The 56,526-nt window shown below is 69.1% G+C and carries 50 protein-coding genes and 2 tRNA genes; 19 read left to right on the forward strand and 33 right to left on the reverse strand.

What is annotated here, in order from left to right:
- From ASD21_RS23355 to ASD21_RS12175, 3 genes are all read right to left on the reverse strand, one after another.
- Positions 1-99: GTP-binding protein (locus ASD21_RS23355; RefSeq protein ID WP_199225306.1), on the reverse strand; the 99-nt coding region annotated here is incomplete at its 3' end.
- Positions 100-152: 53 nt separating this feature from the next.
- A tRNA-Gly gene (locus ASD21_RS12170) sits at positions 153-226 on the reverse strand.
- A 76-nt stretch (positions 227-302) separates the two neighbouring features.
- Positions 303-388 (reverse strand) — tRNA-Tyr (locus ASD21_RS12175).
- Between the two features lie 171 nt (positions 389-559).
- Between ASD21_RS12175 and rlmB the strand changes: the two genes are divergently transcribed.
- The 4 genes from rlmB (at position 560) to ASD21_RS12195 (ending at position 4,438) form a co-directional block, all read left to right on the forward strand.
- A complete protein-coding gene (rlmB, locus tag ASD21_RS12180) occupies positions 560-1,396 on the forward strand; it encodes a 23S rRNA (guanosine(2251)-2'-O)-methyltransferase RlmB (RefSeq protein WP_056441213.1) in 837 nt (278 codons plus the stop codon).
- A gap of 106 nt (positions 1,397-1,502) precedes the next feature.
- Positions 1,503-3,275, forward strand: coding sequence for a stalk-specific protein StpX (gene stpX, locus ASD21_RS12185; RefSeq protein WP_235524880.1), 1,773 nt, complete (start codon positions 1,503-1,505; stop codon positions 3,273-3,275).
- 42 nt (positions 3,276-3,317) lie between these two features.
- A complete protein-coding gene (locus ASD21_RS12190) occupies positions 3,318-4,058 on the forward strand; it encodes a TerC family protein (RefSeq protein ID WP_056441222.1) in 741 nt (246 codons plus the stop codon).
- The gene (locus ASD21_RS12195) at positions 4,058-4,438 is read left to right on the forward strand and encodes a DUF423 domain-containing protein (protein WP_056441226.1); all 381 of its coding nucleotides are present in this window, start codon (positions 4,058-4,060) and stop codon (positions 4,436-4,438) included. The genes ASD21_RS12190 and ASD21_RS12195 overlap by 1 nt, the downstream gene beginning before the upstream one ends.
- On the opposite strand, the gene ASD21_RS12200 is transcribed toward ASD21_RS12195, so the two are convergent.
- Positions 4,435-5,661: a multidrug effflux MFS transporter gene (locus ASD21_RS12200; protein WP_056441229.1), complete on the reverse strand. Its 1,227-nt coding sequence runs from the start codon at positions 5,659-5,661 to the stop codon at positions 4,435-4,437. The two genes, ASD21_RS12195 and ASD21_RS12200, sit on opposite strands and share 4 nt — an antisense overlap.
- A gap of 118 nt (positions 5,662-5,779) precedes the next feature.
- Between ASD21_RS12200 and ASD21_RS12205 the strand changes: the two genes are divergently transcribed.
- Positions 5,780-6,763 (forward strand): alpha/beta fold hydrolase, encoded by a 984-nt coding sequence (locus ASD21_RS12205; protein ID WP_056441232.1) that lies wholly within the window; start codon positions 5,780-5,782, stop codon positions 6,761-6,763.
- A 54-nt stretch (positions 6,764-6,817) separates the two neighbouring features.
- Here the strand turns inward: ASD21_RS12205 and ASD21_RS12210 are convergent, their stop codons facing one another.
- The gene (locus tag ASD21_RS12210) at positions 6,818-7,072 is read right to left on the reverse strand and encodes a hypothetical protein (protein ID WP_056441235.1); all 255 of its coding nucleotides are present in this window, start codon (positions 7,070-7,072) and stop codon (positions 6,818-6,820) included.
- 50 nt (positions 7,073-7,122) lie between these two features.
- A complete protein-coding gene (locus ASD21_RS12215; protein WP_056441238.1) occupies positions 7,123-8,220 on the reverse strand; it encodes an HPP family protein in 1,098 nt (365 codons plus the stop codon).
- A gap of 83 nt (positions 8,221-8,303) precedes the next feature.
- Here ASD21_RS12215 and pip point away from each other — a divergent pair, with 83 nt between their 5' ends.
- On the forward strand, positions 8,304-9,293 hold the full coding sequence (gene pip, locus ASD21_RS12220) for a prolyl aminopeptidase (protein WP_056441241.1): 990 nt from the start codon (positions 8,304-8,306) through the stop codon (positions 9,291-9,293).
- Here pip and ASD21_RS12225 read toward each other — a convergent pair.
- A complete protein-coding gene (locus ASD21_RS12225; RefSeq protein WP_056441244.1) occupies positions 9,290-10,456 on the reverse strand; it encodes a low temperature requirement protein A in 1,167 nt (388 codons plus the stop codon). The two genes, pip and ASD21_RS12225, sit on opposite strands and share 4 nt — an antisense overlap.
- A 142-nt stretch (positions 10,457-10,598) precedes the next feature.
- On the opposite strand from ASD21_RS12225, the gene ASD21_RS12230 reads away from it, so the two are divergent.
- The 5 genes from ASD21_RS12230 (at position 10,599) to ASD21_RS12250 (ending at position 15,873) form a co-directional block, all read left to right on the forward strand.
- Positions 10,599-11,084 carry a hypothetical protein gene (locus ASD21_RS12230; protein ID WP_056441249.1) on the forward strand — a complete coding sequence of 162 codons (486 nt, stop codon included), beginning with the start codon at positions 10,599-10,601 and terminating at the stop codon, positions 11,082-11,084.
- A gap of 85 nt (positions 11,085-11,169) precedes the next feature.
- Entirely contained in the window at positions 11,170-12,576 is a 1,407-nt protein-coding gene (locus ASD21_RS12235; RefSeq protein ID WP_056442389.1) for an O-antigen ligase family protein, read from the forward strand.
- A 17-nt stretch (positions 12,577-12,593) separates the two neighbouring features.
- Positions 12,594-13,460, forward strand: coding sequence for a 50S ribosomal protein L11 methyltransferase (locus ASD21_RS12240; RefSeq protein ID WP_056441252.1), 867 nt, complete (start codon positions 12,594-12,596; stop codon positions 13,458-13,460).
- A 103-nt stretch (positions 13,461-13,563) separates the two neighbouring features.
- Positions 13,564-14,004: a hypothetical protein gene (locus ASD21_RS12245; protein ID WP_056441255.1), complete on the forward strand. Its 441-nt coding sequence runs from the start codon at positions 13,564-13,566 to the stop codon at positions 14,002-14,004.
- 57 nt (positions 14,005-14,061) lie between these two features.
- Positions 14,062-15,873, forward strand: a complete 1,812-nt coding sequence (locus tag ASD21_RS12250; protein WP_056441257.1) for an aminopeptidase P family protein — start codon at positions 14,062-14,064, stop codon at positions 15,871-15,873.
- 162 nt (positions 15,874-16,035) lie between these two features.
- Here ASD21_RS12250 and hrpB read toward each other — a convergent pair whose 3' ends face one another.
- Complete coding sequence (gene hrpB / locus ASD21_RS12255) at positions 16,036-18,477, reverse strand: ATP-dependent helicase HrpB (RefSeq protein WP_056441259.1); 2,442 nt, start codon at positions 18,475-18,477, stop codon at positions 16,036-16,038.
- A 247-nt stretch (positions 18,478-18,724) separates the two neighbouring features.
- Between hrpB and ASD21_RS12260 the strand changes: the two genes are divergently transcribed.
- Both ASD21_RS12260 and ASD21_RS12265 read left to right on the forward strand, forming a co-directional pair.
- The gene (locus ASD21_RS12260) at positions 18,725-20,308 is read left to right on the forward strand and encodes an amino acid permease (RefSeq protein WP_056441261.1); all 1,584 of its coding nucleotides are present in this window, start codon (positions 18,725-18,727) and stop codon (positions 20,306-20,308) included.
- Between the two features lie 89 nt (positions 20,309-20,397).
- Positions 20,398-21,111, forward strand: coding sequence for an MBL fold metallo-hydrolase (locus ASD21_RS12265; protein WP_056441263.1), 714 nt, complete (start codon positions 20,398-20,400; stop codon positions 21,109-21,111).
- On the opposite strand, the gene ASD21_RS12270 is transcribed toward ASD21_RS12265, so the two are convergent.
- Complete coding sequence (locus tag ASD21_RS12270; protein WP_056441264.1) at positions 21,108-21,557, reverse strand: EF-hand domain-containing protein; 450 nt, start codon at positions 21,555-21,557, stop codon at positions 21,108-21,110. The two genes, ASD21_RS12265 and ASD21_RS12270, sit on opposite strands and share 4 nt — an antisense overlap.
- A gap of 104 nt (positions 21,558-21,661) precedes the next feature.
- Here ASD21_RS12270 and ASD21_RS12275 point away from each other — a divergent pair, with 104 nt between their 5' ends.
- The 3 genes from ASD21_RS12275 to ASD21_RS12285 all read left to right on the forward strand — a co-directional run bounded on the left by ASD21_RS12275 (position 21,662) and on the right by ASD21_RS12285 (position 24,797).
- Positions 21,662-22,444: a response regulator gene (locus ASD21_RS12275; protein ID WP_056441266.1), complete on the forward strand. Its 783-nt coding sequence runs from the start codon at positions 21,662-21,664 to the stop codon at positions 22,442-22,444.
- Positions 22,441-23,919, forward strand: coding sequence for an ATP-binding protein (locus tag ASD21_RS12280; RefSeq protein WP_056441271.1), 1,479 nt, complete (start codon positions 22,441-22,443; stop codon positions 23,917-23,919). The genes ASD21_RS12275 and ASD21_RS12280 overlap by 4 nt, the downstream gene beginning before the upstream one ends.
- 86 nt (positions 23,920-24,005) lie before the next feature.
- On the forward strand, positions 24,006-24,797 hold the full coding sequence (locus ASD21_RS12285; RefSeq protein WP_056442391.1) for a hypothetical protein: 792 nt from the start codon (positions 24,006-24,008) through the stop codon (positions 24,795-24,797).
- On the opposite strand, the gene ASD21_RS12290 is transcribed toward ASD21_RS12285, so the two are convergent.
- The gene (locus ASD21_RS12290; RefSeq protein ID WP_235523793.1) at positions 24,775-25,374 is read right to left on the reverse strand and encodes a DUF1345 domain-containing protein; all 600 of its coding nucleotides are present in this window, start codon (positions 25,372-25,374) and stop codon (positions 24,775-24,777) included. The two genes, ASD21_RS12285 and ASD21_RS12290, sit on opposite strands and share 23 nt — an antisense overlap.
- Positions 25,375-25,561: 187 nt before the next feature.
- Here ASD21_RS12290 and ASD21_RS24445 point away from each other — a divergent pair, with 187 nt between their 5' ends.
- Entirely contained in the window at positions 25,562-25,729 is a 168-nt protein-coding gene (locus ASD21_RS24445) for a hypothetical protein (protein ID WP_200941430.1), read from the forward strand.
- A gap of 9 nt (positions 25,730-25,738) precedes the next feature.
- Positions 25,739-25,948 carry a KGG domain-containing protein gene (locus ASD21_RS12295; RefSeq protein ID WP_018062559.1) on the forward strand — a complete coding sequence of 70 codons (210 nt, stop codon included), beginning with the start codon at positions 25,739-25,741 and terminating at the stop codon, positions 25,946-25,948.
- Between the two features lie 76 nt (positions 25,949-26,024).
- On the opposite strand, the gene egtB is transcribed toward ASD21_RS12295, so the two are convergent.
- From egtB to ASD21_RS12340, 9 genes are all read right to left on the reverse strand, one after another.
- Complete coding sequence (gene egtB, locus ASD21_RS12300; RefSeq protein WP_056441276.1) at positions 26,025-28,196, reverse strand: ergothioneine biosynthesis protein EgtB; 2,172 nt, start codon at positions 28,194-28,196, stop codon at positions 26,025-26,027.
- Positions 28,197-28,347: 151 nt separating this feature from the next.
- Entirely contained in the window at positions 28,348-29,052 is a 705-nt protein-coding gene (locus tag ASD21_RS12305) for a glutathione S-transferase N-terminal domain-containing protein (protein ID WP_056441279.1), read from the reverse strand.
- A gap of 105 nt (positions 29,053-29,157) precedes the next feature.
- A complete protein-coding gene (locus ASD21_RS12310; protein WP_056441282.1) occupies positions 29,158-31,197 on the reverse strand; it encodes a response regulator in 2,040 nt (679 codons plus the stop codon).
- The gene (locus ASD21_RS12315) at positions 31,194-37,031 is read right to left on the reverse strand and encodes a hybrid sensor histidine kinase/response regulator (protein WP_056441286.1); all 5,838 of its coding nucleotides are present in this window, start codon (positions 37,029-37,031) and stop codon (positions 31,194-31,196) included. The genes ASD21_RS12310 and ASD21_RS12315 overlap by 4 nt, the downstream gene beginning before the upstream one ends.
- A gap of 233 nt (positions 37,032-37,264) precedes the next feature.
- Entirely contained in the window at positions 37,265-38,044 is a 780-nt protein-coding gene (locus ASD21_RS12320; protein ID WP_056441288.1) for an ABC transporter ATP-binding protein, read from the reverse strand.
- Positions 38,041-38,847, reverse strand: a complete 807-nt coding sequence (locus tag ASD21_RS12325; RefSeq protein ID WP_056441290.1) for an MlaE family ABC transporter permease — start codon at positions 38,845-38,847, stop codon at positions 38,041-38,043. Before ASD21_RS12325 ends, ASD21_RS12320 begins: the two co-directional genes overlap by 4 nt.
- 1 nt (position 38,848) lies before the next feature.
- Positions 38,849-39,358, reverse strand: a complete 510-nt coding sequence (gene mlaD / locus ASD21_RS12330; protein WP_056441291.1) for an outer membrane lipid asymmetry maintenance protein MlaD — start codon at positions 39,356-39,358, stop codon at positions 38,849-38,851.
- An 18-nt stretch (positions 39,359-39,376) separates the two neighbouring features.
- Positions 39,377-40,024, reverse strand: coding sequence for an MlaC/ttg2D family ABC transporter substrate-binding protein (locus ASD21_RS12335; RefSeq protein WP_156398368.1), 648 nt, complete (start codon positions 40,022-40,024; stop codon positions 39,377-39,379).
- A 17-nt stretch (positions 40,025-40,041) separates the two neighbouring features.
- Positions 40,042-40,986 (reverse strand): MlaA family lipoprotein, encoded by a 945-nt coding sequence (locus ASD21_RS12340; protein WP_082554739.1) that lies wholly within the window; start codon positions 40,984-40,986, stop codon positions 40,042-40,044.
- Between the two features lie 251 nt (positions 40,987-41,237).
- Between ASD21_RS12340 and ASD21_RS12345 the strand changes: the two genes are divergently transcribed.
- Positions 41,238-41,930, forward strand: coding sequence for a hypothetical protein (locus ASD21_RS12345; RefSeq protein WP_056441294.1), 693 nt, complete (start codon positions 41,238-41,240; stop codon positions 41,928-41,930).
- A 10-nt stretch (positions 41,931-41,940) separates the two neighbouring features.
- Here ASD21_RS12345 and ASD21_RS12350 read toward each other — a convergent pair whose 3' ends face one another.
- From ASD21_RS12350 to ASD21_RS12415, 14 genes are read right to left on the reverse strand one after another with little or no spacing between them, the layout of a single operon-like run.
- Positions 41,941-42,552, reverse strand: a complete 612-nt coding sequence (locus ASD21_RS12350) for a hypothetical protein (protein ID WP_056441298.1) — start codon at positions 42,550-42,552, stop codon at positions 41,941-41,943.
- A gap of 9 nt (positions 42,553-42,561) precedes the next feature.
- A complete protein-coding gene (locus ASD21_RS12355) occupies positions 42,562-43,539 on the reverse strand; it encodes a hypothetical protein (RefSeq protein ID WP_056441301.1) in 978 nt (325 codons plus the stop codon).
- Positions 43,540-43,593: 54 nt separating this feature from the next.
- Entirely contained in the window at positions 43,594-44,664 is a 1,071-nt protein-coding gene (locus ASD21_RS12360) for a PASTA domain-containing protein (RefSeq protein ID WP_056441304.1), read from the reverse strand.
- Between the two features lie 60 nt (positions 44,665-44,724).
- Entirely contained in the window at positions 44,725-46,140 is a 1,416-nt protein-coding gene (locus ASD21_RS23360; protein ID WP_082554740.1) for a PASTA domain-containing protein, read from the reverse strand.
- Positions 46,141-46,164: 24 nt separating this feature from the next.
- Positions 46,165-46,707: a hypothetical protein gene (locus ASD21_RS12370; protein WP_056441307.1), complete on the reverse strand. Its 543-nt coding sequence runs from the start codon at positions 46,705-46,707 to the stop codon at positions 46,165-46,167.
- Positions 46,708-46,709: 2 nt separating this feature from the next.
- On the reverse strand, positions 46,710-49,241 hold the full coding sequence (locus tag ASD21_RS12375) for a baseplate J/gp47 family protein (RefSeq protein WP_056441310.1): 2,532 nt from the start codon (positions 49,239-49,241) through the stop codon (positions 46,710-46,712).
- Positions 49,241-49,678 (reverse strand): GPW/gp25 family protein, encoded by a 438-nt coding sequence (locus ASD21_RS12380; protein ID WP_082554741.1) that lies wholly within the window; start codon positions 49,676-49,678, stop codon positions 49,241-49,243. The genes ASD21_RS12375 and ASD21_RS12380 overlap by 1 nt, the downstream gene beginning before the upstream one ends.
- Positions 49,679-49,680: 2 nt before the next feature.
- Positions 49,681-50,025 carry a hypothetical protein gene (locus ASD21_RS12385; RefSeq protein WP_056441314.1) on the reverse strand — a complete coding sequence of 115 codons (345 nt, stop codon included), beginning with the start codon at positions 50,023-50,025 and terminating at the stop codon, positions 49,681-49,683.
- A 2-nt stretch (positions 50,026-50,027) separates the two neighbouring features.
- Positions 50,028-51,542 carry a phage baseplate assembly protein V gene (locus ASD21_RS12390; protein ID WP_056441317.1) on the reverse strand — a complete coding sequence of 505 codons (1,515 nt, stop codon included), beginning with the start codon at positions 51,540-51,542 and terminating at the stop codon, positions 50,028-50,030.
- On the reverse strand, positions 51,539-52,294 hold the full coding sequence (locus tag ASD21_RS12395) for a CIS tube protein (protein ID WP_235523794.1): 756 nt from the start codon (positions 52,292-52,294) through the stop codon (positions 51,539-51,541). The genes ASD21_RS12390 and ASD21_RS12395 overlap by 4 nt, the downstream gene beginning before the upstream one ends.
- 8 nt (positions 52,295-52,302) lie before the next feature.
- The gene (locus ASD21_RS12400; RefSeq protein ID WP_056441322.1) at positions 52,303-53,856 is read right to left on the reverse strand and encodes a hypothetical protein; all 1,554 of its coding nucleotides are present in this window, start codon (positions 53,854-53,856) and stop codon (positions 52,303-52,305) included.
- A gap of 3 nt (positions 53,857-53,859) precedes the next feature.
- Positions 53,860-54,327 (reverse strand): phage tail protein, encoded by a 468-nt coding sequence (locus tag ASD21_RS12405; RefSeq protein ID WP_056441324.1) that lies wholly within the window; start codon positions 54,325-54,327, stop codon positions 53,860-53,862.
- A gap of 25 nt (positions 54,328-54,352) precedes the next feature.
- The gene (locus ASD21_RS12410) at positions 54,353-55,573 is read right to left on the reverse strand and encodes a phage tail sheath family protein (RefSeq protein WP_056441327.1); all 1,221 of its coding nucleotides are present in this window, start codon (positions 55,571-55,573) and stop codon (positions 54,353-54,355) included.
- Position 55,574: 1 nt separating this feature from the next.
- Positions 55,575-56,258 (reverse strand): carboxypeptidase-like regulatory domain-containing protein, encoded by a 684-nt coding sequence (locus ASD21_RS12415; protein WP_056441331.1) that lies wholly within the window; start codon positions 56,256-56,258, stop codon positions 55,575-55,577.
- Positions 56,259-56,526: the final 268 nt, after the last annotated feature.

Genomic DNA, 56,526 nt, shown 5'->3' on the forward strand with positions numbered 1-56,526 from the left:
GGTGATCGCCGCCGTCAACGTCGTCTTGCCATGGTCAACGTGACCAATCGTGCCGATGTTGCAGTGCGGCTTGTTACGTTCGAACTTTTCCTTGGCCATCGTCTCTACCTTCGCGCCGGCGGGCTTGTTTCTGGGAAATATGTGTTGGGAGCTGGAGCGGGTAGCGGGAATCGAACCCGCATCCTCAGCTTGGAAGGCTGCTGCACTACCATTGTGCTATACCCGCCAAGCTAGCGGGGTCGCGATCGGCTCCCGGTCTGGCTTCTTTGGGGTCCAGGCTTCTTGGGAGCTCTTGTCGCGCGTGGTGGGGGAAGCAGGACTCGAACCTGCGAAGGCGTACGCCAGGGGATTTACAGTCCCCCCCCTTTGCCACTCGGGACATTCCCCCAGCGCGCGACAGAGTTCCTTCAAAGCGGCCTTTCCATCCTCGAAACCGGCGGCGGACCGCCCGTCACGAAAAAGGAACAAAAGCTTCCTCGAGACCTGTGAGACGATGCTAAAGCAGCGCCGCCCTGGCTCTTGGAAACCCTCAGGGCCCCAAATCGGAGCGCGTCTTATAGTGTCCTCTCATTCCGAACGCAACGACCGGAAAAAGCCTTCTTCGCCCGGACGTGATTTTCGTTCCAAGCCTCGGGAAAACAACAAGTTTTCTAAAGGTCAGGGCGACGCCAAGGACTGGATCTGGGGGACTCACGCTGTCGAGGCCGCGCTTTCCAACCCCGCCAGGCCCGTTCCGAAACGTCTTCTGGCCACCCCGGATCGCGCCAAGCGACTCGCGCCGAATCTGAGCCGCGCGCCCTTCCTGCAGATCATGGAGGGCCCCGACATCGCCCGTCAGCTGCCGGCCGGCGCGGTGCATCAGGGGATCGCCCTGAAGATCGACGAACCCGAGACCCTCAGCGTCCACGACCTGGGAACGCCGGCCCAGGGCCTGCTGGTGATGCTGGACCAGATCACCGACCCGCAGAACATCGGCGCGATCTTCCGATCGGCCGCCGCCTTCGGGGCCAGGGGAATGATTCTGCAGGACCGCCACGCCCCGGCCCTGACCGGCGTGCTGGCCAAGACCGCCGTCGGCGCCGTCGACAAGATCCCCTACGCGCGCGTGGTCAATCTGTCCCGGGCCCTGGAGGAGCTGGCCGACCTGGGCTGGCGGGCCGTGGCCCTGGCCGGCGAGGCCGAACAGACCCTCGACCAGGTGCTGGACGACCGCCCGACGGTCCTGGTGCTGGGCTCGGAAGGCGAAGGCGTGCGCCGGCTGGTGGCCGAACACTGTGACGTCATGGGAAAAATTGCCATGCCGGGGGGCTTCGAAAGCCTGAATGTGTCCGCCGCGGCGGCTGTGGCGCTCTATGAAGCGTCGAAATTTCGCTCCAGGGATGAAATCGGTTCGTGAATCTCTCTTAACCGTTTTGATTTCGTCGCGATGACGTGGTTCTCTCAAGCTTGAAGACCGCGAGCACTGCTTGGCGGAGAGTTTAGACATGGGATCGGGGGACCCGATGTTGCATAACAAAGTCCGTTTGACGGCTCTGGCCGGCTGCGCGGTGGGCGTTTTGGTGATCGCCGGCTGCGGCGCGCGCGAGCCCGTCGAGGCGCCGCCCGCCGCGGCCGCGCCAGGCTATGGCGCCGCTCAGACGCCGGAACTGATGGGCGCGCCGCCCGCCGCCGAGGCCACGCCGGCCGACGGCCTGCTGGGCGGACCCGCGCCGGCCGCGACGCCGGCTCCGGCGCCCGCATCGGCGCCCGCCTTCAGCTCCAATCCGAATCTGAAGACCTGGCGGCGCGCCGACGGCACGTGGGTCACCGCCATGGAGCCGATCGCCAATCCCAAGGCGACCCATCGTTCCGTGCGCTATGCGCCGCGCGCCGTCGCCGCGCCGGTCCGCCGGGCCCACGCCGCGCCCGCTCCGGTCGCCACGGCCAAGCCGGCCGCCAAGCCTGTCGTCGCGTCCGCGCCCGCCCCGGTGAAGCCGGTGGTCGCCGCCAAGCCGGTCGTCGCGCCGGTCGCGGCCGCCAAACCCGTCCCGGCCAAGCCGATGACCAAGCTGGAGAAGCTGCAGGCCGCCGTCGCGCCGGAAGCCACCAAAGGCGCGACCCTGGCCACGGCCGAAAGCCTGACCCAGGGCAAGGAGGGCCAGGTCACCCTGTCCCTGCCCGCCACCCTCGGCGACCTGATCAAGAAGGAAGCCGCCAAGCTGGGCCTGACCAAGGCGGCCAAGAAGACCAGCGCCTATGCCGATCTGCAGGGCCAGGGCTACGAAATCACCCCGAACGGTCGCCAGACCGCCGTGGTCAAGGCCGGCGAGCCGGCGACCTTCGCCTGGCAGGTCAAGCCGACCCCCGCGGCCAAGGGCCCGCTGAAGTCGGACTTCGGCGTCGAGCTGAACGGAACCAAGCCGACCCAGGGCTTCACGCTGGGCTCGATCGCCAAGCAGGTCGCGCCGCTTCAGGAAGCGGTGAAGGAAAAGACCAAGGGCTTCCACTTCGCCATGCCCAAACTCGGGTTCGCGATGCCGGACCTGGGCCGCTACGAGACCGTCGACCTGCCCGGCGTCGGCAAGGTGGCGGGCAAGTCGCTGCTAGGCGGCGGGCTGGTGCTGCTGGCCCTGCTGATCCTGGTGGCGATCGCGCGCAACGCCTCGGCCGCCAAGGCCCGGGAAGAGCGTCGCCGCAAATTCCGCACCCTGACCGACTACGGCCGCAACGAGATGGAGCACGATGCGCCGCTCTCGTCCGCCAAGGTCAACTACGTCAACCCGATGGTCGCGGCCGCGGGCGGCGCCCTGGCCGGCGCGGCGGTGGCCAGGGCGGTCAACCATCATGACGACCACGGCCACGACGCTCACGGGCATGGCCACGCCGAAGCTGACCATCACGATGATCATGGCCATGACGACCATGCTCACGACGACCACGCTCACGGCCACGACGACCACCACGCCGCGCCGGCGATGGCTCCCAAGGTCCTGAACCTCAGCGGCCACGAGGATCATGGCCACGGCCACGCTGATCATGGCCATGACGCCCACGCTGGCGACCACCACGACGACCACGGGCACGACGACCACCACGTCGCCCCGGCGGCGGGCGCGGCGGCCCTGGCTGTCAGCGGTCACGACCATGCCGACGCCCACGCCGGCGACCACCACGACGCCCATGGCCACGACGATCACGCTCACGGCCATGACGACCATGGTCACGGCGACGATCACCACGATGACCACGGGCATCACGCGCACGCCGATCACAAGGAACTTGCCCACGCTCACTAGGGGGTGCTTGCCAGACCCGCCCGCCTGCCGCATTGAGGCCGCATGTTTGACGCGCTCATAGCCCAGGTGGGCGGACTGAACGGTCCGTTCGCGGCCTTTCTCTCTGTTCTGATGATCGACCTCGTCCTGGCGGGCGACAATGCGGTGGCCGTGGGTCTGGCGGCCGGCGGCCTGCCCGCCCAGGACCGCAAGAAGGTCATTCTCTATGGCCTGGGCGCGGCCGTGGTGCTGCGCATCAGCTTCGCCCTGATCACCACCTGGTTGCTGGGGGTGATCGGCCTTCTGCTGGCCGGCGGCATCCTGCTGCTGTGGGTGTGCTGGAAGATGTGGCGCGAACTGCGCGAGCAGATCACCCACGACCAGACGGACGCCATGGCCTGCCTGGACGACGACCCGACCACCGAGCCCAAGGCCAGGCCGGTCAAGAGCTTCAAGCAGGCCTTCCTGCAGGTGTTGATCGCCGACGTCTCGATGTCGCTGGACAACGTGCTGGCCGTGGCCGGCGCCGCCCGCGAGCATCCGACCATCCTGGTGTTCGGCCTGTTGCTGTCGATCGTCCTGATGGGCCTGGCCGCCACCGCCATCGCCAATCTGCTGCACAAGCACCGCTGGATCGGCTTCATCGGCCTGGCCATCGTGCTCTACGTCGCCCTGCACATGGTCTGGGAAGGCCACCGCAGCGTGGTCATCGACCTGCACAAGACCGACGCCTACAACGCCGCCATGCCGTCGTTCCTGGACATCACGCCGGACGACCTGGCCGCGCACAACAGGCCCAAGTGATGCGCGGCCCGGCGCTCGTCGTCCGCCTGGCGGCGCTCAGCGGCTTCCTGGCCGTCGCCTTCGGCGCCTTCGCGGCGCACGGCGCCAAGGATGCCCGGGCGGCCGAACTGCTGCACACCGGCTCGCTCTATCAGATGACCCACGCCCTGGCGGTCTTCGGCTGGCTGGCCGTGCGCAAGGCGGGCGGCAAGACGGGCCTGACGACCCCTGCCCTGTTCCTGATCGGAACCGTGCTGTTCTCGGGCTCGCTGTACGCCCTGGCGTTCGGCGCGCCGCGGATCATGGGCATGGTCACGCCGTTCGGCGGCCTGTGCTTCCTGGCCGGCTGGCTGCTGCTGGCCTGGCGCGCGGGCGGCGTCAACCAGGATCGCGAAACCTAGGCCGCCGCCTTGCCGCGCCGGTCCTTGGGGACCGCCAGCAGGAAGATCGCCAGGCTCGACCCCAGCAGACAGACGAACATCACCGCCGCCACGGGCCTGGCCGTGCCGTCGTGCAGCAGGCCGCCGACCCAGGAGGCCAAGGCGCCCGCCCCGAACGAAGCCCCGCCCATCAGGGCCGAGGTCGAGCCCGCCCGGCTGGGATCGACGCTCAGCGCCCCGGCCATGGTGTTGCCGGCCATCAGGCCGTAGCTCGACAGCGCCGCGAACAGCAACGGCAGGACGGTGAACTGACCGCCCAGGCCGCTATAGGCGGCGGCGACCAGCAGGAAGGCGGCGAGGATCGAGGCGATGCTGGCCCGCACCAGCACCTGGTCGGGCGTGGCGCGGCGCAGCAGCAGGCGGTTGACCTGACTGGCCCCGATGATGCCCACGGCGTTGAAGGCGAAGATGATGTTGAACACCAGCGGCGCGTGACCGTAGGTCCCCATCACCAGGTCCGGCGCGGTCGAGATGTAGGTGAACAGGGTCGCGCCGTTCAGGGCCCCGGCCACGCCGTAGCCGACCAGCCGCTTCTGGCGCAGCAGCGCGAAATAGGCGCGGAACGGGTTCTCGGAGCGCGCCTGGGCCGCCGTGGCCTCCGACCGCGATTCCGCCAGGCTCAGCGCGATCCACAGGCCGATCAGCAGGCCGAAGACCGCCAGCGTCCAGAACACGCCGCGCCAGCCGGCGAAGAACTGCACGACGCCGCCGAACTGCGGAGCCAGCACGGGCGCCAGGCCCATGATCAGCGTCATCAGCGACAGCACCCTGGCCGTGTCGGCGTGGTTGAACTTGTCGCGCACCACCGCTCGGGCGATCACCGCCCCCGCGCAGCCGCCCAGGGCCTGGACGAAACGGGCGGCGATCAGCACCTCGATCGCCGACGCCATCGCGCAGACCACCGAGGCTGCCACATAGATGCCGATGCCCACCAACAGGGGAAGCCGGCGTCCGAACCGGTCCGAGGCCGGGCCGTACAGGAACTGGCCGATCGCCATGCCGGCGAAGAACGCCGCCAGGGTGGCCTGAACGTCGTCGGCCCCCGCGTGCAGGGTCCGGCCGATGTCCGGCATGCTCGACAGGTACATGTCGATCGACATCGGCGCGAAGGCGGTCAGCGCGCCCAACATCAGGACGAGCCGCCAGGGCGTGGCGGCGGGCGCGGACTGTGGGTTGTCGGTCATGGCCGCGCTTTTACGCTTGTTTTCCGCAGGGGTAAGTCCTTGACCGTACGAATCGCGGCCTTGCCCGGCGGGACGTCCGCCTGCAAGGTGATCGCCAATAACATAAGCAGGAAACGCCATGACCCGTCTCGCGCCGCCGATGCCCGAGCCCGCGTTCGCCCAGATCAACGGGATCCGCATGGCTTATTACGAAGCGGGGCCGCGGGTCGGCACCCCGATCGTGCTGTGTCACGGCTTCCCGGAGTTCTCGTATTCCTGGCGATGGCAGATCGCGGCCCTGGCGGCGGCCGGCCGCTGGGTGATCGTTCCCGACCAGCGCGGCTACGGCCTGACCGACCGGCCCGACGCGGTCGAGGACTACGACATGGCCCACCTGACCGGCGACCTGGTCGGGCTGCTGGACCACCTGGGCGTCCCGAAGGCGGTGTTCTGCGGTCATGATTGGGGCGGCCTGGTCGTCTGGCAGATGCCGCTGATGCATCCGGACCGGACCGCCGGCGTGGTGGGCGTCAACACGCCGTTCCTGCCGCGCCTGCCGGTCGATCCGATCACCGCGTTCCGCAACGCGTTCGGCGACGACATGTACATCGTCCACTTCCAGAAGCCCGGCGTGGCCGACGCCCAGCTGGCCGCCGACGTCGAAAAGACCATGCGCTATTTCATGCGCAAGCCGACCGGCGTGCAGGCCGCCTTCACCAGCGGCGAGACCGGAGGGCGCTCGCTGGCGCTGCAGGACGGCCTGGCTCGCTTCAACGTCGCCGACACCTCCGCCCAGCTTCTCGAACCCGAGGAATTGAGGACCTTCGTCGAGACCTTCCAGCGCACCGGCTTCACGGGCGGGATCAACTGGTACCGCAACTTCGTGCGCAACTGGGAGCGGGCCGAGCACCTGCCGACGCGGATCGACGGGATCCCCTGCCTGATGATCATGGCCGAGCACGACGTGGTGCTGCCGCCTTCCCTGGCCGACCGCATGGGCGACCAGATCTCGGACCTGGAGAAGGTGCTGGTCGAGGGCAGCGGCCACTGGACCCAGCAGGAAGCGCCCGAGCGGGTGAACGCGCTGCTGATCGACTGGCTGGGGCGGCGGTTCCCGAACTAAAATATCCCGCTCATCCCGGCATTCGCCGGGATGAGCGGAATTTGGGGACGGTTCCTACCTCTGCTGTTCGGCCAAAATCTCCGCGCGACGTCGCATCGCCGCCGCCATCTGCAGCATGGCCAGGGCCGAGACCTCGTCGCGCTCGGTGGCGCGCACGGTGTAGAGCTGGGCCATCACCTGCAGGGAGATGACCTTGTCCAGGCCCTCGGGGCCCATCATCTCGGCGATCGCGCGGTCCAGCTCGGCCAGCTGGCGCGGGGTCAGCATGTCCAGCAGCTCTTCGTCGCTGAGGTCTTCGGGGTTGTTCATGACTCGGGAGAATACGGAAAAGCGGTGGGGGTTGCGATGGCGGACGGACTCTAGCCCTGGCCGGCCATGGCCTCGACCACGTGAGCGCGATACAGCACCGCCAGCAGGTCGGTCTGGGTGACGATGCCCTTGAGGGTGCGGTCGGCGTCGACCACCACCGCCTCGTGCACCGCGCCGCTCGACAGTAGGGGCAGCAGGGCCTGGATCGGCGTGGTCTCGCGCACGCGGTGGACGAACGGGTCGATCACCGTCTCGACCTTGCGCCGGCGGTTGGCCTGCAGCTCGGCGCGCCGCACCAGCCCCAGGACCTTGCGGGCGGCGTCGACCACGGGCGCGGTGCGCAGATCGTGCTCCTGCATGTAGAGCAGCGCGCTTTCGCAGGACTGCTGCGGGTCCACGGCGATGACGTCGACCGACATGATGTCGCCGCACAGGATCTGGGCGTGTAGCCGCTGGTGGGCCCGCAGCTCGACCTGGCGGAACAGGGCGTCGAGGTCGTCACGGCTGACGTCCAGCAGTTCGCCGTACTGGGCCAGGGCGGCGTCCAGGTCGCCGGCCGTGAAGCCGGCCCGCGCGCCGGGCGGAGCGTCGCTGGTCTTGTGCGGGTTGATGGCGGCGACCGGCGCGCGGTGCGGATAGGTGTGTCCGGTCACCCGGTGAAACGCCATGCCGGCGATAACCAGCAGCAGCGAGTCCAGACCCACCGGGGTGAGCGCGAACATCCAGCCAGCCTTGGTCAGCTCCGGCCCGGCCAGGGCGCAGATCAGGGCCACGGCGCCGCCGGGCGGGTGGAGACAGCCGGCCAGGGACATCGCCGCGATGGCCACGCCCACCGCCAGAGGACCGACGAACGGCGCGCCATGGAACAGCTGCGCGCAGGCGATGCCGACCAGGGCCGACAGGACGTTGCCGAACACCACCGAATGCGGCTGGGCCAGCGGACTGGCGGGCACGGCGAAGACCAGCACGGCCGAGGCCCCGATCGGCGCGATCAGCAGGGGCGAGGTCAGGGGCGCGCCCCCGGCGATCATCCTGGCGAGCAGGCCGGCGGCCAAAAGGCCCAGCAAGGCGCCGAGACCGCCGCGACCGATATCGAGCCACCGGGCTGGGGTCGGCCGGCTCAGGGTCGGAAGGAGTCGCGCGATCATTCCCGTCCGATACGCGACCGAAGGGGGGAAATGAACCCCTCCCGCCGTTCCCTCGCCCCCCGAAACGGGTTTAGGGTTGCGCCATGGATCGCAACGCTTCCGCCACCCCCATGTCCGCCACCGGTCGCCGCGGCCTGTTTCGCGACATCGAGCCCTTCTCGTTCGGCTGGCTGAGCACGGATGGTCCACACGAGATCTATTACGAGGAATGCGGCGCGCCGCGCGGCAAGCCGGCGGTGATCCTGCACGGCGGTCCGGGCGGGGCGGTCAACCCGACCATGCGGCGGTTCTTCGACCCCAGCAAATGGCGCATGGCCCTGTTCGACCAGCGCGGCTGCGGCCGTTCGCGCCCGAACGCCAGCCTCGAGGACAACACCACCTGGAGCCTGATCGCCGACATCGAGCGGCTGCGCGAGCATCTGGGGATCGAGAAGTGGACCGTGTTCGGCGGCTCATGGGGCTCGACCCTGGCCCTGGCCTACGCCATCGCCCACCCCGACCGCGTCGAGGGCCTGGTGCTGCGGGGCATCTTCCTGCTGACCCAGAAGGAGCTGCGCTGGTTCTACCAGGACGGCGCCTCGATGCTGTTTCCGGACGCCTGGGAGCGGTTCCTGGCCCCGATCCCGGTCGAGGAGCGCGGCGACCTGATGGCCGCCTATCACCGCCGCCTGACCCATCCCGACCGCCGCATCCAGGCCGAGGCGGCCGGAGCGTGGAGCCAGTGGGAGGGCGACACCATCTCGCTTCGAGGCCCCGAAGCCCGGCCCCCGAAGTTCAACGAAGAAGACTTCGCCATCGCCTTCGCCCGGATCGAGTGCCACTTCTTCACCAACGGCGGGTTCTTCGAGGAGGACGGCTGGATCCTGAAGAACATCGACAAGATCCGCCACATCCCGGCCTGGATCGTCCAGGGCCGTTTCGACGTGGTGACCCCGCTCGACAGCGCCTGGTCGTTGCACAGGGCCTGGCCCGAAGCCAAGTTCGAGATCGTCTGGGACGCGGGCCACGCCTCGACCGAGCCGGGGATCATCGACGGTCTGGTGCGGGCGACGAACGCGGCGCTGACCGTCTAGGGATTGACCGGGGCACGCAGGGCCAGGCTCTCCCAGGCCGCCACCCCCGCCAGCACCAGCGTCGTGGCGATCGACAGCGCCAGCGGACTGAGCATCGGACTGACCGGCGCCAGCGCCACAAGGGCCAGCAGCCCCATGCCCCGCGACGGCGACCACCGGCGAAACACAGCTCGCTTGAACAGCAGGCCGCCCAGCAGGAACAGCAACGGTCCGCCGATCAGGGCGGCGACGGTCTTCAGGTCGGCATGGCCCAGCGGATGGTGGATGGTCCATTCGTCGGCCACCGCGGTGACGATGATCCCGGCGATCGGCAGCAGGTGGATGTAGGTGTAGGCCATCCGCGCCACCTGTCCGGGGTTTCGCGACCGGCTGATCGCCTCGCTGGCCGCCTCGGCGGTGACCGCGAAATAGATCCACCACATGGCCAGGCTGCCGGCGAAGGCGGCCAGGAAGGCGGCGATCACCATCGGCGTCCAAGCCAGGGTCGCGGTTGTCGCTCCCATGACCAGAATCGACTCGCCCAGGGCGATGATCGTGAACAGGGCGCAGCGCTCGGCCAGATGGCCGCCCTCGACGTCCCATTCCTCGGCGCGAGCCCGCCCCAGGGCCGGCGTCCAGAATCCCAAAGCCGGCGAGATGTATTCCAGGATGATCGCCCCGCCCCAGAGCGCCAGGCGCGCGCCGTCCACGGCCAGGCCGCCGGCGATCCACAACACGCCCGACATCCCGAACCAGGCGGATATCCGGATGAAGTTGCGGCTCTGGAAGGGATGGCCGCGCATGGCCCAGGCCGTGAACACGCTGCGCCCCAGTTGGATCGCCACGAACGCCGCGGCGAAGATCAGGCCGCGCTCGCCGAACGCCTTGGGGATCGACATGGTCAGGACCATGCCAACCACCATCACCGCGAACAGCATGATCCGCACCGGCTTCCGCTCGGGATCCAGCCAGTTGGTGACCCAGGCGGTGAAGATCCACGCCCACCAGACGGCCATCAGCAGCAGCCCGGTCTCGACCACCCGCGCCAACGTCGGATGCTCCATCAGGCCGTGCGACAGCTGGGTGATCGCGAACACGAACACCAGGTCGAAGAACAGCTCGACATAGGTGACTCGCGCATGTCCCCCCGAGGCCCGGTCGCGGAGCATATGACGGCTTGGCATGTCGATTTTCCCTGTCGGCGAGTCGCAGCCTAAAGCGTGACAGCCGAAAGTGGATGCCGGTTTTCGGCGCTCGTCACGCGCCCGGGCAAGCATTCGCATGACCAGGGTCGAACGTTTTGCCGTCCAACGCACTTCTGTTGGTATGGACCCCGCAGATCTCCTTCCCCATCGCCCCGCCCTGATCGGCGCCGCCATCGCCTTGACGATCGGGCTGGCGGGCGGGCTGATCCTGAAGATCGGTCCTCAGACCGCGCCGCAGACCGAAACCGCCTTCGCGGCCGAGAGCTCGTATGCCCAGGCCGAACCGATCGCCTGGCCCCGCGGCAAGGTTCCCGACTACGTGATCGGCACCGACTTCCTGCGCGCCCAGCAGTATCGGGAACCGCCGGTGGTCGTGGCGTCCTACGAGGTCCCCGAATATGTCCCGGTCACGTGGACCGAGCCGACGCCCCAGGCGCGGCCCGTCCAGCTGGCGCGAGCGGACGAGCGAACCTGGCCGTCGACCAGCGGCGACATCCTGAACACCCGCCTGCCGGAGGATGCGCCGGGTCCGCCGGAAGCCCCCGAGGCGATCGACGCGCCTGACGCCTCCGACGCCCCCGCCCCCGTCGACATGGCCGCCTACTAGAGACCCAGGACGGCCTTCCCCTTGCAGCCAACCGCTCCAGGCCGCGGCGCGTGTTCCATTTCGCGCCAGGACAGGGATCGCAGTGGTGGACGCACAACAACAGGACGGCGATCGGCCCGACGTCTGGCGCAGGCTGGAAGCCCTGGCCTGCGGTCTTGTGCTGTTCATGCTGTCCAACGCCTTCATCGGCCCGCTGCTTGACCCGCTGCAGGCCGGCGGCGAGGATATGCCGCTGCTGAGGCTGATGTGGCTGCCGGTCTACGGCCTGATCCTGGGCCTGGCCGCCTGGCGCGCGCCGCGCGTGATGCGGTTCTGGTTTCCCGCCATCATGCTCAGCCTGCTGATCTTCTGGCTGTTCGCCTCGGCCTCGTGGTCGCTGGACCCGGGCACGACCAACCGCCGAGCCCTGGCCGCGGCCTTCACCACCCTCTTCGGCCTCTATTTCGCGGCCAGCTTCGACGGGCGGCGGATGGCCGAGATCATCGCCACGACCTTCCTGTTCCTGGCCATCGGCGGCGGACTGGCGGCGGTGGTCTATCCCAAGATGGGCGTCCATCACGACGTCAACGCCGGCGACTGGCGCGGCCTCTGGTACGAGAAGAACCAGATGGGCGCGATGATGGTCTACGGCGCCATGGCCGCCATCGCCGCGATCCTGGCCGGCTCGCCCCGGCGCAAGCAGATGGTCGTCACGATCCTGCTGTGCGCGGCGCTGATCGTGATGACCAAGTCCAAGACCTCGCTGGTCGTGCTGCTGATGGGCCTGGCCGGTTCGATGCTGCTGGCGGCCATGCGCCGCGGGCCGGCCACGGCGGTGATCGTGGTCTGGCTGGGCGTGACCGTGGTCGGCGTGGCGGTGATGACGATGTGGCTGGCGCCAGAACTGGTGTTCAAGGCCCTGGGCAAGGACCCCACCCTGACCGGCCGCACCGACATCTGGGCCGCCGTGCTGCGCCAGTCGGCCAAGCATCCGCTGACCGGCTACGGCTATGCGGTGTTCTGGACGCTGGAGTCCCATCCGGCCCAATGGATCCGCAAGGAGACCGGCTGGCTGGTGCCCACCGCCCACAACGGCTGGCTCGACATCCTGGCCCAGCTGGGCTGGATCGGAGTGGGCCTCTGCGCCCTGGTGCTGGGCGGATCGTTGCTGGTCGCGCTGTTTCGCCACCGCGCCGTGCAGGACGGCTATTGGGCGACCCTGTTCCTGGCCATCTTCCTGATGACCACCTTCTCCGAGAGCTTCATCCTCGAGCGCAACGGCATCGCCTGGGCCCTGGCCTGCGCGGCGGTGGCGCGGCTGTTGGGACCGGTGTGGGCGCCGGGCGTGCAGCCTGAAAAGGCCGCCCGCCGCCCGCTGTTCGCCGCCCCGCCCCTGACCTGGAGCCTGGCTCCGCCCGAAGCCGCGCCGGAGATCCGGACGCCCGCGCCGGCTCGCCGCCCGGCGTTCCAGCCTACATTTGGCAAGCGCGCGGTCTCGCCTTTCGCCGCTTAGGCGGCTACTGGAGCGGCATGACCGACTACACGCCCCAGCAGATCGTCGCCCGCGGCGCGCGCGCCGACGCCGAAGCCGCCGCCGACGCCATCGACAACCACCCCGGCCTCGAGGGCGCGACCTACTCGATCCTCGAAGAGGACGAGGACAAGGGCCTCTGGCGCATCGACGCCTTCCCGACCACCGACGAGGAAGACGCGGGCCTGCTGGACGTGCTGGCCGGCTATCCGCTGAAGGTGGTGCGTGAGCGCCTGGCCGACGCCGACTGGCTGGCCATGGCGTTGTCGGGCCTGCCGCCGGTGCGCGCGGGCCGGTTCTTCGTCTACGGCATGCACGACCGCGGCCGCCTGCCGGCCAGCACGGTCAACCTGCGCATCGAAGCGGGCGCGGCGTTCGGCACCGGCCATCACGGCACGACCGTCGGCTGCCTGATGGCCTACGACAAGCTGATCAAGGCCCGGAAGTTCAACAAGGTGCTCGACGTGGGGGCGGGCACGGGGCTCCTCGCCATCGCTGCCGCGCGGACTGGATCGAGGATCGCGGTCGGCACCGACATCGACAAGCCCAGCGTGCGGATCTCCAAGGAGAACGCCAAGGTCAACCGCGCCAACGCCCGGTTCGTCCACGCCTCGGGCCTGTCCAACCGGCTGGTGACCGACAACGCCCCCTACGACCTGGTGTTCGCCAACATCCTGGCCCGCCCGCTGGTCAGCCTGGCCCAGGACATCAAGAACGCCCTGGTTCCCGGCGGTACGGTGATCCTGTCGGGCCTGCTGCGCACTCAGGAACGGATGGTCAAGGCCGCCTACGTTTCGCGCGGCTTCAAGGTGGTCAACCGCATCCACCGCGACGCCTGGGCGGCGCTGGTGCTGCAGCGGCCGTAAGACAGACACCCTCACCCTCGGGAGAGGGTTTCGGAAATACGGAACACCCTTCCTCTCCCCCACGTTTCTCCTGCCGGGACACACCCGCTCCAGGAGCAACGTCATGACCTATGTCGATCCCCAAGGCCCACCGCCCGAACAGGTGGTGCACGTCCGTCGCGAGGGCGGAGCCACGGGCTGGTTCGTGGCTGGGGCCGTGGCCATCGTCGCCGTGGTCGCCATCGCCTTCATGCTGACCGTCGGGGCCCGCACGCCCAGCCAGGACCAGATCGCTCAGGCCCAGGAGCAGGGCCGCGTCGTCGGCAATCTCGAAGGCGCGCAGACCGGGGCCGCCCAGGCCACCATCGTCGCCCAGCAAGCCGCCCGCGACGCCAGCGCCGCCGCCGACAGCGCCCGCCGCTCGACCGAGGCCACCGCGGCCAACGCCGCCCAGGCCGCGCACGACGCCGCCGACCGCACCGCCCTGTCGCGCGACGACACCCTGGCCCCCTCGGCCGACCCGAACATCAACCCGCCGCCGGCGCAGCCCCAGCCGGTGAACTAACGCTCCGATCGCAACCCGCCCCTTCCCAGGTCGAAGGGGCGGGACTAAATCGGAGGAATGCGCCAGACCTTCGATGAATCCACCGATCCGGGCTTCGGCCCCCGCCATGTCCCCCTGATCCGCGCCGCCATGGCCCGGCAGGGCCTGGACGGCTTCCTCGTCCCGCACGAGGACGAGCACCAGAACGAATATCTGCCGGCGGCGAACGACCGCCTGGCCTGGGCCAGCGGCTTCACCGGCTCGGCCGGGGCCGGCGTGATCCTCAAGGACCGCGCCGCCGTGTTCGTCGACGGCCGCTACACCCTTCAGGTCCGCGACCAGGTGGACCAGGGCGTGTTCGAGATCCGCGACCTCGTCGAGGGCGGTGTTCCGGCCTATCTGGAAACCGCCAGCAAGGGCGCGGTGATTGGCTACGACGCCCGTCTGCACAGCCCGCAGGCCCTGGACGGCCTGAAAGCCGCCGCCGCCAGGGCCGGCGCGGCGTTGAAGCCCGTGGCCGTCAACCCGATCGACGAGGCCTGGGGCGCCCAGCGCCCCGCCCAGCCCGTCGCGCCCGTCGTCCCCCAGCCGGTGCAGTACGCCGGGGAGGAGTCCGCCTCCAAGCGCGCCCGCGTCGGGTCGGCCGTCGCCGCCCTCGGCGCAGACGCGGCCGTGATCACCGCTCCGGCCTCGATCGCCTGGCTGTTCAACATCCGCGGCGGCGACGTGATCCGCTCGCCCCTGCCGCTGTCGCAGGCCGTGCTGCGCGCGGACGGCACGGCGCGGCTGTTCCTGGATCCGGCCAAGGTGACCGGCGAACTGCCGGCGTGGCTGGGCAACCAGGTGTCGCTTGAGCCGCCGGAGGCCCTGGACGACGCGCTGGCCGAGCTGACGGGCAAGTCGGTGGTGGTCGATCCGGCGCAATCCTCGGCGTGGTACTTCGACACCCTGGTCGCCGCCGGGGCCGAGGTGGTCCGCGCCATGGACCCCTGCACCCTGCCCCGCGCCTGCAAGAACGCCGTCGAGATCGCCGGCACCATCGAGGCCCACAAGCGCGACGGCGCGGCCCTGACCCGTTTCCTGCATTGGCTGGCCACCGAGGGCCAGATCAATCCGCCGGACGAGAAGGAGGCCGTGGCCAAGCTGGAGGCCTTCCGCGAGGCGACCGGCGTGCTCAAGGACCTCAGCTTCGACACCATCGGCGCGGCCAACGGCCACGGCGCCCTGCCCCACTATCGCCCGACCGAGCGCAGCAATGAACGCGCCGCCCTGGGGTCGCTGCTGCTGGTCGACAGCGGCGGCCAGTATCTGGACGGCACCACCGACGTGACCCGCACGGTCGCCATCGGCGAACCGAGCGCCGAGATGGTCACCCGCAACACCCTCGTGCTGAAAGGCCACCTGGCCATCGCCCGCCTGCGCTTCCCGGCCGGCACCACCGGCTCGGCCATCGACGCCTTCGCCCGCGCCGCGCTCTGGAGCCATGGCCTGGACTACGACCACGGCACCGGCCACGGCGTCGGCGTCTATCTGGGTGTTCACGAGGGTCCGCAGCGGATCTCCAAGGCCCCCAACACCATCGCCCTGCAGCCGGGCATGATCGTCTCGAATGAGCCCGGCTACTACAAGGACGGCGAATACGGCATCCGCATCGAGAACCTCGAAGTGGTCATGCCCGCGGAGGCCGTCGGCGACGGCGACCGGCCGATGCATCGCTTCCACGCCCTGACCCTGGCCCCGATCGACCGGCGACTGGTCGACAAGAATCTGCTGTCGGCCGAGGAGATCGCCCAGTTCGACGCCTATCACGCGCGGGTGGTGGCGGAGATCGGGCCGCGGGTCGAGCCGGAAATCCGGGCGTGGCTGGAAGAGGTCTGCGCGCCGCTTTAGGCGTGGGATCACACTGACTTGCCCCCACCTGGCGACTGCGTCGCCTGTCCGCCCCCATAGGGGGCGGAGGACGCGCGGCGCTGGCGGCTGAGCCTCCGCCCCCTATGGGGGCGGACAGACCGCGAAGCGGTCAGGTGGGGGCAAGTGAGTGAGCCACGGACCCTAGGTTCCCCGAGGCTTCGCCCGCGTCGTCGGCGCGGTGTTCGCCGGGTCATCCGGCCAAACGTGCCTCGGATAGCGCCCCTTCATCTCGGTCTTCACCTCGCGCCAAGATCCCTTCCAGAACCCCGGCAAGTCCCGCGTGATCTGGATCGGCTTATGGCCTGGCGACAGCAGGGCCAGCACCAGCGGCGCGCCGCCGACCGTCGGATGGGTCGTCAGGCCGAACAGCTCCTGCACCCGCACGTCGACGCGCGGCCCGCCGTCGGCGGCGTAGTCAATGGCGAAGCTGGAGCCGGTGGGGGCGGTGAACCGGGCCGGGGCCTCGGCGTCGAGGCGGCGGTGCAGGTCCCAGGGCGCCAGCGTGCGGATCGCGTCGGTCAGAGCGCCGTCGGAGAGCTGGCTCAGGGCCGAACGACCGACCAGCAGAGGCTCGAGCCAATCGGGCAGGCGCTCCAGCAGGGCCGCTTCGGACAGGTCGGGCCAGGTCTCGGCGTCCCGATCGCGCAGGAACGCCACCCGGCGGCGCAGGGCTTGGGCACCCTCCCCCAGCGGCAGAGCCGACAGCCCCTCGCGTTCAACCTGGTTCAGAAGCGCCTTGGTCACCAGCCCCGGATCGACCTTGTCCAGCAGCCGCTCCTCGACCACCAGCTTGCCAAGGCGCAGCAGGCGGCGGGCCCGGACCTTGCCCTTGGCGTCGGGCTCCAGCCGGTCCTCGGCCACCAATCGGTCGGCGAAGGCCTCGCGCAGGGCCGTCTCGTCCAGCGGCGCGGCCAGCAGGATGCGGTCGCGGGCCTCGCCCCCGCCCAACTCGCCGACCGCCAGCCAGGTCTCGCGGGCCAGGGCGTCGGTCGGTTCCAGATAGACCCCGCGCCCGCCGGCCAGCTGATATTCGCCCGGCTTGCCCCGGGCCCGCGCCACGCGTTCCGGATAGGCCTCGGCCAGCAGCAGGGCGTCGTCGAGCGGCGCGGCGCCCGAGGCGCGGCCCGCTGACCGGGCCCAGCGTTCGGACAGCGTCCGAGCATCGCGGGCTCTCGGCGAGCGGTCGCGCTGGAAGCTTTCCAGCCGGTGGCGCAGATCGACGTCGCGGCCGCCGAGGCCCTGCTCGCTGAGCACGGCGGCGATCTTCGCCCCCCGCTCGGCCTGGCCGGAGGCGGCGGCGCGGACCACCATATGGGCCAGGCGCGGGGCCAGCGGCATGTCGGCCAGGGCCCGGCCGTGGGCGGTCAGGCCGCCCCGCCCGTCCAGGGCCTGCAGGCGGTTGAGCAGGGTCCGGGCCTCCGTGAAGGCGGCGGCCGGCGGCTTGTCGAGGAAGGCCAGATCGCCAACATCCCGCGCCCCCCAGCGGGCGAGGTTCAAGGCCAGGTTCGACAGGTCGGCCTCGAGGATCTCCGGTCGGGCGAACGCCGGCAAGGCCCGGGTCTCGGGCTCGTCCCACAGGCGGTAGCAGACGCCCGGTTCGGTGCGGCCCGCCCGCCCCCGGCGCTGGTCGGCGGCGGCGCGGCTGACGCGGACGGTCTCCAGCCGGGTCAGGCCGCTGGACGGATCGAAGCGCGGCACGCGGGCCAGGCCGCAATCGATCACCACCCGCACGCCTTCGATGGTCAGGCTGGTCTCCGCGATCGAGGTCGCCAACACCACCTTGCGCCGGCCCGGCGCGGCGGGAGCCACGGCGCGGTCTTGCTCGGCGGGCTCCAGCGCGCCGTAGAGCGGGGCGATATCGACCTCGGGTCGGCGCAGGCGCTCGCGCAGCAGGGTCTCGGCGCGCCGGATCTCACCCTGGCCCGGCAGGAAGACCAGCAGGCCGCCACTCTCCTCGGCCAGGGCCCGCTCGACGGCGCGGGCGACGCGCTCCTCCAGCCGCTGACGCTCGTCGCGGCCCAGATAGCGGGTGTCGATCGGGAACATCCGCCCCTGGCTCTCGACCACCGGCGCCTCGCCCAGCAGGGCCGAAATTCGCGCCCCGTCCAAGGTGGCCGACATCACCAGGATCTTCAGATCCTCGCGCACCAGGCCCTGGGCGTCGCGGGCCAGGGCTAGGCCCAGGTCGGCGTCGAGGCTGCGCTCGTGGAACTCGTCGAAGATCACCGCCGCCACGCCGTCCAGGCCGGGGTCGTCCAGGATCATCCGGGTGAACACGCCCTCGGTCACGACCTCGACCCTCGTGCGGGCCGAGATCTTGGACTGCAGCCTCACCCGGAAGCCCACCGTCTCGCCGACGCTTTCGCCCAGGGTCTGAGCCATGCGGGAGGCCGCGGCCCGCGCCGCCAGCCGCCTCGGCTCCAGCATGACGATCTTGCCGCCGGCGACCCACGACTCGTCCAGCAGGGCCAAGGGCACGACCGTGGTCTTGCCCGCGCCCGGCGGCGCGACCAGCACGGCGGCCTCTCGCGCGCTCAAAGCCGCCTTCAGGGCCGGCAGGGCCTCGTGGATGGGAAGGGTCACCCGGCGGGTTTAGCGGCGGCCGGCCAAATCGCCAAGCGGGCCGCCGAACCCGAGAGGCCGCAACGGTTGCGAAGCGTGCTGCGTCGCAACATCGGCCCGGCAGGCCATGGCCCATATTGCGCGCAACGGGGCGAACAATTACGCACGCTCTCCGCTTTACCTTGACCGCGTCCCGTTAACCGGGCCACGGTCCGCAAAATTTGTCTACGCGGTGCCCCGGGGGGAGCCGCGGGTCTCTGGAGGAAATATGTGGCGCGTTAAGTCACTGGATGCGATTCTAGCAACGGCTCAGAAGAAGTCGCTGCATCGCTCGCTCGGTCCCATTCAACTCACCCTGCTCGGCGTGGGCGCGATCATCGGCACCGGCATTTTCGTTCTGACCGCCGCCGCCTCCCAAAAGGCCGGCCCGGGCATGATGCTGAGCTTCGTGATCGCCGGCGCCGTCTGCGCCTTCGCCGCGCTCTGCTATTCGGAACTGGCCTCGATGGTGCCGGTTTCCGGCTCGGCCTACACCTACACCTACGCCGTGATGGGCGAACTGCTGGCCTGGATGGTCGGCTGGGCCCTGATCCTGGAATACGCCGTGGCCGCCAGCGCCGTGTCGGTGGGCTGGTCGGGCTACTTCCTCGGCATGATCGAGCACGCCCTGAATTTCCATTGGCCCGATGCGTTGCGAGCCGGTCCCGCGTGGTCGCTCAACGGCTTCGTGCCGGTCGCCGACTTCAGCCACGGCGTCGTCAACATCCCGGCCATCGTGGTGGCCTTGGCCGTGACGGCCCTGCTGGTCATCGGCACGACCGAAAGCGCCCGGGTCAACGCCTTCCTGGTGCTGATCAAGGTCACGGCCCTGACCGTTTTCGTCATCCTGACCCTTCCCTTGATGAAGAGCGGCAACTTCACGCCCTTCGCCCCCAACGGCTGGTTCGGCCCGCACGGGACGACGGGCATGGGCGTGTTCGGCGCCGCCGCCTCGATCTTCTTCGCCTATGTCGGCTTCGACGCGGTCTCCACCGCCGCTGAAGAGACCAAGAACCCGCAGCGCAACGTGCCGATCGGCCTGATCGGCAGCCTGGGCATCTGCACCATCTTCTATCTGCTGGTCGCCGCCGGCGCGGTCGGCGCCATCGGCGCCCAACCCGTCATCGGCGCGGCGGGCGAAGCCGTGCAACCCGGTTCGGCCAGCTTCCAGGCCGCCTGCCATCTGGCCTCCAACGCCGATCAGCTGGTCTGCTCCAACGAAGCCCTCGCGCACGTCCTGCGTCAGGTCAACTTCCCGTTGGCCGGCTACCTGCTGGGCCTGGCCGCCAACCTGGCCCTGCCCTCGGTCATCCTCATGATGATCTACGGCCAGACCCGGATCTTCTTCGTCATGGCCCGCGACGGCCTGCTGCCGGAGAAGCTGGCCTCCATCCACCCCAAGTGGAAGACGCCGCACATCGTCACCATCGCCACCGGCCTGTTCGTGGCGATCGCCGCCGCCTTCTTCCCGGTGGGTCAGCTGGCCGACATCTCCAACTCCGGCACCTTGTTCGCCTTCTTCATGGTGGCGATCGCGGTGATGGTGCTGCGGGTGAAGGACCCGAACCGTCCGCGTCCGTTCAAGACGCCGGCGATCTGGCTCGTAGCCCCGATCGCCCTGGCCGGCTGCGCGTTCCTGTACCTCAATCTGCCGCTGGAATCGATCCTGGTGTTGCCGATCTGGGGCGCCCTGGGCCTCCTGATCTACTTCGCCTATGGCTTCCGCAAGAGCCATGTCGGCAAGGGCCTACGCGGCGAAGTCCACGAACTGGACCCCGATGCGCCCCCGACCGGCCTGCCCGGCGCGGAATGAGATAAGACTTGAACGAGCGTTCATAACGCTTAGTTCGGACGGGCGGAGGTCTTCGGATCTCCGCCCGTTTTCGTTTGGAGCCGCCTAGAATGGCCGACATGCCGATCCGCGCCGTCATCGCGCCGGTCACGCCGCTGCAGCAGAACTGCACGATCGTCTGGTGCGCCAAGACCAAGAAGGCCGCGATCATCGATCCGGGCGGCGAGGTGCCGCGCCTGATGAAGGCGCTGACCGACCAGGGCCTGACCCTGGAGAAGATCTGGATCACCCACGGCCACATGGACCACGCCGGCGGCGCGGCCGAGCTCAAGCGCCTGACCGGCGTGCCGATCGAAGGGCCGCACAAGGACGACCAGTTCTGGATCGACCAGATCCAGTCGACCGGAGAACGCTACGGCATCCCCGAAGCGCGGATCTTCGTCACCGACCGCTGGCTGGACGACGGCGACGTGGTCACCCTGGGCGAGACCCAGTTCGAGGTGCTGCACTGCCCAGGCCACACGCCGGGCCACGTGATCTTCTTCCACCGCCAGGCGCGCTTCGCCCAGGTCGGCGACGTGCTGTTCCAAGGCTCGATCGGCCGCACCGACTTCCCGCGCGGCAACCACCAGGACTTGCTGGACGCGATCACCGGCAAGCTGTGGCCGCTGGGCGACGACGTCCAGTTCGTGCCGGGCCACGGCCCGATGTCGACCTTCGGGGCCGAGCGGCGGTCCAATCCGTTCGTCAGCGACCTGGCGATCGAGGCGATGAACATCCAGGGCAAGGACTACGCGGCGCCGGTCAACCGCTCGCCGGGCTAAGGCGAACTAGTTCGGGGCCCGCGCCGGGCGGGCTGTTCAGCCTCGCTCAGCATGCCGTTCTTGTCGGCGTCGAGCCTGGCGAAGCGGGCCTTGCTGGCGGCCAGGGCCTCGGCCTCGGTGACCTTGCCGTCGTGGTCGGCGTCCATCGCGGCCATCATGCCGCCCCCGCCGCCGCCGGGCCCCTGGCCCTGACCGGCATCGGGGCGCTCCGCGCGACGCTCTTCCATCCGCTTGCGCATCGCGTCCAGTTCGCCGGCGTCGATCACGCCGTCATGGTTGGGGTCCATGCGCTGGAACCGGGCCTTGGCGGCGTTGTCGAACTCCTCGGCGCTGATCACGCCATCGCCGTTGGCGTCTTGGTTGAAGCGCGGCCCCTGGGCGTGAGCGAGACCGGCGACGGAGGCGAGGGACAGGACGGCCAGGGCCGTCGGCAGAAAGCGGGACATGCTTGTCTCCAAACAACAATTGCGAGGATTGGTCGCATGCGCGGGTTGCGTCCCTGTTGCAGGCGTGAAATCTGCTGGAGACGGGGGCGTGGAAAGAGCAAGTCATGGAAAGTTCGCAAGATCCCGCGACGGCTTCCGCCGCCGCCTCCACGTCCGGCCAGAACACCGATCCGGCGCGCGGCGCGCGCATCCTGATCGTCGATGACGATCCCGGCATCCGCGACGTCGTGGCCGATTTCCTGGGCCGCCACGGCTACAGCATCGACACCGCCTCCGACTCCCGGACCATGGAACAGGCCCTGGCGCGCGGTCCGGTCGACCTGGTGGTGCTGGACGTCATGCTGCCCGGCGAGGACGGCCTGGCCATTTGCCGCCGCCTGTCGGCCGCCGACGGCCCCGCCATCATCATGCTCTCGGCCATGGGCGAGGAGACCGACCGTATCGTCGGGCTCGAGCTCGGCGCCGACGACTACCTGCCCAAGCCGTGCAATCCGCGCGAGCTGCTGGCCCGCATCCGCGCCGTCCTGCGTCGCCGGCAGGAGCCGCGCACGATCGACGACGGCATGGGCGCGGCCTGCGAATTCGCCGGCTGGCGCCTGGACCTGGTCCGCCGCGAACTGCGCTCGCCGCAATCGGTGGTGGTCAACCTGTCGAGCGGCGAGTTCTCGCTGCTGCGCGCCTTCGTCGAGCGGCCACAGCGCGTGCTGACCCGCGACCAACTTCTGGACCTGGCCCGAGGCCGTGAGAGCGACGCCTACGATCGCGCCATCGACGTCCAGATCAGCCGGCTGCGCCGGAAGCTCGACGACGGCGGCGGCGGCGAGCTGATCCGCACCATCCGCAGCGAAGGCTATATGTTCACCTCCAAGGTCACCCGCACCCCATGACTGAACACGTGCGGGTCAAGGGCTCGAGCAGCACGCCGCTGTTCGTGCAGGCCCTGGGCCTGGTGATCGTGACCCTGGTGGCGGCGCAGGTGATCGCCATCGCCGTGGTCTTCAACCTGCCGCCGCCGCCGCCCGAGATCTACCGGCTGAGCGAGATCGCCCGCATCGTGAAGAGCGGCGCGACGGTTCAGCCGCGCGACGGACGCGCCCTGCTGATCCGCCGCCACGCCGGACCGATCCGGGGTCTGGTCGACAACCGGCGGCGCGCCGAGTTCAAGGCCGCCCTCGCCCGTGAGGTCGGTGTCGACCCCGCCCGGATCGAGATGGACATCGACACCGGCCCGCGCTTCTTCGTCCGCACCCAGAAACGCACCTTCGTCCAGCAACTGCCACGGGACAGCCAGCGTCATCAGCCGCACGGCTTCGGCGGTCCGCGGATCGACGACGGCCCCGGACGCCCCGGCGGCCCCGGCGGTCCGCCGGAGGGCTTGGCGGGGCCGCCTCGCCTGCCGCGCCTCGGCGCCTCCCGCGATGAGCCGTTCATCGTCGGCGACTTCAAGGTGGCCATCCATCAGGACGATGGTCGCTGGACGATCGTCGAACCCAAGCCGGCCATCCGCTTCGACAACTGGCAGCAGAGGATCCTGCTGATCCTGGCCCTGTCGGTGCTGTGCGTCTCGCCCCTGGCCTGGTTGTTCGCCCGCCGGTTGTCGGGTCCGATCAGCGCCTTCGCCGGCGCGGCCGAGCGCCTGGGCCGCGACCCGCGCGCCGCGCCCCTGGCCCTGCACGGTTCGTCCGAAGTGATCGCCGCGGCCAACGCCTTCAACATGATGCAGGAGCGCCTGCGCCGTTATGTGGAGGACCGCACGGCGATGATCGGCGCGGTGGCCCACGACCTGCGCACGCCCCTCACCCGTCTGCGTTTCCGCATCGAGGCCGTGCCGGACGACGTGCGCGCCAAGCTGGCCTCCGACATCGACCAGATGGAGGCGATGATCGCCGCCACCATGGCCTTCGTCCGCGACACCACGCGGCCGGCCGAACGCACCAAGCTGGAGCTGGCCTCGCTGCTGGAGAGCATCATCGACGAGGCGGCCGAAACCGGCGGCCGGGCCTCGGTGGAGCTGGGCGAAAAGATCATCATCGACGGCGACCCCGTCGCGCTGCGCCGCCTGCTGACCAACCTGGTCGAGAATGGCCTGAAGTACGGCGGCGCCGTGCAGGGCCGTGTCCGCGCCGAGGGCCATCTGGCGGTGATCGAGATCGACGACAACGGCCCCGGCATCGCTCCGGCCGAATTGGATCGGGTGTTCGAGCCGTTCTTCCGCAGCGAACCGTCGCGCAACCGCGAAACCGGCGGGATCGGGCTGGGCCTGGCCGTGGTCCGTTCGGTGGCCCGGGCCCACGGCGGCGACGTCACCCTGCACAACCGTCCCGAAGGCGGCCTGCGCGCCCGGGTCGAGCTGCCGTTCTAACGTTCGGGTTGCTGAGCTTTCAGTTTGTTGCGGGCGCGCAAAAGCTGCGCCATACGCCGGACACGCCGGTGCGGTTGATCGAGGACATGCAAATCCTGCCCCGTCGCGCCCTGACCAGCCTGCGCGCCACCTGCATCCTGATGTTCGCCGCCCTGTGCCTGGGCGCCTGCGCCTCCGGCCCGCCGCAGGACGGTCCGCGCGGTGACTGGGGCAAGGCGGCGCCTTCCCGACCGTCCGGCGAGGGCGAGGCGGGCGGACCGCCGCGCCGGCCGCATCGCAGCCTGTTCATCAGCCCGGCGGGCGAGCCGTTTCGCGCGGAGCCTGGCGCGCCCTACCCCGTCGCCGCCTGGTTCGCCGGCGCGGACGCCGACCACGACGGCGCCCTGACGCGCGAGGAGTTCATCGGCGACGCCCTGCGGTTCTTCGACAGGATCGACGGCGATCACAACGGCGTCGTCGACGGGTTCGAGGTGTCGGCCTACGAGACCCAGGTCGCGCCCGAGATCCTGCAGGGTTTCCAGGGCGGCGGCGAAGGTCCGGGCATGCGCGGCCAGGGCGGCCGCGGCGGCGGACGACGCGGCGGCGGCGGTCCCCCCGAGGGCGGGAGCGGCGGCGGCAAACGCGGCGGCGCCCCGATGGGCGGCATGCTGCAAGGCGCCACGCCCTACAGCCTGCTGGCCGAACCCGAACCGGTCATGGCGTCCGACGGCGACTTCGACCGCCGCATCACGCGCGCCGAGGCGGCCAAGGCGGCCAAGGCCCGCTTCGCCCTGCTCGACAGCGACGGCGACGGCCGGCTGCGCCTAGGCGACCTGCCGCGGACCCCGCTCCAGGCGCGTCTGGAGGGTCCGCGCGCTAGCTCACCAGCCCGGCGATGATGTTGATCCCCAGGGCCAGGACGGCGGTGTTGTAGAAATAGGCGCAGACCGCCTGGGCGGTGACGAGGTTGCGCAGCTTGGCCGTCAGCACATTGTTGTCCGACACCTGGAACGTCGCCCCGATGCTGAAGGCCAGGTAGACGAAGTCGAGATAGCTGCTGGCCGGCTCGCCGGGGAAGAGAAAGCCCGGCTTGTCCGTTCCGTCGCCGAAGTGGCGATGGGCGTAGTGCAGTGTGAACACCGAGTGCAGAACCACCCAGGACAGCACCAGGGTGACGCCCGCGCAGGCGGCGGTGATCGCCTTGATCTCCGGTCCCTCGGACCGTGCGTGCAGCATCGCGGCCACCACCGCCACCAGGCTCGACAGGATCGCCGCCAGCACCATCAGCAGGATCAGCGACGGCTTCTCGTCCTCGGCGGCCGCCCGTCGACGCACCTCGGCCTCGTCGGCTGTCAGGAAGAGACGCCAGGTGGTCGTCACATAGAACAGGGCGCAGACGTCCCAGCCGATCAGGATATGCGTGCTGACCGGCGTATTTAAGTGACCCGCCGCGAGCCAGCCGAAAAGGCCCGCCAAGCCGGCGCCCCATAGCCGCCAATGGCGCGATATTGCTGCGCTTTCAGGTTTTCTCGGTCGGGCCTTGGTCATGCCGCTCACCTTGTTCGCCGCAGGCTTAACACCAAACTCTGCAATTTTGTCTCGCCTGTTGGGTGAACCGAACGCGACTTCACCGGTTACTTCACTGGAAGCATGGAAGGACGACATGACGGACCCCGACGCTCCGCCGCCGATCGAGCCCTCGCAACCCGACTACGACCCGGGCGCCACGCCCGACGAAGAGCCGATGCGCGAGCCGCCGGTCCAACCGGGCGACGACCGGCCTTATGACCGTTCAGCCACGCCGTTCCCCCCCGTGACCAGTCCCGATTAGGAGCAACCTATGGACCTCGACACCGAACGGCCCCGCGGCCGCCGAGGCTTCGCCGCCATGGACCCCGAACGTCGCCGCGAGATCGCGCGTAAAGGGGGCGCCAGTGTTCCCAGTGAAAAGCGGAGCTTCGCCAAGGATCGCGACCTCGCGGCCAACGCGGGCCGCAAGGGCGGCTCCTCGTCGCGTGGCGGCGGGCGCATGCCCGGGCGCGACGCCTGACATGAAGCGCGCCGCGGCCCCGGCCCTTCAAGGGTTTGGGGGTCGCGGCCGTTCTCCGACCTGACTTCCGCCCGCCTCAGCCGGCCAGGGCGAAGACGCCGAAGCTCGGGCTGTCGCTGATCCAGCGCGCCGCGACCTTCCAGCCCGCGCGACGGGCCAGATCCACGAACATTTCCGGGCTATATTTGTACGAATTCTCGGTGTGGATCGTCTCGCCGGCTTCGAAATGAATCTCCCGGCCCGCAAGGTGCGCCGTCTGATCGTCGCGACTGACGAGATGCATCTCCATTCGGCTTTCGTCGGCGTTCCAGATCGCGCGATGGTCGAAGGCTTCGAGCGCGAAATCCCCGCCCAGCTCCTTGTTGATCCGCGCCAGCACGTTCTTGTTGAACGCCGCCGTCACCCCCTGGGCGTCGTCATAGGCCGGCACCAGGACGTCGGGGCTCTTGGCGATGTCCACCCCGACCACGAACATCGCGCCGTCGCCGAGCAGGTCGTGCGCGCCGCGCAGGAACGTCTCGGCGTCGGCCGGCGCGAAATTGCCGATCGTCGAGCCCGGGAAGAAGCCCGTCACCGGCCGCCCCCGCGCCGCCGCCGGAAGCCGCACGGCGCGGGTGAAGTCGTCGACCAGCGGCGCGACGATCAGGCCCGGATAGTCGCGGCGGAGCGCTTCGCTCGCCTCGTCAAGCGCCGACCGGCTGATGTCGATCGGGACGTAGACAGCCAGTTGCGGCATGGCGTCGAGCAGCAGCCGGGTCTTGGTGCTGGCCCCGCTGCCGAACTCGACCAGGGCCGCGCCCTCCATGACCCGCGCGGCGATCTCGGGCGCGATGCGGCGCAGCAGCGCCGTCTCCGTGCGGGTGGGATAGTACTCCGGCAGCTCGCAGATCGCCTCGAACAACCGCGATCCCTCGGCGTCGTAGAAGTACTTGGCCGGCAGCGTCTTGCGCTCGGCCGTCAGGCCCGCCAGCGCGTCGTCCAGGAACGTCGAGGCCTGGGTCGCCGCCTCGCGGTCCAGCGCGCTGACATCGTCGGCCAAACGAACCCCCGTGAACGCCCAGCGCTGGGCCGGATGGAAGAAGTTGCGATAGGACGGCCGCGTGTGGCCAGGCGGGGACTCGGCCGCCCCGCCCCGCAGGACCATCTGGTTGATCATGAACTTGCCGTTGTACTCGCCCAGCGCGCCCGCGCCCGGCTTGAAGCCCGGATAGGCGACATAGGGACTGGCGGTCCATTGCCAGGCCTCGTCGGACGCCTGACGCAGCCCCTGCCCTTCCGCGGCCGCGACGGCGGCTTCCCACTCGGCCTCGGTCGGCAGGCGGCGGCCGGACCAGGCGGCGAAGGCGGCCGCCTCGTAATAACTGACATGACCCACCGGCGCGTGAGGATCGACCGGACGCCGCCCCGAAAGGGTCATGACGGACCAGGCGCCGCCGTCCTCGCGCCGCCAGTAGAGCGGCGCTTCCCACGCCTGCTCGTTGACGGCGGCCCAGCCGTCGGAAAGCCAGAAGTCGGCCCGGCGATAGCCGCCGTCCTCGATGAAGGCCAGCCACTCGCCGTTGGTCACCAGCCGATCGGCCAGGCGATAGGGCTCGAGATAGACCTTGTGGCGCGGCCGCTCGTTGTCGAACGCGAAGCCTGGACCGTCATCGCCGATCTCGACCAGCCCGCCTTCGAAGGCGAGGTACCGGACGCCGGCGGGGGCGGGACGCTCCGGAGGCGACGCGTCGCGATAGGCCGGCTGCAGGGGCGACTGGGCGAACAGGTGCAGCAGATCCATCAGGATGAGCTCCTGGTGCTGCTCCTCGTGGGCCAGGCCGAGGTCCAGGCGCTCCATCACCTCGGCGGTCGGCGTCGTGGTCAGCAGGCGGATCATGGCCGCGTCGACATGCGCGCGATAAGCCCCGACCTCGTCGGCCGACGGACGGGTGATCAGGCCGCGCAGGGGCCGCGGCTGGCGGGGCCCGACGGCCTCGTAATAGGAATTGAACAGATAGGCGAAAGTCGGGTCGAACACCCGGTAGCCCGGCAGGAAAGGCGTCAGCAGGAAGGTCTCGAAGAACCACGCGGTGTGCGCCCGGTGCCATTTGACCGGGCTGGCGTCCGGCATCGACTGCGCCCCCTGATCCTCGGGCGAGAGGGGCTTGGCAAAGGCTTCGGTGCGCCGTCTGACCGCCAGATAGCGATCGACGAGGGCGATAACGCGGGCCTCCGAGGCCTCCCTTACAGGCGTGTCGTCGGGACTCATGCGCTCTCCTGGCGGCCCTGCGTCGGGGAGCTTGCGCCCCGATGAGCTCAACGAATAAGCAACTTGAGTGTTCCCCCCGCCGGGTTCAAGCGGCGCGGGGAATAAAAAGTGAACGAAAGTCGCAGACCATCGATGCCGCTCGGCGCGCGCCCTAGGGGCGCTTGGGGATCTCCAGCCCGCGCTGGACGGCCGGCCGGGTCAGGCCCCGCTCCAGCCAAGCCGGAACGTGCTTGAGGCCGGCGTAGTCGACCAGATCGCCCGCGCCGTAGAAGCCTACCAGGTTGCGGACCCACCCCAGGGTGGCGATGTCGGCGATGGTGTACTCGTCGCCCATGATCCAGTCGCGGTCGGCCAAGCGAGTCTCCAGCACGCCCAGCAGACGCTTGGACTCGGCGACATAGCGATCACGCGGACGCTTGTCCTCGTACTCGCGGCCGGCGAACTTGTGGAAGAAGCCGACCTGGCCGAACATCGGGCCGATCGCGGCCATCTGGAAGAACACCCAGGCCAGGGTCTCGTAGCGCCGGGCGGGGTCCTTGGGCAGGAACTTGCCGGTCTTTTCCGCCAGATAGACCAGGATCGCGCCGGACTCGAACAGGCCGAGCGGCTTTCCGTCCGGGCCGTCCGGATCGATGATGGCGGGGATCTTGCCGTTCGGGTTCAGCGACAGGAATTCCGGCCCCCAGGTCTCGTTCTGACCGATGTCGATCATATGCGGTTCGTAGGGCAGACCGATCTCCTCCAGCATGATCGACACCTTGACCCCGTTGGGCGTCGGCAGGCTGTAGAGTTGCAGCCGGTCGGGATGCTGGGCGGGCCAGCGCTGGGTGATCGGAAAGGCTGAGAGGTCGGTCATGGTCGGCTCCGAAAGCAAAGGACCACCCCCAACAGGCGCGGCCGAGCTTGTCAGATGGTCCCGACTGGCGCGGCGGCAAGTCATCGCGCGCCGAAAGCTTTGTTCCTACCCCCGCCGCACCTTGGCCTGCTCGGTCGCGGGGGCCTCGGCGTCCAGCACCGCCCGGAGCTTGGCCGCCAGGGCCGGACCCAGATAGGGCTTGTCGATCATCGGAAATTCGTTTGCCCAGGACGCCGCCTCGTCGCCCACATAGCCGGAGGTCAGCAGGACCTTGAGCCCAGGCCGCACCTTGAGCGCGGCATGGGCCAGTTCGACGCCGTTGACGCGGCCGGGCATGACCACGTCGGAAAACAGCAGGTCGAAGGCCTTGCGGCTCTTCAGTCGTTTGAGGGCGGCCGCGGCCGTGTCGGCCGTGGTGACCTGGTAGCCCAGGCCCTCCAGCGTCTCGACCGCCATGGCCAGAACCGCGGGATCGTCCTCGACCACCAGCACCCGCTCGGCGCCGCGGGCGGCCTCGGTGGTCTCGTGGCCGGCGCCGCGCTGGCTGAGCGCCGCCTGGCTCTGCGGCAGATAGATCTCGAACACCGCGCCCTGCCCTGGCGAACTGCGCACCGAGATCTCGCCGCCGGATTGCCGCACGAAGCCGTAGACCTGCGACAGACCCAAACCCGAGCCCTTGCCGATTTCCTTGGTCGTGAAGAAAGGCTCGAAGATGCGCGAGGCCACGTCCGCGTCCATCCCCTGGCCGGTGTCGCGCACGGTCACCAGGATCCTGGGCTCGTCGCCATCGATGGTCTTGGTCGCGACCGACAGGACGCCGCCGCCTTCCATCGCGTCGCGGGCGTTGACCGCTAGGTTGAGCAGGGCGCTCTCGAACTGAGCGGGATCCAGGTGGGCCGGGAGCGGCTCGGTCGCCAGGCTGAGGTCGATGCTCACCGCCTCGCCGACGGCCTGGCGCAGCAGCGGTGCGAAGTCGGCGATCAGGACGTTGAGATCGACCGTCAGCGGGTTCAGGCGCTGACGTCGCGAGAACGCCAACAGCTGGCGGGTCAGGGCTCCGCCCTTCTCGGCGGCCAGCCGCACCGCATCGATCTGCCGGGCCAGCTCGTGCTGTTCGCCGGTGCGGCGCTTGATCAGCTCGATATTGCCCAGGACCACGGTCAGCAGGTTGTTGAAGTCATGGGCGACGCCGCCGGTCAGCTGGCCCACCGCCTCCATCTTGCGGGCGTGGCTCAGCTGCTCCTCCAGACCTCGGCGCTCGGTGTTGTCCAGCAGGGTGCCGAACACCACCTGCCGCCCGCTCTCCTCGTCCTGGGCCAACACGCCTTGGTCGATCAGCAACCGGTAGGACCCATCGGCGCACTGCCACCGGTATTCGCAGCTGTAGGCGCCGGACTTGCGAGCCTCGGCTTGAGCTCGCACGACGATATCGACGTCGTCGGGGTGGACGCGGCTGATGCCGAAATCGGCCTTGGCCAGAAAATCTTCGGCCGTGAAGCCCGTCAGCTCCATCACGTTGCCGCCGATGAACAGCGGCTCGTAGGGCGCGTCGGCCGTGCGCGAGTGGAAGACCACCGGCAGCGCGCGAAGGATCGCCTCCTGGCGCTCCTGGGTGCGGCGCAGGGCCCGCTCGGCGGCCAGCTTCTCGGCGTGGATGCGAGCGTTCTCCTCGATCAGCAGGCGGCGGCTCTCCGACTGCTGCTCCAGCTCGAGGGTCTTGATGTGCAGATCGACCAGCACCTGCACCTTGGAGCGCAGGATGAACGGGTCAACCGGCTTGAACACCACGTCGACGGCCCCGGCCGAATAGGCCTTGAAGATATGGGCCTCGTCGCGGAACACCGCCGTCAGGAACACGATGGGCACGTCGCGGTTGCGGCGACGCTGGCGGATCAGCTCGGCCGTCTCGTAGCCGTCCATGCCCGGCATGTGCAGGTCCAGCAGAATCACGGCGAAGTCGTCGGTCAGCAGGCGGCGCAGGGCCTCCTCGCCCGACCGGGCGACCACCAGTTCCTGGCCCAGGCCCTCCAGCGCCTGGATCGCCGCAAAGGCGTTTCGCTCATCGTCGTCGACGATGAGGATCCGCGTTCGAAGTCGATCCTCGGGCGGCGGAACCGCCTGATGCTTTACCGCGGGCACCGTCATTGCGCTGCGGCGGCGCTGTGGATGGTGACGACGTTGTCGCCGGCCAGGCGCTGAGCGTCGGTGCGCTGCACCGAAACCCGCAGGACCGAGATCAGCTGGTCGATGTCCACGGGCTTGGACACATAGTCCGAGGCGCCCGCCTGGATGCACTTCTGGCGGTCGCCCTTCATCGCCTTGGCGGTGACGGCGATCACCGGCAGGTCTGAGAACCGCGGTCGGGCCCGGATTTCGCGCATGGTCTCGTAGCCGTCCATGTCGGGCATCATGATGTCAACCAGCACCATATCCACCGCCGGCAGGCTGTCGAGCAGCTCCAGCCCTTCGCGGCCGCTTTCGGCGTAGCGCAGCTCGATGCCGTATTCCTCCAGCGCGCTGGCCAGCGAGAAGATGTTGCGGATGTCGTCGTCGATGACCACCGCGGTCAGGCCCGTCAGAACGGCGTCGGCGTGGCGGCTGTGGGCGATCATGACCTTGGCCGGCGTCGACAGCCGATCCAATGGCGCGTGCAGCGACATGGTGACGTGGTCGATCAGCTGCTCGGGCGTGCGGGCCAGGCGGGCCAGGCCGGAGAACACCGCCAGACGCAGCCGGCGGTCCTCCTCGGGATCCAGCTCCTCGGGCGCGTAGAGCACGGCCACGCCCGAAGTCGTACCCCGTTGCTTGAGGGTGTCGATGAACGGGCCGACGGGGTCCGGACCGACGTCGATCACGAGGCAACCGCCTTCGCCGGTGAAGGCCTCGTCCGGCAGTTCCGACAGGGTCGGCACGACCTTCACCGCGCCAATGGTGTCGCGCAACGTGTCGGCGGCCTGGCCTTCGCCGCCGATCAGGATCGGAGCGCGGCCGGTCTCGGCGACCAGCTTCTTGACCTTCTCCAGCGTCGAGGCGACGGCCTCGCGTTCCACCGGCTTGCTGGTGAAGCCGAAGGCGCCCATCGACAGGCCAAGGCCCCCGTGGTCGTCGGCCGAGATGACCTGGACCGGGATATGGCGGGTGTCGGGCGTGCGCTTGAGCAGGTCCAGCAAGGCCAGGCCGTCCATGTCGGGCAGACCGATGTCCAACATGATGGCGTCGGGCGTGAAGCGCCGGGCCAGGGACGGCACGGCCGAGCCCTCGCCGGTCACCACCCCCTTGAAGCCGCCATCGCGCACCAGCGACAACAGGATCGAGGCGAAACGGGTGTCGTCCTCGACGATCAGGATGACCGCATCGCCAGGTTCGATCTGTTCGCGGTCGTCGACCACCGTCTCGGCCGGCTCGACCGAACCGGTCTCCATGGTCGACAGACGGAAGGTCTGCACGGGGCTGGTGGCCGGACGCAGCGGTTGGGCCGGTTGCGATTGCGCCGCCGGGCTGAAGTTCAGCGGCAGATACAGGGTGAAGATGCTGCCCTGCCCCGGCGTCGAGACGACCCGCAGTTCACCGCCCAGCAGACGGGTGATCTCGCGGCTGATCGACAGGCCAAGACCGGTGCCGCCGTACTTGCGGCTGGTGGTGCCGTCGGCCTGCTGGAAGGCCTCGAAGATGATCCGCTGCTTGTCCTCGGGGATGCCGATGCCGGTGTCCTCGACCGAGAAGGCCAGCACCTGACCGGCCTTGTTGAGGTGGTCGTTGCCCAGCGCCCAGCCGTCGTCGGCCCGGGCGATCGAGAGGCGCACCGAACCGGACTGGGTGAACTTGAAGGCGTTGGACAGCAGGTTCTTGATCACCTGCTGCAGGCGCTTGTCGTCGGTGTACATCGAGCGCGGCAGGGCCGGGTCGATGTTGATGAAGAAGTCCAGCTTCTTGTCCTGCGCCAATTGCGAGAACGTACGGTCGGTCTGATCGCGCAGGGACGCGAACGACATCTCGCCGATGTCGAGGGTGACCGTGCCGCTTTCGATCTTCGACAGATCCAGGATGTCGTTGATCAGGCCCAGCAGGTCGGCGCCGGCGCTGTGGATGTTGCGGGCGAACTCGACCTGCTTGGCGCTCAGGTTCCCTTGCGCGTTCTCGCTGAGCATCTTGGACAGGATCAGCAGGCTGTTGAGCGGCGTGCGCAGCTCGTGGCTCATATTGGCCAGGAATTCGGACTTGTACTTCGAGGTCAGGGCCAGCTGTTCGGCCTTTTCCTCCAGCGCCGCCTTGGCCTGTTCGACTTCGGTGTTCTTGGCTTCCACCTGCTTGTTCTGGGCCGACAGCAGGACCGCCTTGTCCTCCAGTTCGGCGTTGGTCTGCTGCAGTTCGTCCTGCTTGGAGCGCAGCAGCTCTTCCGATTGCCGCAGGGACGCGGCCTGCAGTTCCAGGCGGTCGTTGGTCTTCTTCAGCTCTTCCTGCTGGGCCTGGAGTTCGGCGGTCAGCAGCTGGGACTGTTCGAGCAGACCCTCGGTCCGCATGTTGGCGGCGATGGTCGACAGCACGATGCCGATGGATTCCATCAGCTGGTCGAGGAAGGCCTGCTGGGTCTCGTTGAAGATCCCGAAGGTGGCCAGCTCGATCACCGCCTTCAGCTCGCCTTCGAACAGGGCGGGCAGCACGATGATGTTCTGCGGCGCCGCCTCGCCCAGGCCCGAGCTGATCTTGATGTACTCGGACGGGACGTTGGTCAGCAGGATGCGCTGGCGCTCGGCGGCGCACTGGCCGATCAGGCCCTCGCGCTGGCGCAGCCGTGACGGCGGCTTGTCACCAGGATTGGACGCGTAGCTGGCGGCCAGGTTCAGCACCGGCTCGCCGTTCACATCGTGGTCGGAGACGTAGAACACCCCGTGCTGGGCGTTGATCAGCGGGGCCAGTTCCGACAGCACCAGGTTCGACACGGTCGACAGGTCGCGCTCGCCCTGCAGCATGCGGCTGAACCGGGCCAGGTTGGTCTTCAGCCAGTCCTGCTCGGTGTTCTTCAACGTCTGATCCTTCAGATTGCGGATCATCTCGTTGATGTTGTCCTTCAGCGCCGCCACTTCCCCCGACGCTTCCACGGTGATCGACCGCGTCAGGTCGCCCTTGGTCACGGCGGTGGACACCTCGGCGATGGCGCGGACCTGGGTGGTCAGGTTGGCGGCCAGTTCGTTGACGTTGTCGGTCAGATCGCGCCACAGGCCGGCGGCGCCGGGCACCCGGGCCTGGCCGCCCAGCTTGCCTTCCGAACCCACTTCGCGGGCCACGTTGGTCACCTGGTCGGCGAAGGTGGCCAGGGTCTCGATCATGCCGTTGATGGTGTCGGCCAGCGAGGCGATCTCGCCCTTGGCGTCCAGGGTCAGCTTGCGCTTCAGGTTGCCCTGGGCGACCGCGGTCACGACGTCGGCGATGTTCCGCACCTGGCCGGTCAGGTTGGCGGCCATCATGTTGACGTTGTCGGTCAGGTCCTTCCACGTACCGGCCACGCCCGGTACCTGGGCCTGGCCGCCCAGCTTGCCTTCGGTGCCGACTTCGCGGGCCACGCGGGTCACTTCCGAGGCGAAGCCGTTCAGCTGGTCCACCATGACGTTGATGGTCGACTTCAGCTCCAGGATCTCGCCCTTCACGTCGACGGTGATCTTCTTGGAAAGGTCGCCCTTGGCGACGGCGGTGGTGACGTCGGCGATGTTGCGGACCTGGCCGGTCAGGTTGGCGGCCATGAAGTTGACGTTGTCGGTCAGGTCCTTCCAGGTGCCGGCCACGCCCTTCACCTGGGCCTGGCCGCCCAGCTTGCCTTCGGTGCCCACTTCGCGGGCCACGCGGGTCACTTCCGACGAGAACGAGTTCAGCTGGTCCACCATGACGTTGATGGTGTTCTTCAGCTCCAGGATCTCGCCGCGCACGTCGACGGTGATCTTCTTGGACAGGTCGCCCATGGCGACGGCGGTGGTCACCTCGGCGATGTTGCGGACCTGACCGGTCAGGTTGCCGGCCATCAGGTTGACGTTGTCGGTCAGTTCCTTCCAGGTGCCGGCCACGCCCTTCACCTGAGCCTGACCACCCAGCTTGCCTTCGGTGCCGACTTCCCGCGCCACGCGGGTCACTTCCGAGGCGAAGCCGTTCAGCTGGTCCACCATGACGTTGATGGTGTTCTTCAGCTCCAGGATCTCGCCGCGCACGTCGACGGTGATCTTCTTGGACAGGTCCCCGTTCGCGACGGCGGTGGTGACCTCGGCGATGTTGCGGACCTGGCCGGTCAGGTTGCCGGCCATGAAGTTGACGTTGTCGGTCAGGTCCTTCCAGGTGCCGGCCACGCCCTTCACCTGGGCCTGGCCGCCGAGCTTGCCTTCGGTGCCCACTTCGCGGGCCACGCGGGTCACTTCCGACGAGAACGAGTTCAACTGGTCCACCATGGTGTTGATGGTGTTCTTCAGCTCGAGAATTTCGCCCCGCACGTCGACGGTGATCTTCTTGGACAGGTCGCCCATGGCGACGGCGGTGGTCACCTCGGCGATGTTCCGCACCTGACCCGTCAGGTTGCCGGCCATCAGGTTGACGTTGTCGGTCAGCTCTTTCCAGGTGCCGCCCACGCCGGTGACGTTGGCTTGGCCGCCCAGCTTGCCTTCCGTACCCACTTCGCGGGCCACGCGGGTCACTTCCGAGGCGAAGGCGTTCAGCTGGTCCACCATGACGTTGATGGTGTTCTTCAGCTCCAGCACCTCGCCCTTCACGTCGACGGTGATCTTCTTGGATAGATCGCCCATGGCGACGGCGGTGGTCACCTCGGCGATGTTACGAACCTGACCCGTCAGGTTGCCGGCCATCAGGTTGACGTTGTCGGTGAGGTCCTTCCAAGTGCCGGCCACGCCTTCCACGCGGGCCTGGCCGCCCAGCTTGCCTTCGGTGCCGACTTCCCGCGCCACGCGGGTCACTTCCGAGGCGAAGCTGTTGAGCTGGTCCACCATGGTGTTGATGGTGTTCTTCAGCTCCAGAACCTCGCCCTTCACGTCCACGGTGATCTTGCGGGAAAGGTCGCCGCGGGCCACGGCGGTGGTCACTTCGGCGATGTTACGAACCTGGCCGGTCAGGTTGCCGGCCATCAGGTTGACGTTGTCGGTCAGTTCCTTCCAGGTGCCGGCCACGCCCTTCACGTTGGCCTGGCCGCCCAGCTTGCCTTCGGTGCCGACTTCCCGGGCCACCCGGGTCACTTCCGAGGCGAAGCTGTTGAGCTGGTCCACCATGGTGTTGATGGTGTTCTTCAGCTCCAGCACCTCGCCCTTCACGTCGACGGTGATCTTGCGGCTCAAGTCGCCGTTGGCGACGGCGGTGGTCACCTCGGCGATGTTCCGCACCTGACCCGTCAGGTTGGCGGCCATCAGGTTGACGTTGTCGGTGAGGTCCTTCCAGGTGCCGGCCACGCCCTTGACCTGGGCCTGGCCGCCGAGCTTGCCTTCCGTGCCCACTTCGCGGGCCACGCGGGTCACTTCGGAGGCGAACGAGCCCAGCTGGCCCACCATCGTGTTCACGACCTTGCCGATGCGCAGGAACTCGCCGCGCAGCGGGCGTTCCTCGTTCTCCAGGTCCATCGTCTGGCTGAGGTCGCCCTTGGCGGTGGCGCCGATCACGCGGGCCATTTCGGCGGTCGGGTGGACCATGTCGGTGATCAGGTTGTTGACCGCCTCGACGCTGGCGGCCCAAGAGCCTGTGGCGCCTGGCAGACGGGCGCGATGATTGATTTTGCCCTGTTTACCGACAACGTCGCCGAGCCGTTCGAATTCTTTGGAGATCTGATCGTTCAGATTGACGGCGTCGTTGAAGGCCTCGGCCAGCTCTCCGTCCAGGCCCGACAGGTCTGTCGGCAGGCGCACCGAGAAGTCGCCGCGCCGGAAGGCGCGCAAGGCGGCCAGAAGCTGGTGGTTGTCGAGCCCGCGCTGTTGCGTCTTGGACTGTGCCGCCGGCATTAGAATACTCCACGTCGAAATCGGTCCGATCTTACGTGGGCGGCGCTAGTTGGGAAGACGATCCAGGCCTTGGAAGCGGTTTACCGCCATCGACAGCCCCTACCGGTTCCCACACCCCCCCGATCCGCTCCAACGCGGGGAAAAATCTTTGGTTCCGCTTTTACGGTGAAGCTGCTCGCCGGTGATGGCTGCGGCGCCGGTCAGGCCGCTTCGCCCGCCGGCTGATCGACGCTCTAGACCGCGCTCGCCATCGGACCGTCCGCGCGTCCGTCGACGAACTGGCGCACATAGGGATTATCCGTCTGGTCGAGCTCGGTCGGCGCGCCGCGCCAGACGATCTTGCCGGCGTGCAGCATGGCGATCTCGTCGCCGATCGTCCGGGCCGAGGCCAGGTCATGGGTGATCGACACCGCCGTGCAGCCCAGCCCCTTCACCTGCTCGACGATCAGCTCGTTGATCGCCGACGACGTGATCGGGTCCAGGCCCGTGGTCGGCTCGTCGAAGAAGATGATCTCGGGATTGGCCACCACCGCCCGGGCTAGGCCGACCCGCTTCTGCATGCCGCCGGACAGTTCCGAGGGATAGGAGTCGGCGACATTGGCCGCCAGGTGGACGCGGCCCAGAGCCTCGATCGCCCGCGCCTTGGCCTCCTTGCGCGGCACGCCGTCGGCGTTGACCAGACGGAAGGCGACGTTCTCCCAGACGCTGAGACTGTCGAACAACGCCGCCCCTTGAAAGAGGACGCCGATGCGCTCGAACAGCTTGCGACGGGCGCCGCCGCCCATCCCGATCAGGTTCTCGCCGTCGACCAGCACCTTGCCGGCGTCCGGACGCACCAGGCCCATGGCGACCTTGATGGTCACCGACTTGCCCTGGCCGGACCCGCCGATGATCACCAGCGACCGCCCCGCCGCGACGCTGAGGTCCAGCCCGTCCAGAACCGGACCGTCGAAGCGCTTGCGGACGCCTTTCCATTCGAGTTTTGGCCGTTCGACGTTCGGGGGGGCGGTCATGCGTGGGTGAACAGCGTTGTGAGGAAGTAGTCGGAGGCGAAGATCAGGATCGCCGAGGACACCACCGCGTGGGTGGTCGCCCGGCCGACGCCCCGCGCCCCGCCCTTGGCGTTATAGCCGTGGTAGCAGCCCATCAGGGCGACGATGAAGCCGAACACCGCCGCCTTGATCAGCCCCGATCCGACATCCCAGCCCTGGATGAAGTTCATCGTGTTGCGGACGTAGATCGTCGAGTTGAAATCCAGGATCCGCACCGCCACCAGCCAGCCGCCGGCCACGCCGATGATGTCGGCGACCAGGGTCAGCAGCGGCAGGACCAGGGTCGCGGCCAGCAGGCGCGGCGCGACCAGGTAGCGGAACGGGTCGGTCGACAGGGTGCGCATCGCGTCGATCTGCTCGGTGGCGCGCATGGCCCCGATCTCGGCGGCGATGGCGGCCGACACCCGGCCCGCCAGCATCAGGGCGGCCAGCACGGGACCCAGCTCGCGCGTGATGCCCAGGGCGACGATCTGGGGCATCACCTGCTCGGCGTTGAACCGCCCGCCGCCGGTGTAGATGTTCAATCCCAGGGCCGCGCCGGTGAAGATCGCCGTCAGGCCGACCACCGGCAGCGAGAAGAAGCCGATGGCCAGCAGCTGTCGCAGCAGTTGGATCGGGAACCACGGCGGGGAAAACACCGCCATCACGCCGCGCAGGGCGAAGACCCCGACTCCGCCCACCATTTGCAGCGCGCCCAAGGTCGAGCGCCCGATGGCGCGCAGCGGCTTGAAGATCGCGGGGACCGCCGCGTGGGCCGCGGCCATCTCAGTAGCTGTCCGGAGCGGTGGCGGCGGGGTTCGTCGCGGGCGCGGCCGTCGGCGCGGCGCCCCCTTGGGGCCGCATCACTGAACCGATCAGGCCGAACAGGTCGACCGCGCCCTGGGTGTTGTCGATCTCGCCGCCCGGCTTGATGTCGTCGGCCGCGCCGCCGGGGGCGATCGCCACATGGACGCCGCCCAGCAGGCCGTCGCTGGTGATCTTGGCCGTGGAATCCGAAGGCAGTTTGACGTCCGGATCCAGGCTGAGCCTGGCCACCGCCAGATAGGTCTTGGGGTCCAGTCTGATTTCCGAAACAGTGCCGACCTTGACGCCGGCCACGCTGACGGCCGCGCCCGGCGCCAGCGATCCGACCTGGCCGAACCGGGCCGTGACGTCATAGCCGCCAGGCTTGCGACCCACCCCGCCGACGCTCAGCGAGTAGACCAGGAACCCCGCCGCCAGGATGAGAACCAGGAGACCCATCAAGGTCTCGGCCCATTGTTCGCGCAACCCCATGTTCTCTGGCCCCTGCTGTTACCGCGACGCGGGACGCTGGGCGTCACGCTGCAACTGGCTGATCAGCACGTCGATGTTGCCGCCGGCGTTGTCGATGGTCGAAACGAAGTCCTGCTGTTGGGTGATCGCCAGCCACACGCCCTTGAACTGGACGTCGACCACCTTCCACGCGGTCCCGCCGCCCATCACCCGCCAGGACACCTGAACCGGCTGGCCCAGCTGGCCGCCTGAGATCCTGGTGTCGACAATCACGTCGCCCGGCTTGCGGACGGTCGAACCGGTCACCTTCAGGGTTTCGCCGTGATAGTCGTTGATGCGGTTCTGGTAGACGCTTTCGGCATAGACGCGGAACGCCGCCGCGAACCGCTGACGCTGGTCCTGCGTGATGGTGCGGGCGTACTTGCCCAGCACGAAGTTGGTGATCCTCGGCACGTCGGCCAGTTCGTCTATGCCCTGGTGGAAGGTCGCCTTCTTCTGGGCGACGCTCTGGCTCTTGTCGGCCAGGACCGAGATCACCCTCTGGGCCCGAACCTGGACGAACTGCTCGGCTTGAGGATCGCGCGGGCCCTGAGCCAAGGCCGGGCGGGCCTGCGCCAGGACGCCGAGGCCGATGACGGCGACCAGGGTCGATAGCGCGAAGCGGCGGGTGGTGCGGGCGTCAGTCATGGGCGTTTCCGGCGAATTCATTGCGGTGCTGAGGGAGTGGGCGCGGAGGGGGCGGCATCCGTGGAAGCTGGCTCCGCGGAAACGGTCGGGATTTCGGACGGCGTGGCGGCCGGCGCCCCCGAGGACGCCACCTCGTCGAAGTCGGGCAGGTCCTGCACCGCGCCCGTCGCTTCGCGGACAAGGGCCTCGCGGTGCTGTCCGTAAGCCGAGCGGGCGGTGGCGTAAGGGTCGATCGCCTGGTCCAGCGCCCGGAACGCCAGATCGGCGTTGGCGCGGGTGTCGATCGTCTGGGCGGCCAGACGCGTGACGCCGAACGGGCTCGTCCAGCCCTGGCCGGCGAGGCCGATCGGATCGGCGAAGAAATCGAACACCCGGCCGACCCCGTCCCGAACGTTCAACGGGCCCAGGACCGGGACATAGAGGTAGGGACCCGGCTTGATCCCGTAGCGGCCGAACGTCTGGCCGAAGTCGGCGTCGTGGGACCGGATGCCCATGCTCGCGGCGACGTCGAACAGTCCGAGCACGCCGACGGTGGAATTGATCGCGAAACGCGCCGACGACTTGCCCGCCCGCTTGGGCTTGCCCTGCAGGACGTCGTTCACGAACGTGCCCGGCTCGCCCAGATTATAGACGAAGGCGCTGACCCGGTGGCGGACGGGGGTGGGGGTCGCGGCCATGTAGCCGTGCGTGACGGGTCGGAACACGGCGCGGTCCAGACCCATGCTGAAGGCGTAGCTGCCCCGATTGAAATCCTCGAGCGGATCGTGGGCTGTCCGCGCCAGGTCGGAGGCCGCGGTCGGCGCGGCGACCAGCGGGATCGGCTTTTCGATGTTGGCTCGAGCGTGCGCGGTCTCCGAGAGACCGCCGGCCGCGAGCAGGGCGAGAACCGCCGTCGCGGCCGCTTCCGCCGCGGTCACGCGCAGCGTCTTCCCCAGGTCCTTTGTGGCCGACACGCCGATCATTCCAGCCTCCTGCCGGATACCGGCAGGAGGGCATGTAGGCGCCGGTCGAAGCCAGGCAAGGGCTTGACGGGTTCCCAGGCGTCATCCCGGTACGGAAGCGGCCTGATCGTTCAAATCGCGACGTCTTGGGCGCCCGCTCATCGAGCGGCTAGCGCACGGATTCAAACACAACCACCAAGAGACAAGATGTTTGCCTTGTCGCGATGGTGGAGATTGGGCAGACTTCTCGCCTCAACACGGGACACCTTTCCATGGACCGTTTGCGTGCGCCGTTCTTCTGGTTGGCCGGCTTCGCCCTGCTGGTGGCCCTGCTCGTGGAATGCGCCTCGGCCTTTATTCTCGACGCCGTGCACCAGGCGGGTTTCGAGGCGTCGACGCCGGGCCTGGGCATTCGCTATCTGCCGGTGCTCGACGGGCTGCTGCTCTACACCGTCGTGTTGATGGGCCTGGGGATCCTGCTGTCGCGCAGCGTGATCGGACGCGTGCAGGGGATCGTCACCCTGGTGATCGCCTTCTTCGGCCTGCTGGGCGCGATCGTCATGGTCCTGGCGGCCCTGGGCCTGCTGATCCTGATGATCACCCTGCTGGTCGCGGTGCCGTTCGGCACGATCGCCTATTTCGCCGCGTTCGCCGATTTTCCGACCGGCGCGGCGACAGCGACGCTGGGCCTGATCCTGATCCTGAAGATCGCCTTCTGCATCCTGCTGATCCTCGCCCACCAGAGCTTCCTGCAGAACAAGGGCATCGTCATCCTGGCCGCGGTCTCGGTGGGCGCGACCCTGCTGCTGGCGTTCCTGATCGACTTCCCGCCGGGTTTCCTGGCCAGCATCACCGACGCCATCGGGGCGCTGATCATCGCCATCGTCGGCGCGATCTGGCTGCTGCTCCTGTTGATCGGATCGTTGCTGGCGATGATCTCGGCGCTCCGAACCGCGCGGGTCTAGAGCGCGCCGATCAGCGGATCGACACCTGAGCGGCCTGCTCTCCCATCGGCGCGACCACGATCACGCCGCCCTCCCGATAGATGACGGCTGAGACGTCGTCGTCCTTCTCGCGGCAGACGAATTTATCGTCGCCGCTAGCCCGCGCATTGCGCCAGGCCTCCTCGCAGTCCTTGACGTCGTCCTCCTCCAGGACGGTGTTTTCAGGACAAAGGCACGCGACCTGCGGACAGGTCTCGCCTTGCTTGTCGTCGTCATCGCTCTCCTCGCACCGGTACGTCACGATGGCGCCCCGTCCCGTGATCAGGCGAAGACGGGCGATCCGCATGCCCTTGTCGGCCGACGGGATCGGCTGAGTTCCCTCGGAGCCGGCTTCGGCGGAGACGTTGACCGCCTTCTTGAACAGCTTCGGCGCGAACGGGCGCGACAGCTTGCCCATGACTGCGGCCATGGGCGGGGGCTCCCAGTTCGCCAGCGCGTCGTCGTCGATCTCGCCATTGCTCTTGGTGGGCGGTCCGTGGGCCGAGGGGGGCGCTGGCGGCGTGGTGGCGCGATAGACGGCCACGCCGATCGCCGCGGCGAAGCCGATGACGATCAGGACCAAGATGATGATCACGACCTTCATCGACCTGCCTCAACCATAACCCGCCACCATGATTGCGACGAACGCGGCCCCCAGGCCCGCCACGCCGACCACCGAGAGGACGATCGCCAGCGGCCAGGGCCAGCAGACCCAGCCCGTCACCGTGCCGCTGCCGTCCATGAACACCTGCCCGGTCCGGTCCCTCGGATTGGCGATGCCGTAGGCCATCACTTCCCAGGGGTTGTCGAAATAGGTCCACCAGGTGATGGCGTCGCCGATCCGGCGGCTGGAATCGATCAGGCCGGCGATCAGCGCGGGGAGGATGGTCAGCGCCATCCAGCCGACATAGGAGAACCAGAAGAACGGCCCCAGCACGCGGTTCTGCCAGATGTGGATCGTCTCGTGCTTGAACAGTTCCGTCGTCGGGTCCCAGGCGTCGGTGTTGCTCATCACCGCGCCCTGGGTGAAGGCGAAGCCCGAGCGCACGGCGAAGCCCTGCTTGTACCGGTGGGCGTCGTGGCGGTTCTCGTCGGGACCGTCGCCATGGTCGCCCCAGGCGAAATTGATCAGGTGCATCAGCACGCCGTTGGTGTTGCCGCCCAATCCCCAGGTGACGTCCAGCAGGAAGGCGGGCAAGCCCAGGCCCAACCATTTATGGGTGGCCCACAGGCCGTCGAACAGGCCGACCAGCCCGCCCACCACCAGGGCGATCCACAGCAGGGCTTCGACGCCGATCACCGGATGGCCGAAGCCCAGGGAGACCAGGTTCACCACGCCCGGCCAGATGAAGAACAACAGGCTGGTCACCGTGATCGCGGCGTCCGAGTCCCCACCGATGCTGAGCATGATGCTGATGAAGGTCCGCGCCAGGAAGGCGCCGAAAGTCGCGGTCAGGAAGGTCTCGAGCGCCCGCCAGAGCGACGACGAGCCGTCGCCCTTGGCCAGCCGCACGATCAGGGCCAGCACCGCCCCGGCCAGACCGAACGCCAGCGACCCCAGGATGGCTTCGAGAGAGAAAATCCGTTCCATGATCCTGCTCTCCTTGCCGGGCCCGCCAGTCGGCGGGCCCGATGGATTTGACGTCTAGCCCGCGGGCGAGTTGAGCTTCGACTTTGGGACGATCATGCTCGGCCGGCAGGCCCGAGAGCGCGACGGGCCCGCCGCGTTCTCCTGGGCCACGACCGTGCGCCGTTCGCCGCTCACGCAGACATGGTCGTTGGCGAAGCCGTCACGCCAGACATACCCCATCAGGCAGGTGTCCGGGCCGTAGGGACCGCCGTTCGGGTTGCGGCGGGCGCCCGCCTGGCGGTTTTCCAGGGCGGCCAGATACCGGGACTCCGGCGTGACGCAAACCCGGTCGTTGGCGCCGGCGTCGCGCCAGACGAAGCCGTCGATGCACGCACCGACGGCCGGATCGCAATTGGCTTCGGCCGGTATCTCGACCATCTCCTCCTTGGGCTCCTCCTTGGGCTCTTCCTTCACGACCGGCGCCGGCGCGGCGACCGTCAGCAGGATCGTGTCGGTCTTCTTGGCCTTGGTCTTGGCCGCGGGACTCTGGTCGAGCACGGTCTCCGGCGGCTTGTCGCCGGCTTCCTTGTCGGCGCGCTTGACCGCCGTGTAGCCGGCCTTGTCGAGCGCCTTGACGGCCTCGGCATAGGGTTGGCCGACCACGTCCGGAACCTTGGACCCGCCGCTCATCGCCACGATGGCGATGATCACGCCGATCACCAGCACAAGCACCCCGCCGGCCACCGCCAGGATCCACCACGGGAAAGGCTTCTTGACCGGCGGCGCCGCGGGGCCCGCGGCGGGGACGGTGACCGTCGCCGCCGTGCTGTCGGTGCTGTCATTGTCGGGATCGTTGACGTTGGTCACCCGCAGCTTGATCCGGTGCTGGCCTGGCGGCGTCGCGGCCGGGATCTTGGCGACCACGGTCACGGTCTGGTTTTCACCAGCCGCGACCGGCCGTTCGGGTTCCCCCTGGACCTGGTACCACTCGGGCTTGCCGTCACCCTGGACCTGAACGCTGAAGCGCGCGGTCAGGCCCTCCTCCGTCTTGTTGGTGACGCCGAACACGGCGTTTCCCTTGTGGAAGCCGCCTTCCTTCTTCAGGGCGACGGTCGTTGGCCCGTCCGGAATCTCAAAACTCGGCATGTCTTGATCCTTGTGTTCGACAAGGCGTCGCGAGCCCCGCGCTCGCGACGCGGTGCGCCGTCACTTCACCACGGACTTCACTGTGGTCTGCGGCAAGGTGTTGACCCCCTTCACCTGGGCGCTGAAGGCCGTCACCTTTGGGTCCGCCACAACACGACAGCCCACGATGCTCTTGCTGAACGCCGTGGTGCCGACGCTCTTGCTGACCGTCGGAGCGCTGACGATGACGATGTCCACCTTCGTGCCGAGGGCGACCTTGGTCTTGGCCTCGGGGCGTTGGCCGACGATCATCTCCGGCGTCCCGCCGCACGTGTAGCCGATGTTGCCGATATCGGCGCCGGCGTTCTTCAGAGCCTGGATGCCCGCGATCCCGCCGACCTGGGGGCTGAGCAGGTTGGGCACGACCACGCCGGGATCGACGACCAGCGTCACCAGACTGCCCTTGGGGGCCTTCGTGTCGCCAGCCGGTTCCTGGGTCAGGACGTTGTCCGGCTTCTCACCCGAGGGCTTTCCGACCTTGGAGGTGACGGTGAACCCGCGGTCCTCCAGCAGCGCCTGGGCGGCGATGACCGGCTTGCCGGTGACGGTCGGCACGAGAACGGTCTCGCCGACGGCCACCGTCAGCTTGACCTCCGTCGTCTTCGGATCGGCCAGCGCGTCGGCCGCGGGCTCCTGCTTGAACACCAGGCCCAGACCCTTGTCGCTGGAGACCTCCTCGATCGCCGGACCAGCCTTGAAGCCGCTCTTTTCCAACGCGGCGACGGCGGCGGGATAGTCCAGTCCGGTCACGCCCGGCACAGCCACCGTCGGTATGCCCGCGACCGTCAGTTTGACCGTGACCCCCTCGGGATCGACCTTCTTGCCGCCTGCGGGATCCTGCTTGAACACCTTGCCCAAAGGCTTGTCGGGCGCCGCCTCCCGGATCTCGGGCGCGACCGCGTAGCCCTTGTCCTTCAGCGCCGCGGCGGCGGTCGCGTAGTCCATCCCGATGACCTTCGGGACCTTCGGACCACCGCTCATCACCACGACGGCGATGATCACGCCGATCACCAGGACCAGCACCCCGCCGGCCACCGCCAGGATCCACCAGGGGAACGGCTTCTTCTTGGCCGGCGGCGGCTTGACGACCGCCGGGATCGTGATGGTCGCCGCCGCGCTGTCGGTGCTGTCGTTGTCGGGATCGTTGACGTTGGTCGCCCGCAGCTTGATCCGGTGCTGGCCCGCCGGCGCCGTGGCGGGGACCTTCGCCACCACCGTCACCGTCTGGGTCTCGCCGGCCGCGACAGGCCGCTCGGGTTCGCCCTGGATCGAATACCATTCGGCCTTGCCGTTGCCCTGCACCTGCACGCTGAACCGGGCGGTCAACCCCTCCCCGGTCTTGTTGGTGACGCCGAACACGGCGTTCGCCTTGTGGAAGCCGGCCTCCGTCTTCAGGGCTACGGTCGTGGGGCCGTCCGGAATCTCGAAACTCGGCATGGGTGTTCGTCCTCGTGCTCGCGATCAGGCTGCGGAAAATTCGATTTCGTAGGTCGTGTAGGCGGGACGCTCTTCGTCGACGATGCGACGCACTAAGTCGGCCAGGGGCTGCGCGGCCGCCGGGGCGACGACGCGCAGATGGAAGTTTCGCGCGACGCCTTTGGGCCCCGGCGGATTTTCCTCCACCGTGTAGCCGGACACGCCGGTCGCCACGGTCAGGATGCGTTCGAGGGTTCGGCGCGTGCCGCGCCAGCGCGCCAATTCCGCCGCCTCCAGGCACAGGAGCCGCAGACGGCCCAGCCCCGCGGCGTAGCGCGGCGCGCCTTCGCCCGGACGCCCGCCGGTCCAATCGAGATAGCGGTCGAGGTCCAGCCAACGCGCCAGCATCAGGGCGAAGGTGGGCGGGGCGCGCATCGGATCGATGTGGGCGTCGAGGGTCGCCAAGGCGTTCTCGGCCGGCGCCTGCAGCATCTCCATCACCTCCAGCGTCGCGGCCAGCGGCTTCCTGGGCACGAGGGTGGACTGGTAGGTTTCCGGCAGCAGGCGGGCGATGCGGACGTGATCCATCGTCAGCCCCCCGTATCGTCGTCGATCACCACCGACAGATGGTGCTGATCGGCGCAGTAGAGCCAGTTGGGCGGCAGCGGGATGCGGTCGGTGAACACCGTGCTCGAGGCGGTGGCGAAGTGCTGGGCGCCGTCGAGGCTGCGATAGACGCCCATGGGACCGCCGGCGAACACCATGGGCGCCGCGCCGGGCACGGGCGCGGCCGCCACGCAGGACACCACGTGCAGCAGCCGCTCGGTGTCGCGGATCGGCAGTCCGGCGTCGAGCGGCGCGGCCCGCCAGGCCGGCGCCGCGACGGTGGTGTCCAGCGCCAGCACGCCGCCGCGGTTCGACCCCGCGAACACCCACTGGTCGGCGAAGGCCAATCCTTCGCAGGAGCCGCCCTGCCAGCCGACATTGAACGGCTTGAAGCCCTCGGGATCGTCGGCCCCGCCCGAGCGCAGCTCCACCCGGAAGGCGCCGGAACCCTGCTGGCCGGCCTCGGCCGCCGCCGCCGCCCAGAGGAAATCGCGCGCGTTGAAGCGCTGCACCGTCAGGCTGCGGATGTCCTGGCCCGACAGGCCGATCGGATGGAAGCTGTCGGACACCCCGCCCAGGGCCGACAGGTAGACGCCGCCCTTGACCCGCGCGGCGACCGCGACCTGGACCACCCCGGCCGACGACACCGAGGTCGTCACGGCATAGAAGCCCTTGGTGTCGCGGGTCTTGTCGACGACCACCGGGGCCGGGCCGGCGTCGCCGAAGGGCTTGAGCTGGCGAAGGCCTTCTCCCGTGGCGATCAGCAACAGCGGCGAGCCCTCGCGATCGACCCAGTCGGCGTCGGACACCTCGCTGTTGAACACCGCCGCCTCGGTCTTCCAGCTCTCGCCGCAGTCGCGCGACACGTGGATGGCGCCCCCGGCCTTGCGAACGACGCCCAGCGCCATCAAGCCCGGCCGATCGCGGTGGCGGCGCACGAACAGCGGACGGTCGCCGTCGGCCTTGAACACCACCGACCAGGTGTTGCCGTCGTCGAGACTGCGATGCAGGCCCTGGTTGGTGGCGGCGAACCAGGTGCGCGCTTGATGCGGATCGCGCAGCAGGTCCGACACGTCGCGGTCGGGCGCTTCCCCGATCGTCAGGTGAAGCTGGTCGGCATAGCGCACGCTCGGGTCGGCCAGCATGGCTTCATAGACGTCCGAGGCGCGCAGAACCTGGCCGAACGGCTCATCGCGCAGCGGCGAGAACAGCTTGTTGAGCCGGACGCGAAGCCGGGCCTCGACCGCCGGCGCGTCCTCCTCGCGGCTGACCACCACCCGCGCCGCCACCGAAACCGGCCGCACCCTGGCCCAGCCCACCGAGGTCTGCACGCCGAGCGGCCGACGCTGGTCGACGGCCTTCTGAACGCGCGTCCGCAGCTCCTCGCTTCGGCGTTCGACCACGGCCTGGGCGGTGACCCCCGCGTCCGGCAGCTTTTCCGGATCGACGGCCGGCACCAGCAGGATCTCGACCACGCCCGGAGCGGCATGGGCCCAGACCTGTGACTGGGCGTAGGCCTTGGCTCGCGCCACGGCGCCGACGCTCAGGGCGACGCGCTCGAAATCACGGGCGGTGACCGCGCAGCGCATCGAGGTCAGCTCCAGTGGTCCACGCCGCATCGCCGCCTGTACGCTCTCGGCGTCGGCGCCGCCGGCGGCGCGCGCGAGATTGGTCACCGCCAGGTCGGGGATCGGCGTCTTGAATACGGTGAGGACGCCGGGAACCACGTTGCCGGCCCGTCCGCCGCCGCCGCGGTACCAGACCCGGATATCGCGCCCCAGGGCCGGCACGACCGACAGCGGCGTCGAGCCCTCGCCCGCCAGGGCCGGGGCGAACTGGATGCGGCCCATGGCGCGATCGACGCGATAGACGCAGTCGGTCGGCGCCGCGTCGGCGAAGCTGAAGACTTCCCGCCAGATCCGATAGCACTTGTCGCCCAGGGTGCGCGACACCGCCCCGTCGGCCAGTTCGGCGCTGTCGGCCTCGACGCCGACGATCAGGTCCAGCCCGTCGCCGGACGGGACGATGATCGGCGGACGTCGCACCTGCACGCTCTGGCTGGGCGCCCCGGTCCCCGTTCCGACCGCTTCGGCCTCGATCGTCTCGCAATGGAGGGCCGGCGCCTCGACGCTCTTCTGGTCCGCCGCCAGGATCGCGGCCTGGGTGACCACGAACGTCACCGACCCGTCGCTGGTGGCGATGCGGGCGCCCGCGGGAATGGTGATCCGCGCATTACCGGTGGTGCGGGTGAAGGTCAGGGTCGCCGCCGCGGCGGCGGGCGGCCGGATCTGGGCCCCGACCAGGTTCAGCAGGCTGACGTACAGCTTTTCCGGCACGCGATTGAGCCGATACAGCATCGTGTCGGTCAGATAGGCGAAGGTCTCCAGCAGGGTGATGCCTGGGTCGCTGGGATTGCGGTCGGTCCATTCCGGGCACGAGCGGTCGATGACCTTGATGGCGTCGGCCATCAGTTCGGCGAAGCTTCGGTCGTCCAGCTTGGGCGTCGGCAGCGGCATCAGGCGGCCTCCCCGCGCAGGTCGAGGCCGAACGCCAGCTGGCCCGGCTGGTTGCTGTTGCGCACCCTGTAGTCCAGCGAAACGATCAGCTGGCCGGGCGCGGCGGGATCCACGCCGGCGTCCAGGCGCACGATCTCGATCCTCGGCTCCCAACGCTTCAAGGATTGGCGCACATAGTGGATGGCCAGGCCGGCCGTCGTGGCGTCGTTGGGCGCGAACATCAACCGGTGCAGCGGGCATCCGTAGCTGGGCCGCATGACCCGCTCGCCGGGTATGGTGGTCAGCAGCAGGATGATCGCCTGGCGCACGGCGTCGTGGCCGCTGACATCGGCCAGCCGCCCCGCCGGCGACAGGATCAACCCCGCCGGCCGCCGCAGCTCGGAGGTCGCCCCGCCCAGCTCCGCGCCTTCGAACCGGATGCCCCGAACGCTTTTCATGCTCAACTCCCGGCCGCCACGAGGCGCTGGCCTGGATCGACCACGCGATAATTGACCGTGCCCGGCGGCGACCCGTCGGTAAGCCCCGTGACCGTGTCCAGGCACACCGCTCGGCCGCCGATGGTGACGAAGGTCGAGTAGCCCTCCTTGACGACCAGCGTCGTCAGGCAGGGTTTCAGGCCGATGACCGGATTGGCGTTCGGACAGGCCGAGATCGGCCGGGACTGCGGATTGGGGTTCACCAGCGCCAACCGGTTCTTGATCCGCACCAGGGTCTGGGTCGGAGCGATGCCCACCCGGCCGCCATGGTCGCAGACCAGCGTCGCGTCCTGGGTCAACCACAGCATGCTCAGCCCTCCTCGAACGCGACGGCGGCGGCGCGGATCGTCAACCGGCGGCCCGGAGCCTCGATGACCAGGTCGCCGCTGGCCCGCAGGCGCGAACCGTTGGGGCCGAACTCCAACACGCCGCCCGCGCGGGTCTCCAGCCGCGCCAGGGCGTCGACGCTGTCCAGGGTCAGGACCTGGCCCCCCGGCGTCCGCACGGTGAAGGCCCGGGCTCCGGCCGCCCCCGCGCCGCGCGGCCCCGGCGCGGTGCGCTCGCCGTAGAGACCGCCCAGGACCAAGCCGCGGGCCGGATCGCCGTCCGGGAACACCACCAGCACGTCGTCGTCCGGCTCGGGCAGGATGGCCACGCCCTTCTCGGCGCCCGCCCCCAGCAGCAGCACCGACATCCAGCCGGTCTCGACGTCACCCAGCACCGGCAGGCGGGCGCGCACCCGGGCCAGGCCATCAGGATCGTCGGCGTCGGTCACCCGGCCCAGGGTGAAGGCCGGAACGCGGGCGCGATCGGGTCGGGCCGGCGGCTCGGTCGAAATCTCGACCACATAGCCGCGGGCCTCCTCGAAGCGATGCAGGGCGCGCGTCACCACGCAGCGGCCGTCGACCAGGTCGCCGAGGCCCTCCAGGTTCACCGGCCGGCCCGGGCGCAAGTGCGTGTCGCCCTCGACCACCGCCTCCAGCAGCACGGCGCGGGCCACGGCCCGGTCGAGATCGGCCTGGGCCAAGCTCTCGGCCTCTGCCGCGTCGGCGGCCAGGCGGTTGAACAGGGTGCGTCCGCCCAGATCCGGAAAGGCCGCCAGCCCGCCGTCGCGCAGTTCCTCGGCGTCCTGCCGGGCCAGGCCCGCCCGGGCGCTGGCCGCGACGGCGCGGGAGGGATCCCACGACTGGGCGCCGGTCCAGGGGCGCAGCGAGTCAGCGCCCGCCATGGCGCGCGCCTCGATGATCTCGCGCCGCATCCGCAGCGGGATCGGCTCGCCCTCCCCCGCCAGGCTGATCAGCCGAAGGTCGCCGGCTTGCACCACCAGATAGAGGCCGGCGTCGCGCGCCAGATCGACCACCAGGTCGAAATCGTTCTGGTCGTGCTGAATGATCAGCGCACGAGTCGGCGGATGCTCGGCGCACCGGAAGCCGAGACCCAGGTCGCCGGCCATCTGGCCCGCGAGGTCGGCGACCGTCATGTCGGTCAAGGCTCGGGCCCGCTGTCGCAGCCGCGCCCTGTGCAGCTTGTCCAGGGCCCTCAGCCGCACGACCCGTCCCTGGGCGGCGTCCTTCTGATACTCGACGGCCGTGATCTCGCCGTCGAACAGGTCGCCCGAGCCGTCGACCGAGAAGGCCAGCGCCGCGCCGAGGCGGAGGCTGGTCAGGGTGTCGCCCGGCGGATCGGCGAAGACCAGTTCGGCCATGGCCGGCGCGTTCAGGGTCTGGCGCACGAAGGCCGAGACCGCGTGGCGCCCTAGGGCGGGATCCAGCGGCGCGCCGTCCAGACGGGCCCGCAGCGGGCGATTGGCGAAGATCGAGGTCATGCCCGCGCCCCCAGCAGGATCGCCAGCGAGGGCAGCACGATGGTTCTGCCCTCCGGAATGTTCAGGGGGTCATCCACCTCATTGAAGGCGGCGAGATCGGCCCACAGGGTCGGATCGCCGTAGCCGTCGTCGGCGATCTGATCGAGGCGTTTGAGCGGCAGACCCTCATTGTCGACCGGCATGTCGACGGCCGGGAATTGCTCCACGGACCCGCCTTCGAGATCGGAGGGCGCCTCGAACTGCGGCGTTACGGGCCGACTGGGCGCGGGACGCGGCTCGGAATCCTCCACCCGGCGCAGGCGCAGGCTGAGCCACGAGCGGCGCGGCGCGCCGTCGGCGTTGAACCGTTCGAGGCGCTCGGATACGTGCAGAACGACGCCCGGAATGTTCCAGGACTTGCCCCAGATGAACCGCACCGTGGGCGGGGCGGCGAAGCCGTCGGCCGCGACGGCGTTTTCGGTCAGGTCCCAGAGCGGACGGGTCAGGGCGCGGACGTCGTCGTCGGCGGCCGGACCCTGGCCGTCTTCCGGCGTCTTCGACGGGCGGCCCTCGCGGGCGATCTCGACGTCGAACAGCAGGTTCAGGTCATATTCGGTGACCCCGCCGCCGGTGGCGATCAACGGATCCTCGGAGCGGGCCACGCCGTTCAGGAACCCGCCGCCGGCCAGCCGCGTCCGCACCCCGGCGGAGCGCCGCGCTTCCAGGTTTTCCGGATTGAGCAGGCACGAGATCCGCTCCCCCGATCTTTCCATGAGGAAGGCTACACGCTCCATCGGCCCTCCTCCTGCTCACGGGCCAACTGATCCCAGCGTGGGGGCGACGCCTCGACGCCGGGCGGCGGCGCGATGGTCATCGGCGGCAGCGCCGGCCAGCGGTCGTCCGACGGCGAAGCGGCCAGGCGGCGCGAAGCGGCGCGCGGCGGAACTGGAGGCGGCGTGGCGAAACTCGACCGCTTGTCCCGCACCTGGGTGTCGCCGTCCGACAAGGGCGCTTTGGGAGCTCCACGAAGGATCCGGCGGGCGGCGCGGGGAACCGCGTCGGCCTTGGTCCGGCTCGGCGGCGCGCCTCGGAGGTGCGAGAAGACCGGCGCGGGAGGCGCCGAAGGGATCGCCCGCGACGATATGAAGGACGGCGCGGATCGCTCCGGGACGGCGTCCCGAGACGGTTGATCGATCGGCGGCGTCATCCTGACCCCGGTCGGATCGGGAGTCGTGAACCGATTGGCGCGACGGCGGGCGCCCAGCGCGGCGAGCGTCCGAAAAAGGGAGCGCCGCGGAGGCGGCGGCGTCTTGTCCAGCCAGGTCCGATCCGGCTTGACGGCGGAAACGTCCGAGCTGGAGGCCGGGAAGGTCGCTTGGGGGACCGGCGCGCGGGCGGGCGCAATCGTTTCCGTGGTGTCCGCACTGCCGCCCCTCGCGGGCCGCCCGGGATCCGCCGAAAGCTCCAGGGATCTCTCGATGCGCGCGGATCTGGCGAAGAACCAGGACCTTTGACGCCGGGCGGGCGCCGCGTTGATCCGATCCGGATGGGTTTTCGACCGGTCCTCCGACGCAGCCTTCGGATGCGCCTGCACGAAGGCATGGTCGTTCAGCGGCCTTTCCGGCGCCCGCCGAGGATCGGGCCTGGCCTCCGCCGCGTCGGGCGTCGCCGCGCGCGCCGGCGGCGCCTCGGACCAAATCGGGTCAGAGGGCGGCGCCTTGGGCCTGTTCGACAGCGGCGCCGCGGGCTCCGGCGCTCTCGCGGCCGCTTGGGACGGCGAACCGACGACGGTCAGAGGCGAGCGCGGGCGACGCGGCGCCGCGCCAGGTTCCGGCGTCGGCTCCGGGCGCGTCGGCCGTTCCGAGGTCGGCGCGGCCTCCAGGGATGCGAACACCGGCCGCGGTCGCCGTTTCCGCTCGACCTCCGGCCGCCCCCAGGTCTCGGACGACCGGTCGTTCAGGGCGGCCAGGGTCGGGACGGCGGTCTCGCGGCGGGACGCCGGCGGAGGCCGCGGATCGCGCGAAGCCGGTTCAGGCTCGGTCGGCGTCGTGGGTCGAGACGGCAAGCCGTCCGGCCCGACCGGCGGCCAGGCCGACGGGTCGCTGGTCAGGGACAGCGGAGCCTCGCCTGCCTCCGCCAGCTGGGACGTCCGCTCGGCCACGTGCGCCAGCCAATGGGCCGGCGCGCCCGGATACCGTTCGGCCAGGGCGGCCATGACCGGGTCTGGCGCCGGCGCGGATCGATCCTCGGAGGCGCGCTCCAAGGCCTGGGCCACGGAGCGGGCCAGGGCGGCCATGGCGATCAGCCAACCCGACAACAGGCGGCGGAGGGCCATGGTCTAGGCTCGGGTCAGGGTGTCGAACGACAGCTTGAGTTCCTCGATCGCCACTTCGCGGCCGAGGGCGTCGAACGACACGCCGCTCCATTCGCAAGGCCAGGCGTTGTCGAGGTTCCAGCGCAGGACCTCGGCGGTGCCCTTCACGTCCAGCATCGCGATCGAGATGCTGCGACGGGGCGTTCCCCCGGCCAGGACTTCCTTGAGCCAGTCCCACAGCGCCGGGGTCTTGGTCAGGCCATAGCGCAGCGTGACCTCGGCGTATTCGACGGGCCCGGGCAGGGTCCGGACGATCTGGCCGCTGCCGGATTCGCGGTAGCGTATCGGATGGATCCGCACCCCCAGGCCGAAGCACTCGGTGAACCGGACATCACCCATCTCGCGGGACGACAGCATGAAGTTGTAGTTGCGATAGACGTCGGGCAGAGCGCCAACCTTGGGCGCCGCCGCTGCTTCTTCGGTTTTGGCCATGACGGATCCTCTTCAGGTTTTGGGGTCAGGCGGTCTCGACGGTGGATCCGACCGCCGTCTGGCCGATGCGGAAGATGACGAACTCGGCGGGCTTCACGGGCGCGATGCCGATGACCACCACCACCTGGCCAGCGTCGACCACCTCAGGCGGATTGGTCTCGGCGTCGCACTTGACGAAGAAGGCGTCCTCGGGGCGCGCGCCCGCCAGCGCGCCTTGGCGCCACAGCAGGGTCAGGAAAGCGCCGACATCGCGCTGGATGTCTTTCCACAGCGGCGTGGCGTTGGGCTCGAACACCACCCAGCGCGTGCTGATGGCGATCGACTCCTCGATCATGTTGAACAGCCGTCGGACGTTCAGATAGCGCCAGTTGCTGGCGCTGGGGGCCAGGGTCCGGGCGCCCCAGACCCGCGCGCCCTCCCGGGCGAAGAAACGGATGCAGTTGATGCCGACCGGATTGAGCACGTCCTGTTCGCCGCGCGTCAGCATCTGGGTCAGCCCGTCGACGCCGCGGATGGTCACATTGGCCGGAGCCTTGTGCACGCCGCGCTCGCTGTCGGTGCGGGCGTAGATGCCGGCCATATGGCCCGAGGGCGGGATCTGGGCCACGGTGTCGGGATTGACGGCGTCGCGGCCGGTCAGCCAGGGAAAGTAGCAGGCGCCGTAACCGCCGTCGGAGTCGCGGGGACGAAGACCGGGCTTGGGGCCTTTGCCGCGAGGCGGCGGCGAGGTCGTATCGCCCTCGGCGGCGGGGGTCGTGGGCGGCGCGGCTCCCTCGGCGGCGCGGGTCAGGACCTCGACATCGTCGACACGGGGCGGCGCGTCCAGGATCGCCACGCGGTCTTTCAGCGACTCCGCGGCGTCAAGCAAGGCGCTGTGCGAAGCGACATCGGTCCGGCCCGGCGCGGCGATGATGGCGATCTCGTCGATCGCCGCCAGGGCGTCGAGCCCCCGCCCTTTGCCGGCTATGGCGCCGTCGGCCTTGGTGTTGACGACGTAACAGCGCGATCCGCCGTTATTGAAGAAACCATAGACGGCGTTGGCCAGATCGGTGCCCTTGTCGTCCCGGCGTATGTATTTTCGCTGGAACTCGCTCCAGTTGTTGATCGCCACGGCCTCGTCGAGGAAGGCGTCGGGATTGGGCGCGGCGCCGACGAAGCCGGCGGTCGAGGTTCCCACCGCCTCGATCGGGCGTGTTCCAGAGTCGATCTCCTCGACGTAGACGCCGGGGCTCAAATAGGACGGCATGTCAAATCTCCAGCGGTAAACGAAGGATCACGGGACTTCCGGTTTCGACCTCACTGTCGATCTCCACCCCACGGGCCCGGACATTGAGGCGGACAGGTCTGCCCTTGCCGCCGACGGGACCGTGGAGGCGAAAGCGGCCGAAGGCGTCGGTCTGAGTGGAGCGGTCGAGACCCTCAAGGCGCACCACGGCGCCGGCGACCGGCGTGTCGCCTGGCCCCAGGACCGAGCCCTGCAGGACACCGAGCTCGCCCGACACGATATTGAGCGGGAAGCGAACGAGGCCCGCCCGGTCGGCCTGGCGCCGCCGGGCGATCGAGACCGTGGCCCGCAGCACGAAGCCGGGTCCGGGCGGCAGATTCAGTTCGGCGCACAGCTTCAGCGGGTCACGGTCCAGGACCACCTCGGTCTCTTCGTGCTCCATCGCCGCGAACAGCAATTCCATGGCGCCCGTCTGTTCAACGATGGGATCCGCGGCGCGGACGGTGACCAGGTAGTCGGCGGTCATGGTCAGCGGCGGCGAGGCCGCGCGAGGCGCCGCGTGCGGGGCCAGACCGACCAAGCGCAGGTCGACCCCTTCCCCGCAGTCGCGATCGCTCAAGGACCGGGCGACAACGGTTCGACCCGGCAGGACCTCCTGGGTCCAGCCGATCAATTCGCGCGTCGTTTCCTCGAGCCCCTCGGGCATTTTCTGATCGCTCCCCCTGGTACAACCCAAAGACGTCCAGACATACTAAGTCCGAATTTTAACAAATGAAAAGCTCGGATTTCATCGTTCTGTGAACACGATTTTCTCGGCCATCGAGATTCAGACGGATGGACTCGTCCGACTTCACAAAGAACATTTAAAGCACAGATTCAGATCACAACGCTGACGCAGCGACAAATACATGGCACTTTTCGCCATAGACAACTATTAATTTGCTACAGACTAAACCGGCAATTCAAATATTGTC

The organism is Caulobacter sp. Root1455, assembly GCF_001426905.1.
GTDB lineage: Bacteria > Pseudomonadota > Alphaproteobacteria > Caulobacterales > Caulobacteraceae > Caulobacter.

Excerpts from the sequence above, each read along its gene's own strand:
- ASD21_RS12335 (WP_156398368.1), bottom strand. The coding sequence starts at position 40,024 with ATGACTGACGCCCGCACCACCCGCCGCTTCGCGCTATCGACCCTGGTC.
- ASD21_RS12345 (WP_056441294.1), top strand. The coding sequence starts at position 41,238 with ATGGACCGTTTGCGTGCGCCGTTCTTCTGGTTGGCCGGCTTCGCCCTG.
- ASD21_RS12250 (WP_056441257.1), top strand. The coding sequence starts at position 14,062 with ATGCGCCAGACCTTCGATGAATCCACCGATCCGGGCTTCGGCCCCCGC.
- ASD21_RS12210 (WP_056441235.1), bottom strand. The coding sequence starts at position 7,072 with ATGAACAACCCCGAAGACCTCAGCGACGAAGAGCTGCTGGACATGCTG.
- ASD21_RS12245 (WP_056441255.1), top strand. The coding sequence starts at position 13,564 with ATGACCTATGTCGATCCCCAAGGCCCACCGCCCGAACAGGTGGTGCAC.
- ASD21_RS12315 (WP_056441286.1), bottom strand. The coding sequence starts at position 37,031 with ATGCCGGCGGCACAGTCCAAGACGCAACAGCGCGGGCTCGACAACCAC.
- ASD21_RS12195 (WP_056441226.1), top strand. The coding sequence starts at position 4,058 with ATGCGCGGCCCGGCGCTCGTCGTCCGCCTGGCGGCGCTCAGCGGCTTC.
- ASD21_RS12230 (WP_056441249.1), top strand. The coding sequence starts at position 10,599 with ATGGACCCCGCAGATCTCCTTCCCCATCGCCCCGCCCTGATCGGCGCC.
- mlaD (WP_056441291.1), bottom strand. The coding sequence starts at position 39,358 with ATGGGGTTGCGCGAACAATGGGCCGAGACCTTGATGGGTCTCCTGGTT.
- ASD21_RS12410 (WP_056441327.1), bottom strand. The coding sequence starts at position 55,573 with ATGCCGTCCTATTTGAGCCCCGGCGTCTACGTCGAGGAGATCGACTCT.
- ASD21_RS12395 (WP_235523794.1), bottom strand. The coding sequence starts at position 52,294 with ATGGAAAGATCGGGGGAGCGGATCTCGTGCCTGCTCAATCCGGAAAAC.
- stpX (WP_235524880.1), top strand. The coding sequence starts at position 1,503 with ATGTTGCATAACAAAGTCCGTTTGACGGCTCTGGCCGGCTGCGCGGTG.
- ASD21_RS12375 (WP_056441310.1), bottom strand. The coding sequence starts at position 49,241 with ATGCCGCTGCCGACGCCCAAGCTGGACGACCGAAGCTTCGCCGAACTG.
- ASD21_RS12325 (WP_056441290.1), bottom strand. The coding sequence starts at position 38,847 with ATGGCCGCGGCCCACGCGGCGGTCCCCGCGATCTTCAAGCCGCTGCGC.
- ASD21_RS12225 (WP_056441244.1), bottom strand. The coding sequence starts at position 10,456 with ATGCCAAGCCGTCATATGCTCCGCGACCGGGCCTCGGGGGGACATGCG.
- ASD21_RS12400 (WP_056441322.1), bottom strand. The coding sequence starts at position 53,856 with ATGGCCCTCCGCCGCCTGTTGTCGGGTTGGCTGATCGCCATGGCCGCC.
- ASD21_RS12355 (WP_056441301.1), bottom strand. The coding sequence starts at position 43,539 with ATGGAACGGATTTTCTCTCTCGAAGCCATCCTGGGGTCGCTGGCGTTC.
- ASD21_RS12275 (WP_056441266.1), top strand. The coding sequence starts at position 21,662 with ATGGAAAGTTCGCAAGATCCCGCGACGGCTTCCGCCGCCGCCTCCACG.
- ASD21_RS12380 (WP_082554741.1), bottom strand. The coding sequence starts at position 49,678 with ATGAAAAGCGTTCGGGGCATCCGGTTCGAAGGCGCGGAGCTGGGCGGG.
- ASD21_RS12320 (WP_056441288.1), bottom strand. The coding sequence starts at position 38,044 with ATGACCGCCCCCCCGAACGTCGAACGGCCAAAACTCGAATGGAAAGGC.
- ASD21_RS12265 (WP_056441263.1), top strand. The coding sequence starts at position 20,398 with ATGGCCGACATGCCGATCCGCGCCGTCATCGCGCCGGTCACGCCGCTG.
- ASD21_RS23360 (WP_082554740.1), bottom strand. The coding sequence starts at position 46,140 with ATGCCGAGTTTCGAGATTCCGGACGGCCCCACGACCGTAGCCCTGAAG.
- ASD21_RS12205 (WP_056441232.1), top strand. The coding sequence starts at position 5,780 with ATGACCCGTCTCGCGCCGCCGATGCCCGAGCCCGCGTTCGCCCAGATC.
- ASD21_RS12360 (WP_056441304.1), bottom strand. The coding sequence starts at position 44,664 with ATGCCGAGTTTTGAGATTCCGGACGGGCCAACGACCGTCGCCCTGAAG.
- pip (WP_056441241.1), top strand. The coding sequence starts at position 8,304 with ATGGATCGCAACGCTTCCGCCACCCCCATGTCCGCCACCGGTCGCCGC.
- ASD21_RS12280 (WP_056441271.1), top strand. The coding sequence starts at position 22,441 with ATGACTGAACACGTGCGGGTCAAGGGCTCGAGCAGCACGCCGCTGTTC.
- ASD21_RS12215 (WP_056441238.1), bottom strand. The coding sequence starts at position 8,220 with ATGATCGCGCGACTCCTTCCGACCCTGAGCCGGCCGACCCCAGCCCGG.
- ASD21_RS24445 (WP_200941430.1), top strand. The coding sequence starts at position 25,562 with ATGACGGACCCCGACGCTCCGCCGCCGATCGAGCCCTCGCAACCCGAC.
- ASD21_RS12370 (WP_056441307.1), bottom strand. The coding sequence starts at position 46,707 with ATGGATCACGTCCGCATCGCCCGCCTGCTGCCGGAAACCTACCAGTCC.
- ASD21_RS12350 (WP_056441298.1), bottom strand. The coding sequence starts at position 42,552 with ATGAAGGTCGTGATCATCATCTTGGTCCTGATCGTCATCGGCTTCGCC.
- ASD21_RS12295 (WP_018062559.1), top strand. The coding sequence starts at position 25,739 with ATGGACCTCGACACCGAACGGCCCCGCGGCCGCCGAGGCTTCGCCGCC.
- ASD21_RS12340 (WP_082554739.1), bottom strand. The coding sequence starts at position 40,986 with ATGATCGGCGTGTCGGCCACAAAGGACCTGGGGAAGACGCTGCGCGTG.
- ASD21_RS12190 (WP_056441222.1), top strand. The coding sequence starts at position 3,318 with ATGTTTGACGCGCTCATAGCCCAGGTGGGCGGACTGAACGGTCCGTTC.
- ASD21_RS12200 (WP_056441229.1), bottom strand. The coding sequence starts at position 5,661 with ATGACCGACAACCCACAGTCCGCGCCCGCCGCCACGCCCTGGCGGCTC.
- ASD21_RS12385 (WP_056441314.1), bottom strand. The coding sequence starts at position 50,025 with ATGCTGTGGTTGACCCAGGACGCGACGCTGGTCTGCGACCATGGCGGC.
- ASD21_RS12270 (WP_056441264.1), bottom strand. The coding sequence starts at position 21,557 with ATGTCCCGCTTTCTGCCGACGGCCCTGGCCGTCCTGTCCCTCGCCTCC.
- ASD21_RS12310 (WP_056441282.1), bottom strand. The coding sequence starts at position 31,197 with ATGACGGTGCCCGCGGTAAAGCATCAGGCGGTTCCGCCGCCCGAGGAT.
- ASD21_RS12260 (WP_056441261.1), top strand. The coding sequence starts at position 18,725 with ATGTGGCGCGTTAAGTCACTGGATGCGATTCTAGCAACGGCTCAGAAG.
- ASD21_RS12405 (WP_056441324.1), bottom strand. The coding sequence starts at position 54,327 with ATGGCCAAAACCGAAGAAGCAGCGGCGGCGCCCAAGGTTGGCGCTCTG.
- ASD21_RS12415 (WP_056441331.1), bottom strand. The coding sequence starts at position 56,258 with ATGCCCGAGGGGCTCGAGGAAACGACGCGCGAATTGATCGGCTGGACC.
- egtB (WP_056441276.1), bottom strand. The coding sequence starts at position 28,196 with ATGAGTCCCGACGACACGCCTGTAAGGGAGGCCTCGGAGGCCCGCGTT.
- ASD21_RS12390 (WP_056441317.1), bottom strand. The coding sequence starts at position 51,542 with ATGACCTCGATCTTCGCCAATCGCCCGCTGCGGGCCCGTCTGGACGGC.
- ASD21_RS12305 (WP_056441279.1), bottom strand. The coding sequence starts at position 29,052 with ATGACCGACCTCTCAGCCTTTCCGATCACCCAGCGCTGGCCCGCCCAG.
- ASD21_RS12240 (WP_056441252.1), top strand. The coding sequence starts at position 12,594 with ATGACCGACTACACGCCCCAGCAGATCGTCGCCCGCGGCGCGCGCGCC.
- ASD21_RS12285 (WP_056442391.1), top strand. The coding sequence starts at position 24,006 with ATGCAAATCCTGCCCCGTCGCGCCCTGACCAGCCTGCGCGCCACCTGC.